This window comes from Paraburkholderia translucens, from assembly GCF_020881035.1.
In the GTDB taxonomy this organism is placed as follows: domain Bacteria; phylum Pseudomonadota; class Gammaproteobacteria; order Burkholderiales; family Burkholderiaceae; genus Paraburkholderia; species Paraburkholderia translucens.
Window position 1 is genome coordinate 112106 of record NZ_JAJITC010000010.1, and the last position, 57671, is coordinate 169776.

48 protein-coding genes (1 of these 48 cut by a window edge) are annotated in these 57671 nt (G+C 63.8%); 28 read left to right on the forward strand and 20 right to left on the reverse strand.

The window, feature by feature from the left end:
* Positions 1-90 precede the first annotated feature (90 nt).
* The gene (locus LJ655_RS19550) at positions 91-627 is read right to left on the reverse strand and encodes an RBBP9/YdeN family alpha/beta hydrolase (RefSeq protein WP_230562867.1); all 537 of its coding nucleotides are present in this window, start codon (positions 625-627) and stop codon (positions 91-93) included.
* A 133-nt stretch (positions 628-760) separates the two neighbouring features.
* Here LJ655_RS19550 and LJ655_RS19555 point away from each other — a divergent pair, with 133 nt between their 5' ends.
* The 5 genes from LJ655_RS19555 to LJ655_RS19575 all read left to right on the forward strand — a co-directional run bounded on the left by LJ655_RS19555 (position 761) and on the right by LJ655_RS19575 (position 9746).
* A complete protein-coding gene (locus LJ655_RS19555; RefSeq protein WP_230562868.1) occupies positions 761-1219 on the forward strand; it encodes an Lrp/AsnC family transcriptional regulator in 459 nt (152 codons plus the stop codon).
* A gap of 236 nt (positions 1220-1455) precedes the next feature.
* Positions 1456-3792 carry a DUF3141 domain-containing protein gene (locus LJ655_RS19560; protein ID WP_230562869.1) on the forward strand — a complete coding sequence of 779 codons (2337 nt, stop codon included), beginning with the start codon at positions 1456-1458 and terminating at the stop codon, positions 3790-3792.
* Between the two features lie 229 nt (positions 3793-4021).
* Entirely contained in the window at positions 4022-5551 is a 1530-nt protein-coding gene (locus LJ655_RS19565) for an efflux transporter outer membrane subunit (protein WP_230562870.1), read from the forward strand.
* Positions 5552-5568: 17 nt separating this feature from the next.
* Positions 5569-6660, forward strand: a complete 1092-nt coding sequence (locus LJ655_RS19570; protein WP_230562871.1) for an efflux RND transporter periplasmic adaptor subunit — start codon at positions 5569-5571, stop codon at positions 6658-6660.
* Positions 6657-9746, forward strand: coding sequence for an efflux RND transporter permease subunit (locus LJ655_RS19575; protein ID WP_230562872.1), 3090 nt, complete (start codon positions 6657-6659; stop codon positions 9744-9746). The genes LJ655_RS19570 and LJ655_RS19575 overlap by 4 nt, the downstream gene beginning before the upstream one ends.
* A 53-nt stretch (positions 9747-9799) precedes the next feature.
* On the opposite strand, the gene LJ655_RS19580 is transcribed toward LJ655_RS19575, so the two are convergent.
* From LJ655_RS19580 to ppk2, 3 genes are all read right to left on the reverse strand, one after another.
* Complete coding sequence (locus LJ655_RS19580; protein ID WP_230562873.1) at positions 9800-11491, reverse strand: SulP family inorganic anion transporter; 1692 nt, start codon at positions 11489-11491, stop codon at positions 9800-9802.
* Complete coding sequence (locus LJ655_RS19585) at positions 11488-12282, reverse strand: NAD-binding protein (protein ID WP_230562874.1); 795 nt, start codon at positions 12280-12282, stop codon at positions 11488-11490. Before LJ655_RS19585 ends, LJ655_RS19580 begins: the two co-directional genes overlap by 4 nt.
* 152 nt (positions 12283-12434) lie before the next feature.
* Positions 12435-13280, reverse strand: a complete 846-nt coding sequence (gene ppk2 / locus LJ655_RS19590) for a polyphosphate kinase 2 (RefSeq protein ID WP_230562875.1) — start codon at positions 13278-13280, stop codon at positions 12435-12437.
* 235 nt (positions 13281-13515) lie between these two features.
* On the opposite strand from ppk2, the gene LJ655_RS19595 reads away from it, so the two are divergent.
* Positions 13516-13920: a hypothetical protein gene (locus tag LJ655_RS19595; RefSeq protein ID WP_425605822.1), complete on the forward strand. Its 405-nt coding sequence runs from the start codon at positions 13516-13518 to the stop codon at positions 13918-13920.
* A 311-nt stretch (positions 13921-14231) separates the two neighbouring features.
* Positions 14232-15086: an alpha/beta hydrolase gene (locus LJ655_RS19600; protein WP_230562876.1), complete on the forward strand. Its 855-nt coding sequence runs from the start codon at positions 14232-14234 to the stop codon at positions 15084-15086.
* A gap of 20 nt (positions 15087-15106) precedes the next feature.
* Here LJ655_RS19600 and LJ655_RS19605 read toward each other — a convergent pair whose 3' ends face one another.
* From LJ655_RS19605 to LJ655_RS19615, 3 genes are all read right to left on the reverse strand, one after another.
* The gene (locus tag LJ655_RS19605) at positions 15107-16399 is read right to left on the reverse strand and encodes an aspartate carbamoyltransferase (RefSeq protein ID WP_230562877.1); all 1293 of its coding nucleotides are present in this window, start codon (positions 16397-16399) and stop codon (positions 15107-15109) included.
* A gap of 204 nt (positions 16400-16603) precedes the next feature.
* Entirely contained in the window at positions 16604-18691 is a 2088-nt protein-coding gene (locus LJ655_RS19610) for a putative bifunctional diguanylate cyclase/phosphodiesterase (RefSeq protein WP_230562878.1), read from the reverse strand.
* A 74-nt stretch (positions 18692-18765) separates the two neighbouring features.
* The gene (locus tag LJ655_RS19615; protein WP_230562879.1) at positions 18766-19209 is read right to left on the reverse strand and encodes a rhodanese-like domain-containing protein; all 444 of its coding nucleotides are present in this window, start codon (positions 19207-19209) and stop codon (positions 18766-18768) included.
* Positions 19210-19327: 118 nt separating this feature from the next.
* On the opposite strand from LJ655_RS19615, the gene ftrA reads away from it, so the two are divergent.
* Both ftrA and LJ655_RS19625 read left to right on the forward strand, forming a co-directional pair.
* Entirely contained in the window at positions 19328-20287 is a 960-nt protein-coding gene (gene ftrA, locus LJ655_RS19620; protein ID WP_230562880.1) for a transcriptional regulator FtrA, read from the forward strand.
* 181 nt (positions 20288-20468) lie between these two features.
* Positions 20469-21686 (forward strand): DUF2252 domain-containing protein, encoded by a 1218-nt coding sequence (locus tag LJ655_RS19625; RefSeq protein WP_230562881.1) that lies wholly within the window; start codon positions 20469-20471, stop codon positions 21684-21686.
* Positions 21687-21825: 139 nt separating this feature from the next.
* On the opposite strand, the gene LJ655_RS19630 is transcribed toward LJ655_RS19625, so the two are convergent.
* The 7 genes from LJ655_RS19630 to LJ655_RS19660 form a co-directional block, all read right to left on the reverse strand.
* Complete coding sequence (locus LJ655_RS19630; RefSeq protein WP_230562882.1) at positions 21826-22320, reverse strand: OmpA family protein; 495 nt, start codon at positions 22318-22320, stop codon at positions 21826-21828.
* Between the two features lie 516 nt (positions 22321-22836).
* Positions 22837-23247 carry a hypothetical protein gene (locus LJ655_RS19635; protein ID WP_230562883.1) on the reverse strand — a complete coding sequence of 137 codons (411 nt, stop codon included), beginning with the start codon at positions 23245-23247 and terminating at the stop codon, positions 22837-22839.
* On the reverse strand, positions 23240-23932 hold the full coding sequence (locus LJ655_RS19640) for a M35 family metalloendopeptidase (protein WP_230562884.1): 693 nt from the start codon (positions 23930-23932) through the stop codon (positions 23240-23242). Before LJ655_RS19640 ends, LJ655_RS19635 begins: the two co-directional genes overlap by 8 nt.
* Before the next feature lie 26 nt (positions 23933-23958).
* Positions 23959-24285 carry a hypothetical protein gene (locus LJ655_RS19645; RefSeq protein WP_329959713.1) on the reverse strand — a complete coding sequence of 109 codons (327 nt, stop codon included), beginning with the start codon at positions 24283-24285 and terminating at the stop codon, positions 23959-23961.
* Positions 24286-24696: 411 nt separating this feature from the next.
* Positions 24697-25107 (reverse strand): Rossmann-fold NAD(P)-binding domain-containing protein, encoded by a 411-nt coding sequence (locus LJ655_RS19650; protein ID WP_230562886.1) that lies wholly within the window; start codon positions 25105-25107, stop codon positions 24697-24699.
* Positions 25104-25643 (reverse strand): lactate/malate family dehydrogenase, encoded by a 540-nt coding sequence (locus LJ655_RS19655; protein ID WP_230562887.1) that lies wholly within the window; start codon positions 25641-25643, stop codon positions 25104-25106. Before LJ655_RS19655 ends, LJ655_RS19650 begins: the two co-directional genes overlap by 4 nt.
* A gap of 100 nt (positions 25644-25743) precedes the next feature.
* Complete coding sequence (locus LJ655_RS19660) at positions 25744-26127, reverse strand: nuclear transport factor 2 family protein (RefSeq protein ID WP_230562888.1); 384 nt, start codon at positions 26125-26127, stop codon at positions 25744-25746.
* A gap of 352 nt (positions 26128-26479) precedes the next feature.
* Here LJ655_RS19660 and LJ655_RS19665 point away from each other — a divergent pair, with 352 nt between their 5' ends.
* The 7 genes from LJ655_RS19665 (at position 26480) to LJ655_RS19695 (ending at position 35659) form a co-directional block, all read left to right on the forward strand.
* Positions 26480-27895, forward strand: coding sequence for a GH1 family beta-glucosidase (locus tag LJ655_RS19665; protein ID WP_230562889.1), 1416 nt, complete (start codon positions 26480-26482; stop codon positions 27893-27895).
* A 93-nt stretch (positions 27896-27988) separates the two neighbouring features.
* Positions 27989-29227, forward strand: coding sequence for an ABC transporter substrate-binding protein (locus tag LJ655_RS19670; RefSeq protein WP_230562890.1), 1239 nt, complete (start codon positions 27989-27991; stop codon positions 29225-29227).
* Between the two features lie 8 nt (positions 29228-29235).
* Positions 29236-30192 (forward strand): carbohydrate ABC transporter permease, encoded by a 957-nt coding sequence (locus tag LJ655_RS19675; protein WP_230562891.1) that lies wholly within the window; start codon positions 29236-29238, stop codon positions 30190-30192.
* Entirely contained in the window at positions 30189-31106 is a 918-nt protein-coding gene (locus LJ655_RS19680; protein ID WP_230562892.1) for a carbohydrate ABC transporter permease, read from the forward strand. Before LJ655_RS19675 ends, LJ655_RS19680 begins: the two co-directional genes overlap by 4 nt.
* Positions 31107-31109: 3 nt before the next feature.
* Positions 31110-32270 carry an ABC transporter ATP-binding protein gene (locus tag LJ655_RS19685; protein WP_230562893.1) on the forward strand — a complete coding sequence of 387 codons (1161 nt, stop codon included), beginning with the start codon at positions 31110-31112 and terminating at the stop codon, positions 32268-32270.
* A 45-nt stretch (positions 32271-32315) separates the two neighbouring features.
* Positions 32316-33356 carry a LacI family DNA-binding transcriptional regulator gene (locus LJ655_RS19690; protein WP_230562894.1) on the forward strand — a complete coding sequence of 347 codons (1041 nt, stop codon included), beginning with the start codon at positions 32316-32318 and terminating at the stop codon, positions 33354-33356.
* Positions 33357-33946: 590 nt separating this feature from the next.
* The gene (locus LJ655_RS19695) at positions 33947-35659 is read left to right on the forward strand and encodes a SulP family inorganic anion transporter (RefSeq protein WP_230562895.1); all 1713 of its coding nucleotides are present in this window, start codon (positions 33947-33949) and stop codon (positions 35657-35659) included.
* Between the two features lie 45 nt (positions 35660-35704).
* Here LJ655_RS19695 and LJ655_RS19700 read toward each other — a convergent pair whose 3' ends face one another.
* Positions 35705-37147 carry an anion permease gene (locus tag LJ655_RS19700; RefSeq protein ID WP_230562896.1) on the reverse strand — a complete coding sequence of 481 codons (1443 nt, stop codon included), beginning with the start codon at positions 37145-37147 and terminating at the stop codon, positions 35705-35707.
* A gap of 103 nt (positions 37148-37250) precedes the next feature.
* Between LJ655_RS19700 and LJ655_RS19705 the strand changes: the two genes are divergently transcribed.
* The 5 genes from LJ655_RS19705 (at position 37251) to LJ655_RS19725 (ending at position 41503) form a co-directional block, all read left to right on the forward strand.
* On the forward strand, positions 37251-37889 hold the full coding sequence (locus LJ655_RS19705) for a 2Fe-2S iron-sulfur cluster-binding protein (RefSeq protein ID WP_230562897.1): 639 nt from the start codon (positions 37251-37253) through the stop codon (positions 37887-37889).
* A gap of 15 nt (positions 37890-37904) precedes the next feature.
* Positions 37905-39554: an FAD-binding protein gene (locus LJ655_RS19710; RefSeq protein ID WP_230562898.1), complete on the forward strand. Its 1650-nt coding sequence runs from the start codon at positions 37905-37907 to the stop codon at positions 39552-39554.
* 20 nt (positions 39555-39574) lie between these two features.
* On the forward strand, positions 39575-40819 hold the full coding sequence (locus LJ655_RS19715) for a complex I 51 kDa subunit family protein (protein ID WP_230562899.1): 1245 nt from the start codon (positions 39575-39577) through the stop codon (positions 40817-40819).
* A gap of 258 nt (positions 40820-41077) precedes the next feature.
* Positions 41078-41266 carry a hypothetical protein gene (locus tag LJ655_RS19720; protein WP_230562900.1) on the forward strand — a complete coding sequence of 63 codons (189 nt, stop codon included), beginning with the start codon at positions 41078-41080 and terminating at the stop codon, positions 41264-41266.
* Positions 41267-41299: 33 nt separating this feature from the next.
* Positions 41300-41503, forward strand: coding sequence for a superinfection immunity protein (locus LJ655_RS19725; protein WP_230562901.1), 204 nt, complete (start codon positions 41300-41302; stop codon positions 41501-41503).
* Positions 41504-41557: 54 nt separating this feature from the next.
* Here LJ655_RS19725 and LJ655_RS19730 read toward each other — a convergent pair whose 3' ends face one another.
* Positions 41558-43474: a potassium transporter Kup gene (locus tag LJ655_RS19730; RefSeq protein ID WP_230562902.1), complete on the reverse strand. Its 1917-nt coding sequence runs from the start codon at positions 43472-43474 to the stop codon at positions 41558-41560.
* A gap of 184 nt (positions 43475-43658) precedes the next feature.
* Positions 43659-44534: a LysR family transcriptional regulator gene (locus LJ655_RS19735; protein WP_230562903.1), complete on the reverse strand. Its 876-nt coding sequence runs from the start codon at positions 44532-44534 to the stop codon at positions 43659-43661.
* A 141-nt stretch (positions 44535-44675) separates the two neighbouring features.
* Between LJ655_RS19735 and LJ655_RS19740 the strand changes: the two genes are divergently transcribed.
* The 6 genes from LJ655_RS19740 to LJ655_RS19765 all read left to right on the forward strand — a co-directional run bounded on the left by LJ655_RS19740 (position 44676) and on the right by LJ655_RS19765 (position 53821).
* Positions 44676-45110, forward strand: a complete 435-nt coding sequence (locus tag LJ655_RS19740) for a VOC family protein (RefSeq protein WP_230562904.1) — start codon at positions 44676-44678, stop codon at positions 45108-45110.
* Positions 45111-45514: 404 nt separating this feature from the next.
* Positions 45515-48799 carry an efflux RND transporter permease subunit gene (locus tag LJ655_RS19745; protein WP_230562905.1) on the forward strand — a complete coding sequence of 1095 codons (3285 nt, stop codon included), beginning with the start codon at positions 45515-45517 and terminating at the stop codon, positions 48797-48799.
* Positions 48800-48822: 23 nt separating this feature from the next.
* The gene (locus LJ655_RS19750) at positions 48823-50049 is read left to right on the forward strand and encodes an efflux RND transporter periplasmic adaptor subunit (RefSeq protein WP_230562906.1); all 1227 of its coding nucleotides are present in this window, start codon (positions 48823-48825) and stop codon (positions 50047-50049) included.
* Positions 50046-51569, forward strand: coding sequence for an efflux transporter outer membrane subunit (locus tag LJ655_RS19755; protein WP_230562907.1), 1524 nt, complete (start codon positions 50046-50048; stop codon positions 51567-51569). Before LJ655_RS19750 ends, LJ655_RS19755 begins: the two co-directional genes overlap by 4 nt.
* A gap of 90 nt (positions 51570-51659) precedes the next feature.
* Complete coding sequence (locus LJ655_RS19760) at positions 51660-52346, forward strand: heavy metal response regulator transcription factor (protein ID WP_042328199.1); 687 nt, start codon at positions 51660-51662, stop codon at positions 52344-52346.
* Positions 52343-53821: a heavy metal sensor histidine kinase gene (locus LJ655_RS19765; protein WP_230562908.1), complete on the forward strand. Its 1479-nt coding sequence runs from the start codon at positions 52343-52345 to the stop codon at positions 53819-53821. The genes LJ655_RS19760 and LJ655_RS19765 overlap by 4 nt, the downstream gene beginning before the upstream one ends.
* On the opposite strand, the gene dinB is transcribed toward LJ655_RS19765, so the two are convergent.
* Entirely contained in the window at positions 53788-54954 is a 1167-nt protein-coding gene (gene dinB / locus LJ655_RS19770; protein ID WP_230562909.1) for a DNA polymerase IV, read from the reverse strand. The two genes, LJ655_RS19765 and dinB, sit on opposite strands and share 34 nt — an antisense overlap.
* Before the next feature lie 276 nt (positions 54955-55230).
* On the opposite strand from dinB, the gene LJ655_RS19775 reads away from it, so the two are divergent.
* The gene (locus tag LJ655_RS19775) at positions 55231-56811 is read left to right on the forward strand and encodes an EAL domain-containing protein (protein ID WP_230562910.1); all 1581 of its coding nucleotides are present in this window, start codon (positions 55231-55233) and stop codon (positions 56809-56811) included.
* Positions 56812-56846: 35 nt separating this feature from the next.
* On the opposite strand, the gene LJ655_RS19780 is transcribed toward LJ655_RS19775, so the two are convergent.
* Positions 56847-57428, reverse strand: a complete 582-nt coding sequence (locus tag LJ655_RS19780) for a YceI family protein (protein WP_230562911.1) — start codon at positions 57426-57428, stop codon at positions 56847-56849.
* Positions 57429-57476: 48 nt separating this feature from the next.
* Positions 57477-57671, reverse strand: the 3' portion of a protein-coding gene (locus LJ655_RS19785; protein ID WP_230562912.1) for a YceI family protein. It continues 381 nt past the right edge of the window; 195 of the gene's 576 nt are visible here — the last part of the coding sequence; its start codon lies off the right edge, out of view; the stop codon is at positions 57477-57479.

Consider the following 57671-nt stretch of genomic DNA (forward strand, 5'->3'; position numbering starts at 1 on the left):
CGTGTTCGGCGCGCGCATCCGGCGCATACCGCTCGAAGTGCGATCCGATGGCGCATGCTTGAACAGGAACGCCACCGGCTGAGGCGCAGATCAACCGTTGCCCATCTTTTCCAGCAGTCGCAACCCTTCTGGCCAATTGCCCAGGTTGCTGTCCGCGTTGAGATGTCCTTGTGCGCCGACTTCGACGAGTTGGCTGCCCCATGCAAGCGCGCAGGCGCGCGAGTGGTCCATGCTGCCATACGGATCGTTGGTGCTGGATACGACGGTCGTAGGAAACGGCAATCGTTCCGACGGCAGCGGCGCGAATCCGCTCGCGGCTACCCGGGGAAATGCCGGCGACGCCGGATCCGGCACGGCCACCAGCAGCGCGCCGCGAATCTTCCGCCCGTACCTGGCAGCCCAATGGACCACGGCCAGACATCCGAGGCTGTGCGCCGCTATGACAGTGTCCGGCCCCATTGCTGCGAGCTGCCGTTCTATTGCCGACACCCAGTCATCGCACACGACGTAATTCCAATCTTCGACTGCGAGACGTTGCCAATCCGGGTGCGCGGCTTGCCATGCGCTTTGCCAGTGCAACGGGCCGGAATTGCCGATGCCAGGAACAATCAGAACGGGACAGTCCATTTACAAGATCTCCATGATTAAACGAGCAATCAGTGCAATCAGTGTAAAAGCTCGTGAATTCGGGCAACATCGCAAATCCAATGGATTGATGGTCATGCGCAAACGAATTGACGGAAATTGAGGGTGCTCACAAATGAAAGCTAAGCCGATAACGTTGGACAGGCTCGACTGGCGGATCGTGGAGGCGCTTCAGTCCAATGCGCGCGTCACTAACACGGAACTCGGAAAGCAGATCGGGCTTTCACAGCCGGCTGTCACGGCCCGCATCAGGCGGCTCGAGGAGCTTGGCGTCATCGAGGGCTACGCGGCTCGAATCAATCCCGGCCTCGTCGGGCGAGGCATCGCCGCGATCGTGCGAATCCGTACCACGCACGCCGAGATCAAGCGTTGCCTGAGTGCCTTCGAAGCGATGCCCGAGATCGTCGAGGCGTACCGGATCACCGGTGACGACTGCTTCCTGGTTCGGATGGTGGTTGGAGAGATGGCCCAGCTCGAAACCGCAATAGACGCGCTCGCCCGATTCGGGCCCGTGACAACTTCTGTCGTGCTGGCGAGCTATCCGCCGAAGACGATCCGCGGACCACGGGTTTGACGGTGGCGGCTTTGTAGAAAAATCTCGACTGGACGTGGTTGCCGACGCTGAATGCGGCGCCACCGGCGCGCCGTGCGTGAACCGGCGACGACCTTGATCCATATCAGAACGGCTCCCCGCCGCACGGGTAATCTTCACCCGTTGCCTGTCGATCGGCGCGCGCGAGTCCTCCCGCGATACAGCCGCGGCGGCCGCACGCGCGGCCCCTGGCCCATCTCGCAGTGGAGGACGCAGTCATGGACGCAGCCACGCAATTCGCACGCAGTCAGGAAATCGCCGGAAACATCGCGTACGTATGGGGAAGGCGCATTCGCAATGCGCACAAGCAGTACGAAAAACGCGTCGGCAAAGCCGTAAACGACGCCACCGGCATCGAGCCGGGAGCGACCTCGCAGCCGGTGGCGCGGCTCGACCCGTTGAGCGCATGGCACTACGCGGTCGACGTCGCGCAGCGCTCGCTGCTGTTCTGGGACACGATGCGCGAGCGCGGCACGCAATACGTCGAAAACGCGTCGCAGGGGCTCAAACCGGTGCTCCACTTCGAGTACGAGGTGGTGCTCGATGGCAGGCATTTCGCGCGCCCGGTGAACTATGCGCTGCTGCGCATCCGGCCGCCCGAAGGCGTGAGCGTCGACGCAATGAAGCGGCCTTACCTGATCATCGACCCGCGCGCGGGCCACGGTCCCGGCATCGGTGGCTTCCGCGACGATTCGCAGGTCGGCGTTGCGCTGCGCGCGGGCCATCCGGTGTATTTCGTCGTGTTCTTCCAGAACCCGGAACCGGGCCAGACGCTGCTCGACGTATGCGCGGCCGAACAGCAGTTCGTCAAGAAGGTCCGCTCGCTCCATCCGGACAGCGCGAAGCCGGCGATCATCGGCAATTGCCAGGGCGGCTGGGCCGCGATGATGCTCGCGAGTTCGTCGGCGGAAGACACCGGCCCGATCGTGATCAACGGCGCGCCGATGTCGTACTGGAGCGGCTCGTGGAGCGAAGGCGCGGGGGACAATCCGATGCGCTACGCGGGCGGGCTGCTCGGCGGCACGTGGCTCGCCTCGTTTTCATCCGACCTCGGCAACGGCAGGTTCGACGGCGCCTTTCTGGTGCAGAACTTCGAGTACCTGAACCCGGCCAATACGTTGTGGGACACGTACTATCGCGTGTACGACAACATCGATACCGAGCCGCCGCGCTTTCTCGAGTTCGAGCGCTGGTGGGGCGGCTACTATCTGATGAACCGCGAGGAGATCGAGTGGATCACGCGCAATCTGTTCATCGGTAACAAGCTGTGGTCGGGCGCGGTGCGCGGTGTGGCCGGCAAGGCGTTCGACCTGCGCGACATCCGCTCGCCGATCGTGCTGTTCGCCTCGATGGGCGACAACATCACGCCGCCGCAGCAGGCGTTCAACTGGGTGGCCGACCTGTACGGCAGCACCGAGGAGATCAAGGCGCGCGGTCAGGTGATCGTCGGACTGATGGACCAGGAGTCCGGACACCTGGGCGTGTTCGTGTCGGGCAAGGTCGCGAAGAAGCAGCACGCGCAAATCGTCAACGTGCTCGAAACGATCGAGACGCTTGCGCCGGGTCTCTACGCGATGTTGATCGACGAGATCAAGGACGCGCACGGCAACGCCGGCTACGACGTCACGTTCGTCGAACATCGTCTCGAAGACATCGCGCGACATTTCAACCGGTTCAAGCGAGAAGACGAGAAACCGTTCGAGGCGGTCGCCGAGCTGTCCGAATTCAATCAGCGCGCGTATGAGCTGTTCGTGCAGCCATGGGTGCAATGGATGTCGAACGAAGCGACGGCGCGCTGGCTGCGGGAGATGCATCCGTTGCGCTCGCAGCGCTGGGCGTTTTCGGACCTGAATCCGTGGTTGGGGTGGCTGCGCCCGGCAGCCGACGCGGTCAGGGCGAATCGGCAGCATGCGGCGGACATCGAGCCGTGGCGCCGGCTCGAACATTGCGGCTCGGAACTCATCAGCGCGTCGCTCGACTACTATCGGGCGATGCGCGACGCCGGGGCCGAGTCGCTCTTCTTCAGCGTCTACACGAACCCGTTCCTGCTGCAATTCGCCGAGCGGTATCGCGATCGTGAAGCGGCCGCCGCCACCGCGACCGATCCCCGCGAATTGCCGTTCGTGAAGGAGGCGCTCGCGTCGATCGAGGAGGGCGGCTACGACGAAGCGCTCGCGCGCGCGGCCTTCCTGCTCGCGCGCAGCGGCGAGCCGTTGCCGCTGGCACGGCTCGCGACGCAGAAAGAATTGATGGAAGCGTACGCCGAGTATCTGCCGAAACTGCCGCTCGACCAGTGGCGGCGCATTCGCGGCGAACAGGAACTGATCGCGACTTACGAGCCGCAGCAGGCGATCGCGACGCTGCCGACATTGCTCAGTACACCTGCGGACCGCACCCGCCTGCTGACGTTGCTCGACCGGCTGCTAGCCGACGCGCGCGTGCAAAGTCTGGCGCCGAGCGCGCAGCAATGGGACGCGTTGCAGCGCATTCGCGCGGTGCTCGGCGCGCCGCCGGCCGCGCGGCCGGTGGCGGTGCTCGAACATGCGCGGCCGTGAGCGCGCACGCGCCGTGCGCGTCCGCTGATCTGCGTCAAGGTCTCTCGCGGCAGGCCCGCTAACTTTGATTGCATCTGGCGGATGAACCACGCTTCGAGCGCTTGCCCCGAAGGCCGGCATGGCCACCTCGCGAGGCTACGCAGCGGGCGCGTCCGCACGACGTAAAGCGGATGGCTGCGGGACTCGCGCGCCGCGGCTTATCCGCTCAACCTTGCCGGATCCTCGTGCGATGTTTCCGTCACCCACACCTTGCCGCACGACGCGGCGGCTGCCTCGCCGTGATCGGCTTGCGGGCCGCCGCGCGGCGGCCACGCTGAGCACGTCGCTCGCGCTCGCGCTGGCCGCTTGCGCGACGCCGGTGATGCAGCCCTCGGTCGACGTGCCGGGCCGGTTCGCGGCCGCTTCGGCATCGGTGGAAGAGCCCGAGGCCGCCTGGTGGGACAGTTACGGCGACCCGGTGCTGTCGGACCTCGAACGTCGCGCGGCGCACCAGAACCGCGATGTCCAGATCGCGGCGGAACGCGTGCGAGCCGCGCGCGCCGGAGAAACGATCAGCCGCTCGTGGCTGCTGCCGACCGTGGTCATCGGCGCCAACGGCTTCAATCACACGACGACCTACGATACCGCGCTGAAGAACTTCGTCCCCGAAGCGGCGAATACACGCGCGGGACAGGTCGGTATCGGCGCGTCATGGGAAGTCGACCTGTTCGGCCGGCTGCGCGCGGGGGCGAAGGCGTCCGCAGCCGATGCGCTCGCAGTCGAACACAGCGCGCGCGGCGTGCGTCTTCTGGTGCTGACCGACGTCGCGACCAACTACTTCACGCTGGTCGGCGCGTTGCGCCAGCTCGACACCGTGCGCGCGATTGCCGCTGCGCAGGACGAGACGCTGCGTCTCGTGCGCGCGCGCGAACGCGTCGGTCTCGCGACGCCGTTCGACGTCGAGCGTGCGCAAACCGAGGCGTCAAGGACGCACGCGGCGATCCCGCCGCTCGAGACGCTGGCAGAGGTCTCGCGTCATCGCATCGCGGTGCTGATCGGAGACCAGGCTTTCGATGCCGGCAGTATCGTGCCATCGGGCGTCGAGGCCGTCGTTCCGCCCGCACATCCGGGGCAACCGGCCGAGCTGTTGCAGCGCAGGCCGGATCTGCTCGCCGCCGCCGCGCAGCTCGACGCGGCCAACGCGCGCAGACAACAGGCGATGGCGGAATGGTTTCCGCGGCTGATCCTCGGCGCGGTGTTCGGCCGCGAATCGATCGACCTGAACGGCGTTGCGCTGGGTCCGGCGACCTTCAGCAATGTGGCCGGCCTGATCGCCATGCCGATCTTCAATGCGGGCCGCACCCGTGCGATCAACGAGATCGCCGCGAGCGGTCAGCGCGAAGCGGTGCTTCACTACGAGGACGCGATCGTGCGAGCGCTCGAAGACGTCGAGAACGCGCTCGTCGCGCTCGGCGACGAACGCCAGCGGACGCAACTGCTGCATGACGCATCCGGTACGGCCGAAGCGGCGCTCGGCCGCGCGCAATCGCTTTACGACCGTGGCCAGATCGATCTGCTGCCGCTGCTCGATGCGCAGCGCACCCGCCTCGCCGTGCGCGCGCTCGCCAATGACAGCAGTACGCAATTGCTGCTCGACAGCGTCCAGCTCTACAAGGCGCTCGGCGGCGGCTGGCAGGTGTTCGAGACCGCCGCCGCGCCTGACGGCGCGTCGGCTTCGGGCACCTCATCGAACCTGAATCCGGCTGGGGGACCATCGTGAACACCTGTTTGCGCGCAATGCTCGCGCTCGCGCCGAGCGCCGCGCTGCTGCTCGGCTGCGGATCAAAACCCGCCCCTGAGGCGCTTCGAGCGGTCCGCACGGCCGAGATCCATTACGACCAAAGCGCGGTGACGGACCGTTACGTCGGCACCGTGCAGTCGCGCCATGAGGTCAACGAGGCTTTCCGGGTCAGCGGCAAGGTCGTCAAGCGCAGGGTCGACGTCGGCCAGAAGGTGCGCGGCGGCGATGTGCTGGCGGTGCTCGACGACACCGACTATCAGCTCGCCGAGCAGGCGGCGCGGCAACAACTGACCGCGGCGATATCACAGGCGAGGCTCGCGCAATCCGACCGGCAGCGGCTCAATGCGCTCAAAGCCGACGGGTCCGTCAGCGTGTCCGACGACGACAAGGCGCAGACCGGTGCCCAGACGGCCTCAGCGACGGCTGAAGCAGAGCGCAACCAGCTCGAGCTCGCGCGCAACCGGTTGAAATACACCGTGCTGCGCGCATCCCAAAGCGGCGTCGTCACGAGCGTGCGCCTCGAGGTCGGAGAGGTCGTCGCGGAGGGTCAGCCGGTGGTATCGATCGCCAACGAAGGCGAGCCCGAGATCGTGGCCGACCTGCCCGAAGACAGTCTCGCCACGTTCAGGAACGCACGCTACGAGGCGTGGCTCGCGAGCGCGCCCGACCAAAGGTTCGAAGTGGTGTTGCGCGAACTGTCGCCGCAGGCCGCCGCCCAGACCCGAACCTATCGCGCCCGCCTGAAACCCTCCACACCCCGGCCGCTGCCGCTCGGCGCGACCGCCACGCTGCTGGTCGAACGGTCGGCCGAAGAAGCGCCGGCAGCCGTGATCCCCGCGTCGGCGCTCACGCAGTCCAACGGCCAGCCTGCCGTCTGGGCGGTGCGCCGCGAGGGCTCCGGGGCGGTGGGCACCGTCGATCTGGTCCGCGTCTCGGTACACGGTTATCGCAACGACGAAGTGCTCGTATCGGGACCGCAGGCTGGGGTATTAGTCGTCACCGCGGGCGTGCAGAAGATGGCGCCCGGCATGAAGGTCGCGCTGACCGGCGCAGCGGCCGGCGAGCAAACCGGGCGAGCCGTCGAATGAAGCCGTTCAATCTGACCCAATGGGCGTTGAACCACCGCGCAATCGTGCTGTTCCTGATTCTGGTGATCGGCATCGGCGGTTCGCTCAGCTTCGTAAAGCTCGGCCAGCTCGAGGACCCGAACTTCTCGGTGCCGTCGATGACCGCGCTCGTGATCTGGCCCGGCGCGACCGCGCAACAGATGCAGGACGAGGTGCTCAACCGCATGGAGAAGAAGTTCGAGCAGCTCGATCACTTCGAGAAGGTCGTCACGTATGCGCGGCAAGGCTACGGCGGGATGACGATCACGGTGAAGGGCGGCACGTCTCACGCGGACCAGCGCGAGGCGTGGTACCAGGCGCGCAAGAAGTTCGCCGACATCAAGCTCGAGCTGCCGGACGGTGTGGTCGGGCCGTTGTTCAACGACGAATACGGCGACGTGACCGGGCTGCTCTATGCGGTCAAGGGAGACGGCGTGAGCCAGTGGGAGCTGTCCGACGTGTCGGAAAACATCAAGCGGCAACTGCTCAAGGTGCCGATGGTGAAAAAGATCGACATCTACGGCAAGCAGGACAAGAAGGTCTACGTCGAATTTTCGAACGAGCGTCTGGCCGCGCTCGGGATCACGCCTTTGCAGATCGCCGAAAGCGTGAAGAGCCAGAACAGCGTGCTGCCCAGCGGACAGATCGACACCCACGGCGATCGTGTGCTCGTGCGGGTGAGCGGCCAGTTCAACAGCCTCGACGATATCCGCAACGTGCCGGTCGCGGCCGGCGGGCGCTTGCTCAAGCTCGGCGACTTCACCACGATCACACGCGGCTACGAGGACCCGCCGCTCTATACGGTGCGCCACAACGGCCAGCAGGTGCTGATGCTCGGCATCACGATGACCGACGACGGCAACATCGTCGAGCTCGGCAAGGCGATCGATCAGGCGGTCGCCAAGGTGCAGATCGAACTGCCCTACGGCATCGAACTGGAGCGCGTGGCCGATCAGCCGACCGTCGTCAGCGAATCGATCTGGGAGTTCGAGCGCTCGCTGCTCGAAGCGCTGAGCATCGTGCTCGCGGTCTGCCTGATCAGTCTCTGCTGGCGCACCGGCATCGTGGTCGGGATCTCGGTGCCGATCGTGCTCGGCGTCGTCGCGCTGGTGATGCGAACCATGGGCTGGAATCTCGAGCGCGTGTCGCTCGGATCGTTGATCATCGCGCTCGGGTTGCTCGTCGATGACGGCATCATCGCGGTCGAGATGATGATCGTGAAGATGGAAGAAGGGTGGGACCGTGTGCAGGCGGCTGCCTACTCGTACACGTCGACCGCGATGCCGCGGCTCGCCGGCGCGCTGATCACCGCCGCCGCGTTCATGCCGATCGGTTTCTCGCAGTCGACCACCGGCGAGTACGCGGGCGGCATCTTCTGGATCGTCGGCACCGCGGTGCTGTTCTCGTGGATCGTCTCGGGGCTGATCACGCCGTACCTGGCCGTCAAGCTGCTGCCGAAGGACATCGGCAAGCAGCACCACGGCGGCGACCCGTACGACACGCCTTTTTACCGCAAGCTGCGAAAGTGGATCGACCTGGCTCTCGTGCGGCGCTGGTGGGTGATCGCCGCGACGGTCGCCGCACTCGCCGCCGCGATCGCCGGGAGCCGACTCGTGCCGCAGCAGTTCTTCCCGAGCAGCGCGCGCCCTGAACTGGTCGTCGAGTTGCGGATGAAGGAGGGCGCATCGTTCGCCGCGACCACCGAGCAGGTGAAGCGGATGGAGGCGCTGCTCAAACAGGACGCGGATGTGCGATTCTTCACGGCCTACACCGGAGCGGGTCAGCCGCGCTTCTACCTTGCCCTCAATCCCGAACTGCCGAATCCGGGCTACGCGGTGTTCGTCGTGATGACGAAGGACACGAACGCACGCGAGCGCGTGCGCTCGCGCCTGATGCAAAACGCCAACGAAGCGTTCCCGCAAGTGTGGGTGCGCGTCACCCGGCTCGAACTCGGGCCGCCGGTCGGCTTTCCGGTGCAGTTCCGCGTGGTCGGCTCGGACAAGCAGAAGGTGCGCGAGATTGCCCGCGAGGTCGAACGGGTGGTCGCGTCGAGCCCCAAGGTGCGCGACGTCCAGTTGGACTGGAACGACCCGGTCCGTACGCTGAAGGTCGACCTCGACCAGGACAAGGCGCGCGCGCTCGGGCTCGCGCCGGCCGACGTCGCCTTCGTGACGCAGACCTTCACCAACGGCGCCACGCTGTCCCATTTGCGCGAGCAGGAGGAACTGATCGAAATAGTCGCCCGCGCGGTGCCGTCCGAACGGCTCGATCTCGGTGCGCTGAAAGACGTGAACCTTTATACCCGTGCGGGCACCGTGGTCCCACTATCGCAGGTCGCGCGTGTGCGCTATGAAGTGGAAGAGCCGGTGCTGTGGCGCCGCAACCGCGATCTGGCGATTACCGTGCGCGCGGACGTCAAGGATGGCGAGCAGGGCGTATCGGTGACCCAGGAGATCCGGCCGGGGCTGCGGGACATCGAGGCGAAACTGCCGTTCGGCTACCGCATCGACGTCGGCGGCGCGGTGGAAGAAAGCGACAAAGCCAATCGCGCGCTGGTGGCGGTTTTTCCGGTGATGCTGGTCACCATCCTGACGATCCTGATGCTGCAACTGCAAAGCTTTTCACGCATGACGATGGTGTTCCTCACCGCGCCGTTGGGGCTGATCGGCGTCGTCGCCGCTCTGCTGATTTTCCACGCGCCGCTCGGCTTCGTCGCCATTCTCGGCGTGACGGCGTTGAGCGGCATGATCATGCGCAACTCTGTGATTCTCGTCGACCAGGTGCAAACCGAAATCGCGCAAGGGCGCGATACGTGGAACGCGGTCGTCGATGCGGCCGTGCACCGCGCGCGCCCGGTCGCACTCACCGCCGCAGCGACGGTGCTCGCGATGATTCCGCTGACCCGAAGCATTTTCTGGGCGCCGATGGCGATCGCGATCATGGGCGGCCTCACCGTCGCGACGTTGCTGACGATTTTCTTCATGCCCGCGCTCTACGCGGCATGGTTCAACGTCCGGCGGGCGACCACGGCGCAAGCCCAGAACCAATCGCCGGTCGATCAGTCGTGAGCTGCGAGGGCCTGCAAACCGGCGCGGCTAGTGTGCCGCAGTTCGCGCGGCCCTCAGCGCGTGGATGAGCGGCGCGCGTGCCATGCGGCGACCACGCGATCGAGATTGAAGAACATCCGCTCGCGGCCGAGCGTTGTGCCGAGCGGCGAACGCTGGACCATCGCGAGTACTTCGGGATTCAGACCCACGAGCCACAACTCGATACCTCGCTGGCGCAACTCCTTCTCCGCATCCGTCAACATTTTCAGCGCGGTGTACTCGAGATCGGACACCGCGCGCAAATGCAGCGCGACGATGCTCGGCTGATATTGCTCGATCAGCGCGCGAATTTTCTGCTTTACCCGTTCGGCGTTGGCGAAGAAGATCGGCCCTTCAGGCCGCAACATCAGCAGTGCGGGAAAGACCTCGTCGTCGGGATGCTCGGCGGACACGGGCCGGAACACGTTGGTGCCGGGCTTGCGGCGCAACACGCGTACCGGCGGGTCGGACGTATGGTGCGCGAGGGCGACCAGCGAAACGACGATCGCGGCGAGGATGCCCGGCAGCGTGCCCAGCAGCACGACGCCGACCAGCGCGACCACGGCCCAGATGAACTCGGTGCGCCGCACCGCGACGATCGCGCGGAACTCCGCCGGCTCGATCAGGCCGATCGAATAGACGATCACGATCGCCGCCATCGTCGCTTGCGGCATCAGGCCGATCAAAGGTGCGAGCAGCAGCATCGTGCCCAGCGTGACCGTAGCCGTGGCCAGCCCGGCAAGCTGGCTGCGCGCGCCGACCATCCGGTTGACAGCCGTCTGCGTGGTGCCGCCGCCGGCCGGCATCGAGCCGAGCAGGGCGCCACCCACATTGGCCAGTCCGATCGCCAGCAATTCGCGGCTGGCATTCGGCACCGGTTCGCCGCGCTCGACGAACGCCCGCCCCGACGCGATCGTTTCGGTGAAGCTCATCAGTGCGATGCCGGCGGCCGCCGGCGCGAGCGACGCGACCAGCGCAAAGTCAGGCAGGCTCACCGACGGCAGGCCGGTCGGCACGTACCCGACGATCTCGACGCCATGAAGTTGCAGGCTCAGCACGCTCACGCCGCCGATGCCGAACGCGACAGCGAACAGCGGCGCGGGTGCCCGCGGAAAGAAATGCTCGATCGCCACCAGCACGGCCGCGGTCGCTATTCCGAGCGCGAGCGTCGTCGCCGACGCATGCGGTATACCGGAGACGATCGCCAGTACGTTGTGAACGAACGAGCCTTTGACGAAATGAATGCCGAGCAGCTTCGGCAACTGATCGAGCACGATCACCACCGCGAGACCGGCCTTGAAGCCGGTCAACACCGGGTCGGAAATGAAGTTGGCGACGAAGCCGAGGCGCAGCACTCCGGCAACCGCGAGCATCGCGCCGACCATCAGCGTCAACGTCGCGCACGCGCTCAGCAGCGCCGCCGCGCCGCCGGCCGGGGCCACGCGGCCGAGCGCGGCTGCGCTCAGGATCGCGATGGTTGCGGTGGTGCTCACGCTGAGCGGGCGCGAAGTGCCGAGCAACGCGTAGATCACCATCGGCACGAAGGCCGTATAAAGCCCGACCTGCACGGGCAATCCCGCGACACTCGCGTAGGCCATCGCCTTCGGCAGCACGACCGCTGCGGCGGAGACACCGGCGAGCAGGTCCGGCTTGATCCACATTCGCCGGTAGCCGTGCGTCCATTCGAGCAGCGGACTTCGAAAGCCGCTGACGGGAGCCCGTTTCATGCGCGTTGCGCCTCACCGGCGTCGACCCGCACGACCATCGCGCGCGCAACGATGTCGTTCTGATCGATCACGGTCGACGCTCCTGCTTTTTGCAGCAGCATCCTGCGCAGTTCGTTCTCGCCCGACACGACGATCCGCAGATGCGGATTGAGCGTGTGCGCGACCAGCGTGATTTCCAGGTTGCTGTTGGGATCGGAGCCGGTCACGAAAAGCGCGCTGGCGGTATCGAGCCGCGCGCGTTCGAGCACATCGTCGAACGAATTGTGATCGCCGAGCATCACCATGTAGCCGAGCCGGGAGGCCTTGTCAGCCTGCTTCGCGTCGGAGTCGAGCACGAGCACGGCAGATCCCGCCTCCCGCAGGCGGGCGGCGACCATCTGCCCGACCGGGCTGAACGGGCACACGACGACATGGTTGCTCAGCGTTTCCAGCTTGCGTTCCATGACCCTGTTCTCCCAAAAGACCATCACATCGTCGCCCGACAGCATCCCCGCAAGCTGGCGCAACGCGTAGCCGGCCACCACCATCGTGACGATGATGGCGGCCAGCATGAACACCTTCTGGTCCGCGTTGAAGTCGGAAAAGTCGCCGAGTGTCGTGATCAGATTGATCGCGTCCCAGAACGCCGTGAACAACTTCGCGCCGGCCGGGGCCTCGCTGTGGTCGAGCAGCGCGATCCCCAGCGTCGACGCGAGCAGCACCAGCAATAGCAGCCCGAGCGCAAGATGTGCGCGGCGCCGCCATTCCTTGATGCGCAGACCACCCAGCCGTGGTTCCTCGATCCGGTACATTCCGATTGGCCCTCGAACTCGTCGTTTGGCGCAACCGGGGCTGTCGTCGACACGCCCCATTGCGCGCACCGGGCGAAGCCTGACGCGGGGCCGGGAGCGATCCACGCAGCCGACGCGCGACAGGCGTCGTTGCCCGCCATTGCAACGCCACTTCAGAACTTCTCGGGCACGTACCTGAAAGGGTGGCCTGACTCGCGATAGCCTTCGGCCTTCTGCCGCGGCGGCAACGAAACCTTCTTGCGCGGCAAAGCCTCGTACGGAATTTTGCTGAGCAGATGACTGATCACGTTGAGACGCGTGCGTCGTTTGTCGTCGGCGTTCGCGACGTACCACGGCGAGTACTCGGTGTCGGTCATCGTGAACATCGCGTCGCGCGCACGGGAATAGTCGTACCAGCGCCGATACGATTCGAGATCCATCGGCGAAAGCTTCCAGGTTTTGCGTTCGTCGTGAATGCGCGCTTCGAGTCTGCGCGTCTGCTCTTCGGGGCCGATTTCGAGCCAATACTTGAGCAGGATGAGTCCGGAGTCGATGAATGCGCGCTCGACCAGCGGTGTCGCCATCATGAACATCTGCACTTCGGCCTCGGTGCAAAAGCCCATCACCCGTTCGACCCCTGCACGGGTGTACCAGCTACGATCGAACACGACGACTTCGCCGGCCGCCGGCAGGTGCGGAAGATAGCGTTGAAAGTACATCTGGGTTTTTTCGCGGTCGGTCGGCGCCGGCAGCGCGACGACGCGGAAAACGCGCGGACTGACACGCTCGGTCAGCGCCTTGATCACGCCGCCCTTGCCGGCGCCGTCGCGCCCTTCGAACACGATGCAGACCTTCGCGCCGGTTCGCACCACCCATTCCTGCAGCTTGACCAGTTCGACGTGCAGCAACGCCAGTTCCTTTTCGTACGCTTTCTTGCCCGGCCTCGCGGCTGCTTTGGTGCCCGGCTTGCTGCCTGCTTTCTCGCCGTGCGGCTTCACCTCATTGCGGAACTCGGACATGGCTTCGTCTCCTCGACAGCGGATCGTATAGCGCGGCAATCAGGAGGGCTAACTGCGGCAAATCGGCGATTCGGCAATTCACGTTCGTGCCTGCATCGACGTGATCCGACGCATCATGCGACGAGGTCGCGCCCCACTTGCGCTTGCAATGGTCATGTCTGGAAGACTGCGCCACCGCATAGGGGATGGTTTTGATGCAGATCAAGGGCGGTCGGTGGAATCGGTCAGCAGCACCATGAGCCAGGTGCGTGATGCAATCCAGCGTGTGTCGGACATCGTCTCGGAAATCTCGGCCGCGTCGGACGAACAGACGCGCGGCATCGAGCAGGTCAATCAGGCCGTCAGCCAGATGGACGAAGTGACGCAGCAGAACGCGGCGCTGGTTGAACAGGCGGCAGCTGCCGCTCGATCCCTCGAGGAGCAGTCTGTTTCCCTCAGAGACGCCGCGGCGGTGTTCACGCTCGCAGACGGTGTTGCCGCCTCACCCACGGGACGCAGTCGCCCGGAAGCTGCCAGCGTCCGGGCAGCGGCCGCAGCGAGAACGCCGTCCGACCCGTCACGTGCGATGCGTGGAAACGCCAGCGCTACGCGGGCTCCAGCGAGTGCTAGCGCGGGCGCCGAAGAGTGGGCCACCTTGTAGGCATCATGTATGGACCTGCCGCACCTCAAGGTACGCGGATCAAGCCGATGTGGCGTGGAAAGCAAAGAACGGCTGGGAGGCACCGAATACCTGCCGTTCGAACCAGTCGCTCGTATCGCTGTAACGCTTCCGAATCGGCCATCGCGCGCGCGTAGCCGGATGCTGACTGGACCGTAGGATTCGCTGAAATTTGGTTGTAAGTCGCCGTTGCTAGAGTCGTCCACGGAAGTAGGCCGAGGCGCGCCGAAGCGGTTTCATTCGGATGCCTGACGAAGGCAAGCAGCCCGAAGCAAACGGGAGGGCGACCCACCATGAATGCAATCCGTACGTTCTGGCTCGTTCTGATGCTGGCCGCGTCGCCGGCGTGGGCGTTTCAGTCGCGCGTCGTCACGATTCCGAGCGCGGCGATGCATCGCTCGTTCGATGCGACCGTCGTGCTGCCGGATCAGTACGCGCGTGGCGACAAGACCAAGCGCTTTCCGGTCGTCTACGTGCTGCACGGCTCAGGCGGGGACTACACGGACTGGACCGCGAATTCGCATATCGGCAAGCTCGCCGACCGCTATCACGTGATCCTCGTGATGCCAGACGGCGGCCACGAGAGCTGGTACATCGACAGCCCCGTCGATCCGCGCAGCCGCTACGAAACCTATGTGGGCACCGAAGTGGTGACCTATGTCGACAGCCATTTCCGCACGATCGCGACGAAACAGGCGCGCGCGATCACGGGCTTGAGCATGGGCGGATTCGGCGCGCTGCGCATTGCGCTCGACCGGCCCGACGCGTTCGGCGCGGCGGGCAGCATCAGTGGCGCGGTGGACCCGCGCGGCATTGCGGCCGAGCGCGGCATCGAGCGTGTGTTCGGCGACCCGTTGCAATATGCGGACTTCTGGAATAGCGAAGCGATCGTCGCGAGTGCGGAGGATTTCGGCCGCGAGCATATCGCGCTGACGATCGATTGCGGCGTGGACGACTCGCTCGTGCAGTCGAACCGTCTACTGCACGAGCGCCTCATCGAACTCGGCGTGCCGCACGATTACGCCGAGCGGCCCGGCGGCCATACATGGAAATACTGGTCGAACGCGGTCAAATATCAGGTGTTGTTCTTTGCCGGCGCGTTCAGGCAGGCGGCGCGCGAAATGCGTGACGGGCACGCCGCGGCCTGACTCGCGGAAGACTTCCCGCCTCAATCGATGCCGTGAAACACCGCGTCGTCCGGGCCGAGGTAGACGGGCGGACGCCACGCGGCATCGCGCATCGAATGCTGGACCTGCTTGTCGACGCCGAGCAGTACCGCGAAAATCGCCATCCGCACCGGAATGCCGTTGTCCGTTTGCCGGAAAATCGCGAGCCGCGAATCGTGATTGAGGTCGGTGCTCAGATCGTTCGCGCCGGGCCGGCTGTCGCGCGGCAGCGGGTGCATGATCAGCGTGTCGGTGCCGCACACGCTATCGACGAGCGACTGGTTGATCTGGAAGTCGGGCGTGTAGCCTTCGAACGATTCATCGGTGAAGCGCTCCTTCTGGATGCGCGTCGCGTACACGACGTCGGCGCCGCGCAAACCGGTGCGCAGGTCGTGCGTCTGTTCGATCACGTGACCGTTGCGTGCAATCTGCTCGATGATATAGCCCGGCATTTCGAGCATCGGCGGCGAAATCAGCGTGAACTTGATGCCGCGATAGAGCGCCAGCAGCTTCACGAGCGAATGCACGGTCCGCCCGTACTTGAGGTCGCCGACCAGCGCGATGTGCGCGCCGTCGACGATCTTGCCGAGGCGCGAGAACTCGCGCTGGATCGTGTACAGATCCAGCAGCGCCTGGCTCGGATGCTCGCCGGGACCGTCGCCGCCATTGATCACCGGCACGTTGGTCGCGCGCGCGAACTCGGCCACCGAACCTTGCTCGGGATGGCGGATCACCAGCGCGTCGACGTAGCCGCTCATCACGCGGCTCGTGTCATAGATCGATTCGCCCTTTGCCATCGACGAGAACGTGAAGCCTGTCGTGTCGCACACCGAGCCGCCGAGCCGGCAGAACGCCGCGCCGAAGCTCACGCGGGTACGCGTGCTCGCCTCGAAGAACAGATTGCCGAGCACCGCGCCTTCGAGCACGCGCGAGATTTTGCGGCGCCGGGCGATCGGCTGCATGATGTCGGCGACGCGAAAGAGCGCCTCGACGGAGTCGCGTGAAAACTGATCGACCGACAGCAACTGCGGTTTGCCCTCGAACAGAATCTGGCTCGCGAGTGATTGCGAGTCTACGCTTTGCGTATATCCCTCGCCCGGTTCGGTGTTTGCGACGATCTCCGACACGAAACGCTCGACGATCTCCGGCATCGCTCGCGATTCCTGCGAGTCGTCCGGCAGCAACCATGTGTCCAGCGCCCGGCGCGAAACACCGATGCGGTTCGCGAACGTATCGCGCGTCATGTTCAGGCGGCGCATCGCGTCGCGTAGGAAGGCTTGTTGCGGAACGCTCATGAGGCACCTGTCGCAAAAGTGGAATCGGCGGGCTAGAGACAGCAAAACGCGATGATGTACGCGGTGCGTATATTAGTTTGCCGCGCGTGGAAGTCAAGCGTTTTTCGTGCGGCCTGACACTGGCGGCCCGAGCGTTTCGTCGCGCTGTATCGCGCGTTGACCGAACGGCTCTCGACCTTAGGAGAGACGCGCTAACCCAGCCGTTCAAAGCGCGCTTTGCTCACGGGCAGTCACCATTCGCCCTCTGAGCATTGCGCCGAAGTTGTCGGCATTGACCGGCTTGCCGAGCAGGAAGCCCTGCATTTCGTCGCACATCATCGAGCGCAGCTTGTCGAACTGCGATTGGGTTTCGACGCCCTCGGCGACCACGTCCATTTCGAGCGAGTGCGCAAGCGCGATGATCGCCGACACGATCGCGCTGCCCGCGGCGCCGTGCGTGTCGAGACCGTTGGTGAAGAAGCGGTCGATCTTCAGTTGCTTCGCCTGAAAGCGCTGCAGATACGCGAGGCTCGAATAACCGGTGCCGAAGTCGTCGATCGAGATGTCGAAGCCGCTCGTTTGAAACGCGCGGATGACATCGACCGTGCGCGCGGCGTCATGCATCGCGACGCTCTCGGTGATCTCGAACATGATCTGCTCGCACGCGACGCCCTCGCTCGCGACGATGTCGAGCATCGTTTCGACGAGGTCCGGCTGCACCAGCTGACGCGGCGACAGGTTGATTGCCACCTTGATCGGAGGCAGACCTTGTTCCATCCAGCCGTGAATGCGCCGGCAGGTTTCGCGCACGACCCAGTAGCCGATCTGCACGATCTGCCCGGAGCGCTCGGCGACCGGGATGAATTCGAGCGGCGTTAGCGCGCCCATCTGCGGATCGTGCAGACGGATCAGCGCCTCGGCGCCCGCAAGCACGTCGCCGTCGCGATGAAACTTCGGCTGGAACTGCAGCGAGAAACGATCGTTCACCAAGGCTTCGTGCAGCGCTTGCTGGATCTGCAGCGTGCGCATCGCGGCCTCGTTCATGCTGCGCTCGAAAAAGCGGTAGGTGCCGCGGCCCGCGCGCTTCGCTTCGTACATCGCGGCGTCCGCGTGCTTGAGCAGCGTGTCGACACTGTCGCCGTCGCGCGGATAGAGTGCGATGCCGATGCTCGGCATCACCTGCAGCGGTTGCTCGTCGCTCCACATGCCCTGGCGCATCCGGTCGAGCACGCTGTCGGCGAGTTCGGCCGCGTCGTCACCTGACGTGAGGTGTTCCGCGAGCACGACGAACTCGTCTCCGCCGAGCCGCGCGACGGTGTCGCTCGAACCGACGCATTGCAAAAGGCGCTGCGCGAACGCGGACAGCACCGCATCGCCGGTCGAGTGGCCGAGCGAATCGTTGATCGTCTTGAAGCCGTCGAGATCCATGAACAGCACCGCGAACGACGTGCGCTGGCGGCGCGCGACGCTGATCGCGCGGTTGATCCGCTCGGTCAACGTCGCGCGGTTCGGCAGGCCGGTCAGCGCGTCGAGCGTCGCGAGCCGCACGATCTGGCCGTTCAGCTTCGACATCTTGCCGAGCAGGAACGTGGTGTGCACGTCGAAGCGCGACAGCATCAGCGTGACGATCAGCACCGCGAACGTCAGCAGGATCACCGAGATGGCGAGCCATGTCGTGTTGATGTCCTTGGCCGCGCCGCAGATCGCGCCGGGCGCGAAGCGGGCAGCGGCCATGCCCGTGTAGTGCATCCCGCTGATCGCGACACCCATCACCAGCGCGGCGGCGAGACGTTTGCGCGCGATATTGCGCTCGTGTTCGTTGCTGAGCGCGCGTGCCATCCACAGGGCGGCGCCCGACGCGCCGATCGCGATTGCGAGCGAGGCCGCGAACCACGCCGGCTGGTAGTGGATCGCGGGCGCCATGCGCAGCGCCGCCATTCCGGTGTAATGCATGCCGGCGATGCCGAGCCCCATCAGCACGCCGCCCGCCAGCAGCCGTCCCGGCGTCAGGCGCTCGCGGGTCGTCATGCAGAGCGCCAGATAGGACGCGCCGATCGCCAGCGCGAGCGAGCAGGCGGTCAGCGGGAGGTCGTAGCCGAGCGGGATCGGCAGCGAGAATGCGAGCATCCCGACGAAGTGCATCGACCAGATGCCGACGCCGAGCGCGAGCGCGCCGCCGAGCCGCCATAGATGCCGCCGGCGCGCCGAGGCGAGCAAAAAGATGCGGCCGGTCAGATCGAGCGCGGTGTATGACGCAAGCGTTGCGACGGCGAACGAAATCGCGACCAGCCAGTAATTGTAAGCACTCTGCATATCGGGTCCGCCGGGAGGAGTCCGGCTAAACATGTTATCGGCAGTTTGCTTACTTTTGTTTAACTTCTTCGCAATTAGCTAACTGGGGGCGAACTGTCATGGCGGCTCAGCGCGAAACCCTCGTCGAGCCAGCCGGTGATGCCGCCCGCCATCAGCTTGACCGGCCGCCCGAGCTGGGCGAGCCGCAGTGCACCCCGCGCCGCGCCGTTGCAGTGCGGGCCAGCGCAGTAGGTGACGAACAGCGTGTCCGGTGCATAGGCGGCCAGCTTCGAAGCGACGATCTTGCCGTGCGGCAGATTCAGCGCACCCGGCACGTGCCCCTGCGCGAACAGCGCGGGACTGCGCACGTCGAGCAGCACGAAGCCGGGCGCGCCGCTCGCGAGCGCGGCGTGGACGTCGGCGCAATCGGTTTCGAAGCGCAGCGACGCTTGAAAGTGCGCGAGCGCGGTGGCGCTGTCTGCAGGAGGGATCGCGGTGACGGCGTTCGGAGCGGATGCGTTGACGTTGTCGTGACTCATGGCAGGAAAGGGCGGAGTTGATCGGAGGGTCTGTCGCGCGTTTCAGACACGCTCAGTGTGCCAGGCGGCCGGTCGCCGGATAAGTGGCGTAATCGTCAATCTTCGGTAACATCGCGCCATGCACAATCATCTCGTCGTCGCGCTGGCCTACGACCGGCTCTGTACCTTCGAATTCGGCTGCGTGACCGAACTGTTCGCGCTCGAGCGTCCGGAGCTAGGCGTGCCGTGGTATCGCTTCGCGGTCTGCGCGGGCGAGCCCGGTCCGATTCGCGCGGCGGGCGGTATCACGCTGGCCGCGCCTTACACGCTGAAGCTGCTCGCGAACGCCGACACGATCGTGATTCCGGGTTGGCGTGACGCCGATGAAGTGCCGCCTGCCGCGCTGTTGCGGCGGATTCGCGCGGCCTACGAGCGCGGCGCGCGGCTTTGCTCGATCTGCTCGGGGGTGTTCGTGCTTGCGGCGGCCGGCGTGCTCGACGGCAAGAACGTGACCACGCACTGGCGCTACGCTGACAAGTTGCAGCAGCGCTATCCGCAGTTGCGCGTGCAGCCCGACGCGCTATATGTCGACGAAGGGCAGGTGATTACGTCGGCCGGATCGGCGGCGGGGCTCGACATGCTGCTGCATCTGGTGCGGCGCGACCACGGCAGCGCGGTCGCGAATCGCGTCGCACAGCGGCTCGTGGTGCCGCCGCATCGCGAGGGCGGCCAGGCGCAGTTCGTACCGCGCCCGATGCCGCACGATGAGAGCGGACGTATCGCGAAGCTGATGGCCTGGGTGCGCAGCCACGCGGCCGAGCCGCATACGTTGCGCTCGCTCGCGGCGCGCGCGGCGATGAGCCCGCGCACGCTGCAGCGACAGTTCCGCGAGGCGACGGGCATGGCGCCTTACGAGTGGCTCGTCAGGGAACGCGTCACGATTGCGCGCGAGTTGCTCGAAGCCACGCCGCCGCTGCCGATGACGCGCGTCGCCGAGCTGGCGGGGTTCGGATCGGAAGAGTCGTTGCGGCGGCATTTTCGTCGCATCGCGTTGACGAGTCCGGGGGCGTATCGGCGCAGGTTTGGGGGTGAGGGATAAGAGAGGCCGGGCGATGAGATTCAAGAGTACATTGCAGCACGAACTCGTCCGGATCAAAAATATGACAAAGGCCCGGCTCACGACATCCCGGTTGAACCTGCATTGAATTCACGGCGCGCGCCGAGGTCACAACAACCATTCAACTCACCTCGCGCTTGCGCTCATACAACGGAAATCGCTTATGTCCGACATCGCCAGGATCATCGCCGGTTTCAACGCGGGCCGCGACCCCGAACGGCTCGCGATGAAGTACAAAGCCATGCGCGGCTCGCCGTTCGTGTTTCTGCGTGGCACCTGTCATCTGTTCTATGAGCGTCTGCCGCGCGCGAAAGTGCTCGACGATGCGCCGCAGGTCTGGATCTGCGGTGACATGCATTTGGAAAATTTCGGTAGCTACAAGGGGGACAATCGGCTCGTCTACTTCGACAACAATGACTTCGACGAAGCCTGTCTCGCACCGGCGCCTTTTGAGCTCGTCCGTCTATTGACGAGCATACTGGTCGGCGCGGCCGACCTGAAGCTGCGCCGCGCCGAGGCGCTCGCGCTGTGTCATACCGCGCTCGACGCATACAGCGCCGCGCTCGCGTTCGGCAAGTCGCGCTGGATCGAAGCGGAGACCGCGACGGGCATGGTGCGCGATCTGTTCGACGCGCTCGCGAGCCGCACGCGCGCCGCGCATCTGGACCGGCGTACCTTGCTCAAAGGCAAGACGCGCACGCTGAAGGTCGATGGCAAGAAGGCGCTACCTGTCAGCGACGAACGGCACGCGGCGGTCGCGCAGTTCATGCAGCGCTTCGCGTCGACAGAGCCGAATCCCGACTTCTACCGCACGCTCGATGTCGCGCGGCGTATTGCGGGCACCGGCAGCCTCGGTGTCGACCGGTATGTGATTCTAGTCGAGGGCAAGGGTTCGCCCGATGGCAACTATCTGATCGATTTGAAAGAGGCACTGCCATCGTCGGTGAGTGCGCACGTGAAGGCTGTGCAGCCGAAGTGGCAGAGCGAGGCGCAGCGCGTCGTCGAAGTGCAGCGGCGCAATCAGGCGGTATCTCAGGCGTTCTTGCACGCGGTCGAGTTCGACGGGCGCTCCTACGTGTTGCGCGGTTTGCAGCCGTCGGAAGATCGCGTCGCGCTTGCCGACTGGAACGGCAAGCTGCCACGGCTCGAGGAGGTCATCAACAGCATGGCCGAGCTAAGCGCATGGGCGCACCTGCGCAGCGGAGGGCGGCAGAAGTCGGCGATTGCCGATGATCTGATCGCGTACGGGAATCGACGCGATTGGCAACTGCCGTTGATCGATCTCGCGACGAAGTGTGAGGCACAGGTCGCGGCGGATTGGAAGGCTTATTGTGAAGCTTATGATCGAGGCGTGATTGAGGTGAGTAGCTCGGCGCGGTGAAGCGTTGGATGGGGCTTACGGCTGTGCGCTCACCGGCATCGAGTTCATCGGCGATGCGGCCTGTGGCCAATCGTGGTGGCGCTTGCCAGTGTGACCTGGCTTTGCGGAGCCCCGCCGAAGCGGGGCGGTGTTCGTCTGCTTACGGATTGATAACTCTGCTATGTGGCGTCACTCGGGGATCGTCGCACATCCACGCGCAGCTGCCTTTGCAGATCGGCGTGAATTCTACGAACACCTGACGGTAACCAAGTGTGCCGTCGGGACGTTTTACCGCCATTTCATCTGTGAAAGTATGCTTCTCGATCAGAATGTTTTCACTGCTGATACCAAGCTCCTGCAAATACGCTTTCACGTTCTTGGCACGGCCTTCTTTCAACTGATCCATATTGCGCTCAGCAGTATACGCACCAGCCATTATAACGGCCTGAATCTGGACGTCGGGCCATTTTTTTGCTTCAATTAAGGCAATCGTAATTGCGTGCTTATTTGCACTGGTAAGCGCGGTTGTGTTGAATGGCAACTCTATCTCCGCTTCTTCCCCGATGGTGCATGCGCCAGCTGATCCATAAAGAGAAACCGACATGGCAAGCGCTGCGACCACTGCATTGCCTCTCGCTCTCAGCGTCTTACTCATTTAATAGTTACCCCATCGAATGTTGCAATATAGCCGGTTATATTATCTGCATTTTTGATCGCGAGATCAGGATGATTCATCGCAAATAGCTTTGCTCCCGATTCGGTATCCGTATACACCTCATCGATCGAACAGGTTTCGTATTGATTACGACATCGGCCATTGATCCAGGTGTTATATTGGTAAAGGCTGCGTGTACCTCGAACCATTATTCATCCTCGCTCGAATTGAAGCCGTCGCTGTTTTTGCCGAAAGATTCATTTGTCATCTGTTTTGCCATAATGAAAATGCCTACCTGTTCTTCACCCCTATGAAGTCGCAACTTCGACAGAATATAGCTTTGCGTCACCTGTCGAAATACGCTGCGTGCGCCCGGCAATATCAGTTACACCCGTATCATCGGCAGATCGCTCGAACAGACACGCTTTAAGCTCAAATAAAAAACCCGTCGAAGTGGGCAATCGTTACATAGTGGAATCGACTCAGTTACGACTTGGCGCACGTTGGATGTAAGCGCTACTGGCCCGTACAACACTTGTTGGGACAATCAGGCTCAAACGATATTTCAACACGTCGGCCGTTTTCGACATCGTTCTTCGAGTAGACGCGTGAACTTGTCTTTACCGATCCACGCAAGAAGCCAAATTTATCCAGCACCGCTTTCCCCGCTATCAGGCGAGCTTGGGCCAATTGCGTTGGATTCTGTTCTCGTTCCTCGGCATGCCCACTTACTAGCGTTGTTTCTTTAGTTTTGTGATTCGCGTAGGCAATCTTTTGATCGGCTACCCAGTTAGCAAGTCGTAAAATCTCATCAACGGGGATAACGGCACTATTTGGTGGGAAATAGATATCGAAATTCTCGCCAGGCATACACGCGAAAACATGTCCCGATACCAGAACCGAAAGGATGGCGAAGAGTTTACGCATTGTAGATAACGTATCCAGCGATGCTATCAGCGTTTTCGACGGCCTGTTCAGGGTTCGTTCCTCCCCACGAAAGGCACTCATCCATGAAGTATTTCCAATCTTTGGTTCCCATTGTGTCTTGAAAGTGGCTTGCCTCATGGATGAGCGTAGAAACAATTGAATCCTTGTCCCAAGAGAAATCACGCATTGAACAAAAATCCAGGTGAATGGCGATCGTGTGCGTTTTGGTATCTGGCGCGCACACTTCGGCGACCACGCCGGATTTTACGGGATTTGGTACGCATCCCAAGTATCTTGCGGTATTAGGTTCCCATCGGACAAAATTATCACCGGTTAGTCCTCGCAACACGCGGACAATTGATGTTAAACCACGCGCAAGCCGGTTTCTTGCTGGCTCCTCGCAATTGCCAAACCATGCTCGCACCCGTTCCTGATCTGATGCAGACCAGCGAGCCAAATCCTCTAAGCGGGTCTCAATGTAACCAACAGCACGATCCCGGCAGTTCAGAACCATGTCGCGAAAATCTTTGTTTGACATATTCGGACATATCTTGTCTGTGTTGATTGTGACATGGACCATTGAATCAGGGTTTGTATTGGTAATGGCACCTGTGTGTACCTCGAACCATTCTTCATTCTCGTCGGTCCTGAAGCCGTAACTATTCCTGATAGAAAATTCATTCATCGTCTTTTTTCCGTCGTGAAAAAACCTTACCTGCTCTGCGTCCCCTGTGACGCAGCAACGTCGATAGAAATCTGCTTTGGATCACTTGTCGAAATACGCTGCGTGCACCCCTGAGAATCAGTTACGCCTTTCGCGAGAACTCTCGAACCGACGCGCACCCGGTAACGCACCCCCACCAGTCGCTTGCCCGCGAAATCTCTCAGCGTGAACTGCTCATCGAACCGTTTAGGGGTGCGCTCGCGGCAATCGCACGCCCATGCGTAACCCAGGGCTTCGGCCATGTCATAACCGTTTGAATACGATCGAAGCCTATCCTGCGGAAAGAATTCGCCGGTTTCGACGTTCAAAGCCATCGCGGACGGCATTGGCGGGAAGTTGGAATATATTGAATATGTCACGCGGCAAAGCAGGCATTCTTCCTTGCCCCCAGTGCCGTCCTGTTTCTGTTGCTCCGTTCGACCCCTTTCTATTTTCCAGAAAACACTCGACGAATTAACCATCTGAAAGAGTCACGGTCAACATCTTTAATTTGAGATAGAGCCGATTTGACAAATATTTACAATAATTCCAGGTATCTCATTTTCAATTGCATCTTTCCGATATTGCGGCTCAACAAAAAAGGCGGCATTGAGCCGCCTTTGCCGGCAGGTATCGACACCGGTCAGTGCTTCATCGAGGAAGCGTTCATAGCCGCCAGTTTGTGGTTCACGCCTCGCGTAGCGTCATCGAGGGGATCTGCCGTATCGCCGGCCGCGCAGAAAAGTTCATCGCTTGAGCAGCACGCTTTCCGTCGCCTCCTTGACGATGCGCGCGCTGCCTAACAGGGCTTCACGCTCGACGGGATCGAGTTCCGGATAGGCGATCAACCGCGCGCCCCGACCATTGACGACCATTGGCAGCGACACGCACACGTCCGGTACGCCTTCCACTTCAGCCTGGACGATGCCCACTGTGAGGATGAGATCCATGTCATGCACGATGGCCTCGCAGATCCGTCCTATCGCGCTGGCGATGCCGTAGTGGGTGGCGCCCTTGCCCGCCTTGATGAGCTTCGCCGCCTCGTGCACGGAGCGCACGATCAGATCCCTGCTGGCGGAGCCTGGCTCCTTGCCGTGTCTCGTCAGGAAGGTTTCGAGCGGCATGCCGCAGACCGTTGCGCCGGACCACTGGATCAAGGCCGATTCGCATGCTCGCCGAGCACATAGGCGTGAATTGCGGACGCCACCACGCCGAGCCGCTCGGACAGCAGCGAGCGCAGCCGCCCGGTGTCGAGCGAAGTGCCAGTGCTGATGACGCGCTCGCGCGCGCAATTCAGGCGGCCGTAAACGGCGCCGGTCAGCACGTCGCACGGGTTGGTCGCGATCAGATAGATCGCCTCGGGCGCGAGCGGCGCGATGCGATCGACGATCACCGCCGCGATGTCCGCGTTGGTTTTGGCCAGGTGCAGCCGAGTCTCGCCAGGTCTGACGCCGGCGCCGGCGGTAATCACCACGATGTCGGCGTCGCGCGCGTCTTCGTAATCTCCTGCCCTGAAACGGCTGTGCCCCCAGAACGCGGCGGCGTGCGCGAGATCCAGAACCTGTCCTTCAGCGCGCACCCGCGCGACGTCGATGATGACGACTTGCGCGCTCGGAATGGCCAACGCCACGAACAGGGCCGCCGATGCTCCAACCAGCCCCGCGCCGACGATAACGATTTTGGTTTGCCGCATCGCGAACCTCGGTCAGTTCGAGCTTCAGCCCCCCGAGATCGTCGCATGCGCGCATTTCCCATCAATCGGACCTTGGTCCTACCCGACCGCAAGGCGTTTTTCACGCGATCCGTTCAACCCATCGACTCCGCCAATCCGGTGCCTCAAACGGATCCGCGAAATACTGCGTCTCGTGGACGACCTTGCCGTCGCGGAACTCCATCACGCTGACGGTGTAAGCGATGCGCCCCTGATAGCTGATGCTGTACTCGGTTATCCAGAGATTGCCGTCGCCTTGAATTCGCCGGACATCGAAGCCGGATGGCTTCCCGGGATGATGACTGCGCAATGCCTGCAAATTCGCCCGTCCTTGGATTCGCTCGCCTGATTGGGGGTAGTCGCAGATCGCATCGTCATCGTAGATATCGTGTTCAGCATCGAGATCGCCGGCAGCTGAGGCCTGCCAGTGTGCCTTCAAGGCCTCAAGTATGGTTTCTTCGTTCATGAAGTATCTCCAGGTCGAGGGGCGCCAGTTCATCGGTCGATCAGTTGCGCGCTGTGGTTGCGATGACATTTTCGCCCCGCGCGACACGGGCTGCGACCCGCTTCCGGCCCTGACCAACCGACCCGCCGGCCGGAATTCCGTCATAATCCGCCACCCCGATGCGACCGGCATCACACTCGCAAGCGTGCCAGCAGCCCCTCCAGACAAACCCGGATTGCTGCTGCGATTTCCACGCTGCAATCTTTCGCCAGCCAGTGTGGAAGCGCTTCCAACCCAGCGTTCACGGCATGCGCGAAGCTCAGCGCCTAAAGTTCCACCACACCCGGTTCAACCTCATGGCAGGAGAGAATCCGTGGAAAACGACGCATCCGCAGTCGTCGCCGCCGCCCCTCACGCTCAGGGCGGCCCGCACACCGACCCATTCACGCCGCCCGCCGACTCGTCGCTGTGGCGCAAGGACTTTCTGATCGGCGCGGCGACCGCGTCATATCAGATCGAAGGCGCGGTCAACGAAGACGGCCGTCTGCCGTCGATCTGGGACACCTACTCGGCCACGCCGGGCAAGGTGCTGGCCGGCGACACCGGCGCCGTCGCGTGCGATCACTATCATCGCTGGGAACAGGACGTCGATCTGCTCGCGGGGCTCGGCCTCGAAGCCTACCGGCTGTCGACCGCATGGCCGCGCGTGATGGACGAAAAAGGCGCGCCCAACCGCAAGGGGCTCGACTTCTACAAGCGCCTGCTCGAACGGCTCAAAGAGAAGAACATCACGACCTTTGTCACGCTGTATCACTGGGATCTGCCTCAGCATCTCGAGGATCGCGGCGGCTGGCTCAATCGCGAAACCGCGTACCGTTTCGCCGATTACGCGGACCTGATGAGCCGCGAACTGCACGGCCTCGTCGATGCATGGGCGACGCTCAACGAGCCGTGGTGTTCTGCGTACCTCGGCTACTGCGTCGGCCGTCATGCGCCGGGTCTCACGAACGTGCGTTTCGCCACACAGGCGATGCACCATCTGCTGCTCGCTCACGCCTTGGCGCTCCCGGTGCTGCGCGCGAACGATCCGCGCTCGCACAAGGGCATCGTCGCGAACGTCGGGCGCGGCACGCCGAATAGCGACAGCGCCGCCGACCGTCGTGCGGCCGAGCTGTTCGAAATCCAGCACAACGCATGGGTTCTCGATCCGCTGTTCAAGGGCGAGTATCCGCAAGACCTGTTCGAGCTGTGGCCGCGCGCCGAGCCGCTCGTGCTCGACGGGGACATGCAGAAGATCAATGCGCCGCTCGATTTCCTTGGCATCAACTATTATTTCCGCACCAACGTCGCGAGCGACGGCGGCGCCGGTTTCACGGAGGTGCCGCTCGAAGGCGTCGAGCGTACGCAGATGGGATGGGAGGTTTACCCCGACGGTCTACGCGAACTGCTAATCGGTTTCAAGAAGACCTATGTCAATCTGCCGCCGATCTACATCACCGAGAACGGCATGGCATCGAACGACCAGGTGATCGACGGCCGCGTCGAGGACACGCAGCGCATCTCCTTCCTGAAGCGCCATCTCGCGGCGCTCGATCAGGCGATCAAGGCCGGCGTCGATGTGCGCGGCTATTTCCTTTGGTCGCTGATGGACAACTTCGAATGGGCGTTCGGCTACGAGCGGCGTTTCGGCATCGTGCATGTCGACTACAAGACGCAGCAACGGACGATCAAACGTAGTGGCGAACTGGTGTCGAAATTTCTCAAAGATCGCAACGCGCAAGCGCAATAAACACAATCAAGGCGACGCAGCAACGATGTAAAACCGGGTGGAGCTGGTTGTATTTCGACTTTACACACGGGCACGGAGCCCGGAGGAGACGGAATGAACAGCAACAGAATGGTCTTGCGAGGCGTGGTTGCGGCACTGGCGCTGTACGGCGTCGTCGCGCAGGCGGAGCCCCTGAAGGCCAACGTGATTCACTGGTGGACCTCGGGCGGCGAATCGGCCGCGATTCGCCAATTTGCCGACGCGTACGACAAGGCGGGCGGCCAATGGGTCGACAACGCGGTCGCCGGCGGGGACCAGGCGCGCGCCACTGCGATCAACCGCATCGTCGGCGGCGATCCGCCCACCGCTGCCCAGTTCAATACGTCCAAGCAGTTCCACGATCTGATTGATCAGGGACTCCTGAATAACGTCGACGACGTTGCCGCCAAGGAGAACTGGAGCGGTATTTTCCCGCAGTCGATTCTCGACAGCATCCGCGTCAAAGGTCATTACTACGCGGCACCGGTCGACATCCACATGCCGGCATGGTTCTTCTACTCGAAGCCGGTGTTCCAGAAAGCGGGCATCACGAGCGAGCCGAAAAGCTACGACGAGTTCATCGCCGATCTCGGCAAGCTCAAAAGCGCAGGCGTGATTCCGCTCGCGTTCGGCGGCCAGCCGTGGCAGGAGAAGATAACGTTCGACGCGGTGCTCGCCGACGTGGGCGGCCCGGACCTGTATATGAAGGTCTATCGCGATCACGATCAGAACGCGGTGAATTCGGATGCGTTCAAGAAGGTGCTCGTGTCGTTCAAGCGGCTGCACGATTTCGTCGATCCGGGCTCACCCGGGCGCAACTGGAACGACGCGACCGCGCTCGTGACCACGGGCAAGGCCGGCGTGCAGATCATGGGTGACTGGGCGAAGGGCGAGTTCGTCGCGGCGAATCAGACCGCGGGCAAGGACTTCGGCTGCTTCCCCGGCTTCGGTCCGCATTCGCCGTATCTGGTCGCGGGCGACGTGTTCGTGTTCCCGAAGACTGACAACGCAACGGCGATCAAGGCGCAGAATCTGCTCGCCACGGTGATGACCTCGCCGTCCGCGCAGGTCGCGTTCAGCGCGAAGAAAGGCTCGATTCCGATCCGGCCCGACGTGGACGGCAGCAGCCTCGACATCTGCGCGAAGGAGGGCATTGCGATCATGAAGGACAAGTCGCGCCAGTTGCCGAATCCGGAAATGCTTCTCTCGCCGGATGTGCAGGGTGCGCTGACCGACGTCGTGACGAACTTCTGGAACAAGAACGAGTCCGTCGATGACGCGCAGAAAGCGTTCGCCAGCGCGTTGAAGGGCTAGGCCTCGCCATGCACGCGCTCAAGCTGCCAGCCGGGGGTTCGAAACCACACGGCAGGTCGAACCGCAAGCCGCGACATAAACCGCTGAACCGGCGGTTTCCGATCGCGGTTTGGCTGGCCTTGCTGCCCATGCTCCTGACCGTCGTGTTCGCGTACCTGGGCACGATGGTCTGGACCGCGCGCGTCTCGCTCAGTAATTCGCACACGTTTCCTTCGAACGACTTCGCGGGCCTCACGCAGTACGTGCGGCTTTTTCACAACGACCGCTGGCTCGTGTCGCTGCAGAACATCGTGATCTACGGCGCGTGTTTTATCGTCGCGTGCATGGTGATCGGTTTGCTGCTGGCGATCTTCATCGATCAGCGCGTGGTCGCGGAAGGCGCGTTGCGCACGGTGTTTCTGTATCCGTACGCGATGTCGTTCGTCGCGACCGGGCTCGTGTGGCAATGGATTCTGAATCCCGCGCTCGGCGCGCAGCAGGTGCTGCGCAGGATCGGCTTCACGCATGCCCGGTTCGACTGGATCGTCGATCAGGACCTGGTGATCTACACGATCGTGATCGCGACCGTGTGGCAGGCTTCCGGGCTCGTGATGGCGCTGATGCTCGCGGGCCTGCGCGGCATCGACGAGGAACTGTGGAAAGCCGCGCGCATCGACGGCATTCCACGCTGGCGCGTGTACGCGAGCATCGTGGTGCCGATGCTCGGACCGTCGGTTTCGACCGCGTTCGTGCTGCTGTTCGTGATGGTCGTGAAACTGTACGACGCGGTTGTCGCCATGACGCAGGGCGGACCCGGCACCGCGAGCGAAGTGCCGGCCAAATTCATCCTGGACTATCTGTTCGGGCGAGCCAACATCGGACTCGCGTCGGCCGCATCAATCGTGCTGCTCGCGACGGTGCTCGCGATTCTCGCGCCGTTCTTCTATGCACGCGGCCGCGCGGCGCTGCGCGCGGAGAGAGCATGAACACGCTCGATTCCACGCTCAAAGGCGGGGTGCCGCATCGCACGCGCGCGCGGCGGCGCCACTCGGCGTTCTCGCCGGCGCGGCTTGGCATCTACGCGTTCCTGCTCACCGCGGCGGCGTTCTTTCTGCTGCCGCTCTACGTGATGCTGGTGACATCGGTCAAGCCGATGAGCGAAATCCGTCTCGGCAATCTGCTCGGCTTGCCGATGCATTTCACGCTCGACGCGTGGAGCGCCGCGTGGCGGTCGGCCTGCACCGGGCTCGATTGCAACGGTATTCGTGTCGGCTTCTGGAACTCGGTACGTATCGTCGCGCCGAGCACCGTGCTGTCGATCATGGTCGGCGCGGTGAACGGCTACGCGCTGTCGTTCTGGCGGCCGCGCGGCGCCGGGCCGTTGTTCGGCGTGCTGCTGGTCGGCGCGTTCATCCCGATTCAGGTGATGGTTTATCCGCTCGTGCACGTCCTCGCGAGCGTGCATCTGTTCAGCTCGCTGCCGGGCATCGTCCTGATTCATACGATCTTCGGCATGCCCGTGATGACGCTGCTGTTTCGCAACTACTACGCATCGATTCCGCAGGAGCTGTTCAAGGCCGCGCGCATCGACGGCGGCAGCTTCTGGCGCATCTTCTTTCAACTGATGCTGCCGATGTCCACGCCGATCATCGTCGTCGCGCTGATCATGCAGGTCACGAACATCTGGAACGACTTCGTTCTGGGCCTCGTATTCGCCGGCACGAAGAACCTGCCGATGACGGTGCAGCTGAACAACATCATCAACACGACGACCGGCGAGCGGCTCTACAACGTCAACATGGCGGCGACCATTCTGACCTCGATGGTGCCGCTCGCGGTCTATTTCATTTCGGGCCGCTGGTTCGTGCGCGGCATCGCGTCGGGCGCCGTCAAGGGGTAGGACATGGCAAACATGGCTAATACGATCGACGCGGCCAGCGTGCCGGGTGCAGGCGCGAACGCCAATCCGGACGCCGCGGCGCTCACGCATCCCGCCAATGTGGCGATCCGCAATCTGACGATTCGCCTCGGCTCGAACACCGTGATCGAGAACCTCGATCTCGACGTGCTCGCCGGCGAGTTCGTCGTGCTGCTTGGGCCTTCGGGCTGCGGCAAGTCCACGCTTTTGCATAGCATCGCGGGCCTGATCGACGTCAGCGAAGGCAGCATCGAGATCGCGGGCGAGGACATGACGTGGGCCGATCCCAAAGATCGCCGCATTGCACTCGTGTTTCAGTCGTATGCGCTGTATCCGACGATGAGCGTCGAGCGCAACCTGTCGTTCGCGCTGCGCATCAACGGCATACCGAAGGCGGAAATTGCGCGACGTGTTGCGCGGGCGTCCGAGATGCTGCAACTCGGGCCGCTGCTCAAGCGCAAGCCGTCGCAGTTGTCGGGCGGTCAGCGGCAGCGCGTCGCGATCGGCCGCGCGATCGTGCGCGAAGCCGACGTGTTCCTGTTCGACGAGCCGCTCTCGAACCTCGACGCGAAGCTGCGCACCGAGCTGCGCCGCGAACTGAAGCAGCTGCATCACAACCTCGGCGCGACGATGATCTACGTGACGCACGATCAGGTCGAGGCGATGACGCTCGCCACGCGCATGGCCGTGATGCGCGGCGGCGTGATCCAGCAGTTCGGCACGCCGGCCGAAGTCTATGCGCGGCCGAACACTCTGTTCGTCGCGACGTTCCTCGGCTCGCCGGCGATGAATCTGCTGAAGGGCACGCTCGAAACGCGCGACGGCGTGCTTTACTTTTGCACCGCGCAGGTGCGGATCGACGTATCGGCCTACGCGTTCACGGAGGCGCCCCCGCACGGCGTGCCCTGCGTGCTCGGCGTGCGCGCCGAAGACGTGCATATCAGGCCAGACGGGAGTGAGCGCGCAGAAGTTTCGCTGATGGAGCCGATGGGCAACCACCGCGTCATTTGGCTCGACTATCATGGCGAACAGATCGCGTCGATCGATCAGACAAAAGCGCCGATCGCGGAGGGTGACTCCGTGGCGTTTTCGTTCGACGCCGCGCATGTCTCGCTGTTCGACGAAGCGAGCGGAGCGCGCTTGTAACGCCGCGGCGCGCCACGCGCGGAGCGGCTCGTCGACACAGGCTTGATGGAGAACCGCGTGGCAACACTCAAGGACGTCGCGGAACGTGCCCGCGTGGGCATGTCGACCGCCTCACGAGCCATTTCCGGCAAGGGACCGATTTCCGCCGATGCCGCGGCGCGCGTGAAGGCGGCGATCGAGGAGCTGAACTTCCGCCCGTCGTCGATCGGCCGGGCAATGGCGACGCAGCAACTGGGCATCATCGGCATTTTCGTGCCGACCTTTTTTGGTTCGTACTACGGGACGATCCTGAAGCAGACCGACACCGAGCTGCGCGCGGTGGGGCGGCATGTCGTGGTCGCGACCGGCTGCGGAGAAGTATCGCCGCGCGAGCAGGCGATCGAGGCGGTGCGCTTTCTGATAGGCCGCGATTGCGATGGCGTCGTGGTGCTCAGCCACGATCTGCACGACGAAGACCTGATCATGCTGCATGGCATGCATCCGAAGATGGTGTTCCTCAATCGCGCGTTCGAGCAGTTGCCGGAAGCGTCGTTTAGCGCGGACCATTGGCGCGGCGGCGAACTCGCGGCGCGTACGCTGCTCGATCATGGGCATCGCGACTTCGCGGTGATTTCCGGGCCCGCTACCGCGCCGGACAACGTGATGCGGATCGACGGCTTCTTTGCCGAACTCGCGCGCGCCGGCATTGCGCGCGACGACGTCACGCTGATCGAATCCGACTTCTCGCCCGAAGGGGGCTACGCCGCCGCCCAGACGCTGCTCGATTCGAAACGGCGCGTGACGGGGCTGTTTTGCGCGAACGACACGATGGCGGTCAGCGTGCTCGCGCGCTTTCACCAGGCGGGCATTTCGGTGCCCAACGATATTTCCGTGATCGGCTACGACGACGACTACTCGGCTCCGTATGCGGCACCGGGGCTCACCTCGGTGCATATTCCGACCGCCGAGCTCACGCAGAACGCGGTGCGCTGGCTCGTCAATCAGTGTTACGGCACCACGTGGGAGATCTTCCGCGAGTTTCCGGTCAGCGTGACGATGCGCGAATCGGTCGGGCCGGCGCCGATGGCGAAAAACAGGACACGCTGAACGAAGCGCTAGAAGGATTTGCCTAATTGCGGCACGCGAGCGCACCCCGAGTGAGAGCCGGCACGCGGTGACGCTCATGCGCAGCGTGCGCGCGGTTTTTCACGCGTCACGCTCCCCTGAGTCCGCGTTTTCACTTACGCATGCGACAGTATCTTTAAGACTGTTGTAATTCAACGCAATGGTGCTTTGCGGTTTTCCCTCATTAAATTCAACTCGAATTTCTTTAAACTTGCCGGTAACAAAATGTTACGGGGTGAGTGAGATGTTGACCATCTTTCTGATCGTTTGTCCGATCTGCATAGCTGCGTTGTTCGGTTTTGCGCGTCGTGTGGATCCGCAAACGGGACAGTTCAAACGTTAAAATTCTCAGGCGTTCTTATCGCGGCCATGCCGTGAAGAATAACGCCTTGCAATTCACGGTTCGTTAGTCTTTTGTCAGTCTCGAATGCGCAATCGTTTGCTTCCTTTCGATCTGCTTTCCTGCTTCCGGTCCCGCCAATAGCCTGTTCCCGCTTTCGTCAAGTCTTGCCTTTGGGTGCCGATTCGCGGCACGATGCGCGATTACCTTCGGTTTGGGGGCAGCATCGCGTATGCAAGGTTCTCTGCAAAAAATGGCGGCGCGCGCCAGCGTGCTGAAGGGCATTCTTCCTTTGAGCCGGGTATCGGCGGCGCGCGACGCGCTGGCCGGTGTGCAGCTCGCGTCGATGGATATTCCGCAGGTGCTCGGCTATGCGCGCATTGCGGGCATGCCTGCCGTGACTGGGCTCTACACAGTGTTCCTGCCGCTCGTCGCGTTCGCCTTTTTCGGCGCGTCGCGGCATCTGGTCGTCGCCGCCGATTCGGCTACCGCGACGATCTTCGCGAGCCGCCTGTCGAACATGGCGCCCGCGTCGAGCGCCGAATACGCGGCGCTCGCGGCGATGGTCGCGCTGCTGACGGCCGCGTTGCTGCTCGTCGCGCGCATCTTCAAGCTCGGTTTTCTCGCCGATTTCCTGTCGCGCACGGTGCTGATCGGCTTTCTTGCGGGCGTCGGCGTGCAGGTCGGCATCGCGATGCTTGGCGACATGCTCGGCGTGCCCGGGCATGCGGCGACGAGCGTGAATCAACTGCTGCTCGTCGCGGGCGAGGCCGCGCAAATCAGTCAGCCGACGCTGGCGATCTCGGTTCTCGTGGTGGCTGCGATTCTCGTCTGCAAACGTTTCTGGCCGCGCTTGCCGGTGCCGTTGATCGTGGTCGTCGCGGGCATTGCCGCGAGCGACGTGTTCGGCTTAGCGGCGCACGGCATCTCGATCCTCGGACCTGTGGAGGGCGGACTACCGCCGCTGCGGATTCCGTCGGTGACGTGGCAGCAGATGCTCGACCTGGTGCCGGTCGCGGCGTCGTGCTTCGTGATGATCGTCGCGCAGAGCGCCGCCGCGAGCCGCGTGTTCGCCGAGCGCTATCACGAGCCGGTCGATACCAACGCGGACCTGCTCGGCATCGCCGCGGCCAACGCGGCAGCGGCGTTTTCCGGTGCGTTCGTCGTCAACGGCAGCCCGACGCAGACCGCGATGGCCGATCGCGCCGGCACGCGCAGCCAGTTCGCGCAGCTGGTCTTCGCGGCAGTCGTGGTGGTCGTGCTGCTGTTTTTCAGCCGCTATCTGCAGTATCTGCCGCACTGCATCCTTGCGAGCATCGTGTTTACGATCGCGGTCGGGCTGGTCAACGTGCAGTCGCTGTTGGCGATTCGTCGCGAAAGTCCCGGCGAATTCGCGCTGGCGTTGTTCACCGCGGCGGCGGTCGTGCTGATCGGCGTCGAGCACGGCATTCTGGTCGCGGTCGCGCTGTCGCTGCTGCGCCACGTGCGGCACAGCTACCGCCCGCACACGATGATGCTCGCGCCCAACGGCGACGGCCTGTGGGTGCCCGTGCCCGCGGTACCGGGTATGGAGACCGCGCCGGGGTTGATCGTCTATCGTTTCGGCGCGGATCTGTTCTACGCGAACGACCACTTTTTCGTCGAAGAAACGCGCCGGCTGATCGATCACGCGCCGAACGCGGTACGCTGGTTCGTCGTCGATGCGAGCGCGATTACGGATGTCGATTATTCGGCGGCGCGCTCGGTGGGCGAACTGTGCGCGGCGCTCAAGCGCATGGGCGTCGAGGTGATCTTTGCACGCGTGAATAGCTATTTGCGCTCGGATATGGATCGGCATGGCATCACGCCGATCGTCGAGGAACGCTGTATTTTCGGCACGCTGCATGATGCGCTGACCATGGCGGGAGTGGAGAAGCCGCATGAGCAGGTGAAGGGTGCGCCGTAACGGAGCACATGCCGGGAGTTCTCATGCCCAGCACGGCCTCGAGCCTCAAAGCAGGATGGGCGCACAGATCAGGAGAAACGCCGCGATATAAACGACGCCGAAAATCAGTCCGAGTCTCCAGAAGTCACCCGCGGGCAGGTAGCCGCTGCCGAAGTAGACAGGACTCGGCCCGGCCCCATAAGGCGTCAGGATGCCCATGATCCCCAGAGTCAGCGAGAGCATCAGCGCAAATGCCTCCATCGGCATGCCGGGCACGGTCGAGCCCACCGCCAGCATGACCGGCAGCATCGCCGTCGTATGAGCCGTCACGCTCGCGAACATGTAATGCACGAAGAAAAAGATCAGCACGAGTACGATCGCCGCCGTCGTCGGCGGAAAGCCGCTCATGTGGGTCGAGATCGTCGCGGCGAACCATTTGACGAAGCCGGTCCTGCTGAGCCCATCGGCGAGGGCGACCAGCGTCGCGAACCACACGAGCGTATTCCACGCCTGTTTGTTGCCGAGCATGTCGTCCCAGCTCACCACCCTGGTGACCAGCATCAGCGCGATCACCATCAGCGCCGCGGTCGTGGGATTGACGTAGTCGTCCGCAAAGACCCACAGCGCGAGGGCGATCAGCACGAGGACCGCGAGCGTGATTTCCCGCCGGGTCAGCGGCCCCATCTCCTTGAGCTGCTGGGCGGCCCAGGCCGGCACTTCGGCGCTTTGCTTCACCTGCGGCGGATAGATCACATAGGTGAGCAGCGGTACGGCCAGTAGCAGCAGGATGCCGGCGGGCGCGAAGGCGAGAAACCACTGCGTCCACTGAAGATCGACGTTGACCGTTTTCTTGACGAGTTCGACGGCGAGCAGATTGGGCGCGAGCGCGGTGAGGAACATCGAACTCGTCACGCAGGTCGTGGCGATCGCTATCCACATGATGTACGAGCCGATGCGCCGTGCCGACGGATCGTTCGGCTTCGAGTCGTACAGCGGCGGCAAACTGCGAATCACGGGGAAGATCGTCCCCCCGCTGCGGGCGGTGTTGGAAGGCGTAAATGGCGCGAGCACGGTGTCCGCCACCATCACCGCATAGCCGAGCGTGAGAGTGCGGCGGCCCAGCGCCCGCACGAGCATCAGCGCAATGCGCCGGCCGAGCCCGGTCTTGTCGTATCCCAGGGCGAACATGAAGGCGCCGAAGATCAGCCACACGGTGCCGTTGGAAAAACCGGAAAGGGCCCAGCTGACGCTCGCGCTCGCCACATTGAAACCGGGCTTGGCGAGCTGTTCGGGACTGAAGAACACCCATTCACTGAAAACAGCCACGATCGTCACGGCGATCAGACCGATCGCGGCGCCCGGGATGGGCTCCAGCATCAACCCGACGATCACTCCCGCGAAAATGCCGAAGTAATACCACGTGTGCTGTTCGAGACCGGCAGGCGCGGGAATCAGCGCGATCCCGATTGCCACGATCAGGGGAGCGACGGCCTTCCAGAAAGTTTTCATCCGATGCCCCTTTCTCGTAAGCTTCCGTGTGCTAAGGTTTATATGACCTTTTTCGCGCATTCGCCAGTGAACAGTTCGCGGCGCGCAAGGAGAGCGCAAGACCATGGTTCGCGTGAGTATAGAAGGGCGCGAGATTCAGGCGCCGGCCAACTGCTCGATCCTGCAAGCCATGGGGCATGCGGGGCAAACCCTCGTCGAAGGTGTCGGCTGCATGATTCAGGGCGTGTGCGGCTCGTGCCGTGTGATGGTGCGGCGTAGCGGCGAGCAGGAAGTGAAAACCGCGCTCGCCTGCGAGACCCTCGTTGAAGATGGCATGCAGGTCGCCTTCCTCGATTACTTCACCGCGTCGGAACGGCACTTCTATCGCATGGAGGATATCGGCGACAGCTGGGAGACGCTGCGCCAGGTCGCCGACATCTTTCCGGAAGCATCGCATTGCCGTCATTGCAGCGGCTGCGACCGCGCCTGTCCAAAAGGGCTCGAAGTGCAGCGCGGCGTGAACCTGGCGGTGGAGGGCAATCTGCTCGCGGCGGGCCAGGTATTCGACGAATGTGTGATGTGCAATCTGTGCACGCTCGCGTGCCCCGAGCATATCCGCCCGAACCATCTGGGTGTGTTCGTGCGCCGGATGAGCGCGTCGCTTTCGCTGCGTCCGGCCAATCTGTTGCGGCGGCTGCAGCAGATCGAGAGCGGTGAAATGAAGATCGACTTCGATGCGCCCGGCGCGCAACCGCCGCGCTAGCCGGAGCGAAACACCATGTCCGCCGGCATACCCTACGATGACGCGCGCCAGCGCTACCGTCCCGGAATGAAGGCCGGCACGCGCAGCGACGGCGTCCCGGTCGATGAACTGCTGAAGGCCTATCACCCAGACCATGGCGCGCATGCGCGTGTCACCCTGAGCGTCGGGGTCAATCGCGGCGAACCGTGCCAGCCTGATCTCGCGCGCTATTTGCAGGCCAACGCGCTGATCGACGATGTCGACATCGCCGGCGCGCAGCTCATGACGACCGACGTGCTGGTGGTGGGCGGCGGCGGTGGGGGCTGTGCAGCGGCGCTCACGGCGGCGAAGCAGGGCGCACGGGTCATCCTCGCCACCAAGCTGCGCCTCGGCGACAGCAATACCGTGATGGCCGAAGGCGGAATCCAGGCGGCCATCGGCGAGGATGACAGTCCCCAATTGCATCTCGAAGACACGCTTCGCGCCGGACACTTCTGCGGCGAACCCGAACTCGTGGCCCAGATGGTGATGGACGGCCCCGATGTGATTCGCTGGCTGATCCAGCTCGGCATGATGTTCGATCTGGAAGAGGACCAGCCGCTCGTCGGCAATCTGTTGCGCAAGAAGCCCGGTGGCGCATCGGCCGCGCGGATTCTGTCGTATCGGGACTATACCGGCCTCGAAATGATGCGCGTGCTGCGTGAGGCGGTGGACCTCGAGCCCGGCATCGAGCTGTGGAACCGCTGCCCGCTGGTCGAACTGCTGTCCGACGAGCGCGGGGGCTGCGCCGGAGCGGTGATCTACAACCTCGAATGGCGTACCTTCGTGCTGGTGCGCGCACGCGCCGTGATTCTCGCCACCGGCGGCGCCGGGCGACTGCACCTGAATTCCTTTCCGACCTCCAATCACTACGGCGCCACCGCCGACGGTCTGGTGCTCGCCTATCGGATCGGCGCGCGCCTGCGCGAACTCGACTCGTTCCAGTACCATCCGACCGGCATCGCCTATCCGCACCATCTGGCGGGCGGCCTGATCTCCGAGGCGGCGCGATCCGCGGGGGCGAGACTCCTGAACGGCGAAGGCGAACGTTTCATCGATGAGCTCAAGCCGCGCGACGTGGTCGCCTCGGCCATCCTGCGCGAGTGCGCGCAGGGACGCGGGATCGAGCGCGACGGCCAGGTCGGTGTGTTCCTCGATACGCCCACGCTCGAAATAGAGCATCCCGGCATCCTGGCGAAGCGTCTCGTCACGCTTCGTCATCTCGCGCACAAGTGCGGCATCGATGCCGCGCAGGAGCCGTTCCTCGTTTATCCGACGCTCCACTACCAGAACGGCGGTGTCGCCATCGACAAGGACGGAGCCACGAACGTACCGGGCCTTTTCTGCGTCGGCGAGGTGACGGGCGGCATCCACGGCCGCAACCGGTTGATGGGTAACGCGCTGCTCGACATTCTCAGCATGGGGCGCCGTGCCGGCGCGAAGGCGGCGCAAGCGAGGGACTGGGTCATGGCGAGCCGCGCCGGAATCAGTCACGTGCACGCGTGGCAGAGGGAGCTGACGCAGGCGGGGCTGCCGCTTCACGTGAAGGCGCCGCAGCTTTTTCCCGCCTATGCCCATTTTGATCTGCGCGTCGATGCAGGATTGCGCGCGAGCGCGCGCGGGCGCGTGATCGGCGGTATCCGGTGAGGCGAACCACGGAGCACGCGATGCAAACGCTGAACCAGTGCTTGATGAAGGATGAGTTCCGTGTCGGCGCCGACCTCGACGCGTGGTTCGCATGCGGTGGCGGCGAGGGACTCGCCAAAGCGCTCGAAGACCCGGGGGCGATCATCGCCGAAATCGCCCAGGCCGATCTGCGCGGAATGGGAGGCGCCGGCTTTCCGGCGCATCGAAAGTGGGCGCCGGTCGCGGCCGCTCCTGACGGTGACAAGTACGTGATTTGCAATGGCAACGAGGACGAGCCGGGCACCTTCAAGGATCGCTTTCTGCTCGAACATACGCCGCATCAGGTGATCGAGGGCGCGCTGATCGCCGCGGTGGCGACGCGGGCCAATCATGTCGTTCTATATGTCAATCCGCACCAGACGGTGTCACTCGCGACGACTCGCGAGGCGGTGAAGCAGTGGTCGGCTCACGCGCAGTTCGCCGCGATCGAGAGCTGGGTTGGCGCGCCCGTGTCGCTTGCCGTGGTCCCTAGCTCGGGGTTGTACATCGGCGGAGAGGAAACGGCGGTGATCGCCAGCGTCGAAGGCGGCTTTCCGTTTCCGCGCCGCAAACCGCCTTTCCCGGCCGAGCATGGCGTGCATGGCGCGCCGACCATCGTCAACAACATCGAGACGCTGGCCCACGTGCCGGGCATCCTGCGCCACGGCGCGCAGTGGTACCGCGACCTCGGCATCGGGGATGCGGCCGGAACCAAGCTTTATTCCCTCTCCGGTGACGTGCTCCGTCCCGGTCTGTATGAACTGCCGATGGGCACGAGCCTGGAGACGCTGGTCTTCCAGCATGGCGGCGGCATGCTGCAGGGCAAGGAATTCAAGGCGGTCTTCACGGGTGGCCCATCCAACACCCTGCTGACGAAGCGCGACCTCGACGTTGCACTGGACTTCGACTCGGTGCGCCAACGCCGTTCGCGTCTGGGGACGGGCGCGATGATCGTCGTGTCGGAAGGCACCAGCATCGTGCGCAAGGTTGCGGATTACGTGAATTTCTTCGCTCAGGGTTCGTGCGGCCAGTGCCCGCCATGCAAGGGCGGAACGTTTCAGATGATGCGGCTTCTCAACCGGCTCGACACGGGGCGCGGAGTGCGCGCCGATCTGGTCGCACTGGAGAACCTGTGCTGCGTGCTTCCGGGCAGCGGGCGATGCGGTCTGATCGACGGCGCGGTGACGGTGGTGGAGAGTTCGATCAACCAGTTCCGCGAGGAATACGAAGCGCGGTTGATGGCCTAGATCTCTACGCGCGCACCCACTCGATCACGCGATTGACCGGCAGTTTGAAAAACGCCGCGAGATTGCCCACGTTAAGGCAAGTCGCACCGATTTTCGTCGGGCTCAATGTTTGGACTTGCTCCTGAATGACCGTACATGCGATTAGTCGCCCTTCGGTTGGCGAAGCTGCGCTAACGTGCCGCACCGCGCGTCGGGAGATTCCCGGGCGGCACACAGTCAAACCTGTGAAAGCTGAACGAAAACGAACAGGAGCGCGCTATGAACCCCGATCGCAGGCGATACGAGCACCCACCGTATTACGAGCTGGAGAAACCCGCAGAAGCCGCCGACACTGTCGGAGCCTATCGGCCCGTTCACCCGTACGCGGATATGACGAAGGAAGAAGTAGAGGCCGCGATGGGCTTGTATGGCTTGTTCAACGTGCGGAAAGTCCGCGACATGCACTAGAAGCGGCTTGGGCCGCGCGAGTAAGGAAGCATCATGGAACCCACTACCGGATTGGTATATCTGTTGATCGCACTCGTCGTCTACTTTATGCCGGCAATCGTTGCGCGCTATCGCAAGCACAAGAACGCCAGCGCCATTACCGTGCTGAACCTCTTTGCAGGTTGGACAGGGGTCGGCTATCTCGGCGCCCTTGTGTGGGCATTCACCGCCAACACGGAGCCCGCGCACGCCGCATAGCGCAAAGCAGAGCTTGAGCTCAACGCCGCCGAAGCCGCGGCGTAATGCGCGACGCTATAGCTCAACCCGCGCGCCCACTTCGATCACGCGATTGGCCGGCAGTTTGAAAAACGCCGCGATATTGCCCACGTTGTGCAGCATCACCGCGAAAAGCCGCTCGCGCCATAACGCCATGCCGCGCCCGCGTTTGGGCACGACGGCCGCTCGACTCAGGAACCACGAGGTGTCGTGCGGATCAAAGGCGAATTCCGGCGATCTGTAGGCGCTCAGCGTCCGCGGCAAGTCCACTTCGTCCTTGAATCCATAGTTCACGGTTGCGTGCCAACAGCCCGCACACAACGGCCTGATCTGCACGCGCTCGCTTTCGGCCACCCACGGCACGCTCTTCGTTACCACGGTGAGGAATACCGAGCGTTCATGCAGCACGCGGTTGTGCCGCAGGTTGTTGACGAGCGCGTGCGGCACCGCTTCGGCGTCCGGCGTGAGGAAGATCGCCGTGCCGCCCACGCGCGTCGGCGACGATTCGAGCAAGGCGGTCAGATACTGTTTGAGCGGCGTCTTTCCCGCCCGCGCGCGCGCTTCGGCCAGCATCATTTCCCAGCCGCGTCCCCACGTCGCCATGATCGTGAACATGATCGCCCCGACCACGAGCGGGAACCAGCCGCCATCCACGATCTTGAGCAGGTTCGCCGAAAAGAACATCGCGTCGATCATGAAGAAGAACGAGGTGGAAAGCACGCACAGCAGCCAGTTGAAACGCCACGCGTAATGCACGACGAAAAAAGTGAGGAACGTGGTGATGAGCATCGTGCCGGTCACGGCGATGCCATATGCGGAGCCGAGCGCCGTGGACGAGCGGAAGCCCACCACCGCCGCCACCACGGCGGCGAGCAGAATCCAGTTGATGCCGGGCACGTAGATTTGCCCGATCTCGCGTTCCGACGTATGCACGATGTTCATGCGCGGCAGGAAGGAAAGCTGCATGGCCTGCATCGTCATCGAATAGGTGCCCGAAATAACGGCCTGCGAGGCGATCACGGTGGCGATGGTCGCCAGCACGATCATCGGCACGATGGCCCATTGCGGGAAGAGCCGGTAGAACGGGTTTTGCACCGCGCCGGGGTTCGCGAGCAACAGCGCGCCCTGACCGAGATAGTTGAGCGCGAGCGCGGGAAACACGATGCCGAACCACGTAAGACGAATCGGCCGCTTGCCGAAATGGCCCATGTCGGCGTAGAGCGCCTCGGCGCCTGTGAGTGAGAGCACGACCGCGCCGAGCGCGACGAACGCGAGCCAGCGGTGGTGCAGGCAGAACCCGAGCCCTTCCAGCGGATTCAGCGCGTAGAGCACGACCGGCGCGTCCATGATATTCACGACGCCAGCCACGCCGATCACGACGAACCACAGCACCATCACGGGCCCGAACACGGCACCGATGCCGCCCGTGCCGTGTTTTTGCGTGACGAACAGGACGATGATCGCGGCGAGCGTCACCGGAATCACATAGGTCTTCAGCCCGGGCTCGACGACTTCGAGCCCTTCCACGGCGCTGAGCACGGAGATCGCGGGCGTGATCACGCTGTCGCCGAAGAAGAGCGCCGCGCCCATCACGCCCACCACGAGGAGCGCACGACGCAAGCGCGGCCGCGACGCGATCGACGACGCCGCGAGTGCGAGCAGCGCCATGATGCCGCCTTCGCCGTGGTTATTCGCCCGCAGGATCAGCGCGACGTACTTGAGCGAAACGACGATCATCAGTGACCAGAAGATCAGCGAGACGATGCCGACGATATTGAAAGCATTGAGGCTCAGACCGTTGGCAGAGTCGAACACCGTGGCGAGCGTATAGAGCGGGCTCGTGCCGATGTCGCCGTAGACCACGCCGAGCGCGGCCAGCGCGAGTGCCGGAAGAGACGGTGAGGCTTCGCCGTGGCGTTCCTGCGCCGTCGCGGCGGTTGCGGAGCGTCCCATGTCTGCCTCCTCATACGAATCGCGCGTGGACCGTGATGGGCGCGCCGTGTATTCGCTAGAGGAAGTATATAAATTCCGGGCGAAAATGCGCTTCGCGCCTCCACGTCACGCGCGCGTCACGGTGGATTTGCGAAGCTGTCGGAGTCAGGCACGAGCGCCTCGCGCGCGCTGCCGGATAAAACGCTCACCCCTGCGCCGCCGCCGCAATACACTCCGCCAACGCATCCGCGACCACCGGCCGGCTGTGCCGAGGCCGCAGCACGAGCCCGATGTCACGCCCAAAGGTGGCGTCGCCGAGTTCGAGCGCCACCACGCTGGGCGGCCATTTACCGAGCCCGGCCGTATCGGGAATCAGCGCGACACCCATGCCGCGCGCGACCAGCTGCACGATCGCCTGCAATTCGTCGAGCTCGACCGCGTCGCGCACGGTAAGCCGCGCGCGCCGCAGAAAACGGTCGACGAGCCGTCCGCCGAACGACGCGCGGTCATAGCGGATAAATGGTTCGCTGCGCAGCAGTTCGCGCCACGAGCGGCCGCCGCGCGCGAGCTTTTTCGGCGCGAGCAGCACGAACGGTTCGGCCACGAGCGTGCGCCATTCGAGTTCCGACGGCAGCGCGAACGGCGGCTTGATGATGACGGCGAGATCGAGTTCGCCCGAGTCGACCTGGCCGAGCAGCCCGAGCGATACGCCCGGCACCACGCGAATCCGCCAGCCGGGGCGGTCGTCGCGAAAGCGCGCGAGCGCGTCGGCGAGCAGCGACACCTGCGCGGACGCGATCGCGCCGACCCGCAGCATGCCGCTTTGGGCGGCGCCTGCGCTGCGCTCGGAAAGCCGTGCATAGAGTGTCATCATTTCCTCGGCCAGCGCGAGTGTTTCGCGGCCCGCTTCGTTGAGCGTCGCCGAGCGTCCGGTGCGGTCGAACAGCTGGAAGCCGAGTTCCTGCTCGAGCCGCTGCATCTGCGCGCTGACAGCGGACTGCGTGAGCCCGATGCGCGCGCCCGCGCCGGAAAACGTGCCGTACTGGCTGACGGCGATGAAGGTTTTCAACTCGCTGAGCATGATCGATCAATCGATTTTGGTGGTGGTCAGGTCAAATATATATCGTTTCTCAGCATTTTTATTCATGATTAAACTGGCCTTCCTGTGAGCCAATTGACGGTCACGATTCATCTCCACACCCACCCAGCGAGTCTTATCATCATGAGCGTTGCCCAAACCGCTTTGCCGCCGTTCCATCTGGCATTTCCTGTTCATAGCCTCGCCGCCGCGCGCGAGTTTTACGGCGAACTGCTCGGCTGTCCGGAAGGGCGCAGTTCGGACGCGTGGGTCGATTTCAATTTCTACGGCCATCAGATCGTCGCGCATCTGGCGCCGGACGAAGCCGGTCACCGTCACACGAGCGCGGTCGACGGCGATGCGGTGCCGGTGCGCCACTTCGGCGTGGTGCTGTCGATGGCGCAGTGGCAGGCCGCTGCGGACAAACTGCAGAAGGCCGGCATCGAGTTCATTATCGAGCCGCACGTGCGCTTCCAGGGGGAGGTCGGCGAGCAGGCGACGATGTTCTTCCTCGATCCGTCGGGCAATGCGCTCGAGTTCAAGGCGTTCGCCGATATGTCGTCGCTGTTCGCCAGATAAGCATCGCGGGCGTAGACGCCGCGAGGCGGATCGCTGTAAATGAGAAGGCCGGTCGATCCCGCAGGTCGTCCGGCCTTTTTGCGTCGAAGCACGGTCATGCGCCGCGAACCGGCATATCGCGCGAATCAATCTGAAAGCATGTTTCCGTAAATTTCCAGGCAAAGCCGCGCCGCGTGTCAGCAAACGTTCCATTAACTGCGCTTAAGTTTATTCAACAAACGTTTGCGTATCATCTAATTCGATGCAAATGCGGCGTGAGTCCATCGCCTTTAAAATAGTGCATCGGCTTTCAACGAGCTTCCTGACAAAATGGCCATTTTCGTGCCATGCAGGCGTTGGCGCGAGCGATCTAGCATAAGCGATTCAATCCCTCCCTCCACCCGCATTTTCTTCGGCCCGTTTCAATGTGGATCGTCAACGTAGCGCTTAAGCGGCCATACACGTTCATCGTGATGGCGATTCTGATCGTACTGGCGACGCCCTTCGTGCTGCTCACCACGCCCGTCGACGTGCTGCCGGAAATCAACATTCCGGTCGTCAGCATCATCTGGACGTATACGGGGCTGTCGGCCGAGGACATGGCCAACCGCATCACCTCGGTCAACGAGCGCAGTCTGACCACGACGGTCAACGACATCGAGCACATCGAATCGCAATCGCTGCCCGGCATCGCGATCCTGAAAGTGTTCCTGCAGCCGAATGCGAACATTCAGACGGCGATCGCGCAGACGGTCGCCATCGAGCAGGCGCAGTTGAAGCAGATGCCGCCGGGCGCCACCGCGCCGCTGGTGATCAGCTACTCGGCCTCCAGTATTCCGGTGATCCAGCTTGGCCTGTCGAGTCCGAAACTCTCCGAGCAGGATCTGAACGACACCGCGCTGAATTTCCTGCGTCCGCAGCTCGTGACGATTCCCGGCGCCGCCGTGCCGTATCCGTATGGCGGAAAATCGCGGCTGATCTCGGTGGACCTCGACACGAGCGCGCTGCTCGCCAAAGGCCTCACGCCTGCCGACGTGGTCAACGCGTTCAACGCGCAAAACCTGATCTTGCCCACCGGCACGGCGAAGATCGGACCGAAGGAATACACGGTCGACATGAACGGCTCGCCACCGACGCTGGAGGGCCTCAACGACATTCCGGTGCGCACCGTCAACGGCGCGACGACCTATCTGCGCGAAGTCGCGCACGTGCGCGACGGATTCTCGCCGCAGACCAACATCGTGCGGCAGAACGGCCATCGCGGCGTGCTGATATCGGTGCTGAAGAACGGCAACGCCTCGACGCTGTCGATCGTCGACACGTTGAAAGGCATCTTGCCGACGGCCCGCGCGGCGCTGCCCCCGGATCTGCAGATCACCGCGCTGTTCGACCAGTCGGTGTTCGTGAAGTCGGCGGTGCAGGGCGTGGTGCGCGAAGCGCTGGTGGCCGCCGCGCTAACCGCCGCGATGATCCTGCTTTTTCTCGGCAACTGGCGCAGCACCTGCATCATCGCGATTTCGATTCCGCTGTCCATTCTGTCGTCGCTGATCGTGCTGCACGCGCTCGGACAGACCATCAACATCATGACGTTGGGCGGCCTCGCGCTCGCAGTCGGAATTCTGGTCGACGACGCGACGGTGACGATCGAGAACATCGAGCGGCACTTGCACATGGGCACGAATCTGCACGATGCGATTCTCGACGGCGCCGGCGAAATCGCGGTGCCGGCGCTCGTCTCGACGTTGTGCATCTGTATCGTGTTCGTGCCGATGTTCTTTCTGACCGGCGTCGCGCGCTATCTGTTCGTGCCGCTCGCGGAGGCGGTCGTGTTCGCGATGCTCGCGTCGTACGTCCTGTCGCGCACGCTCGTGCCGACGCTCGCAATGCTGCTGATGGGCCACGCGCACAAACCTAAGGCGGGCACGAAGCCGAATCTGTTCATGCGTCTGTATCACCGTTTCGACGCCGGCTTCGAGCGCATGCGCGCGACTTACATCATGATCCTGAGCAACCTGCTCGTGCGCCGCAAGATGTTCGGCGGTCTGTTTCTCGGTTTCTGCGTGCTGTCGATGGGCCTGTTCTTCGTGCTCGGCGAAGACTTCTTCCCACGCGTCGACGCGGGCGATATCCGCTTGCACATGCGTGCGCCGACCGGCACGCGCATCGAGGAAACCGCGCGGCTTGCCGATGAGGTCGAAAAGGTGATCCGCGAAGTCGTGCCGCCACGGGAACTGGGCACGATTCTCGATAACCTCGGCGTGCCGTACAGCGGCATCAACCTGTCGTACAGCAACGCGGGCACGATGGGCACGCTCGACGGCGAGATCCAGATCGCGCTGAACGAAGGCCACAAGCCGTCGCAGATTTACATGGACAAACTGCGCGCGATCCTCCCGCAGCGCTTTCCGGGCGTCGAGTTTTTCTTCCAGCCGGCCGACATCGTCACGCAGATCCTGAACTTCGGCCTGCCCGCAGCGGTGGACGTGCAGATTGCCGGCGCCAATCAGCAGGGCAACCTCGACGTTGCGCGCAAGCTGCTCAAGCAGGTGCGGCTGATTCCCGGCACCGTCGACACGCACGTCCAGCAGAAGCTCGACGAACCGGTGATCGATCTGCACATGGATCGCACGCGCCTGCAACAACTGAACCTGACCGCGAACGACGTCGCGCAGAACGTGCTCGTTTCGCTCTCGGGCAGCTCGCAGACGTCGCCGGGTTTCTGGATCAACAATCGCAACGGCGTCGAATACCGGGTGGCGGTGCAGACGCCGCAGTATCAGGTGTCGTCGATCGACGAGCTGTTGCGCACGCCGGTGTCGAGCTCGATGAGCGGCCCGACGCAACTGCTCGGCAACCTCGTGCAGGTCTCGGCGCAGAGCCAGTTCGCGGAAGTCACGCATTACAACATCCGTCCGGTGATCGATCTCTACGTGAGCGTCGAGAAGCGCGATCTCGGCAGCGTCGCGAACGAGGTCGACAGGATCGTCGACCAGGTGCGCGCCTCGCTGCCGCGCGGCAGCACGATCACCGTGCGCGGCCAGGTACAGACGATGCGCAGTTCGTTTTTCGGGCTCGGCATTGGTGTCGCCATGGCGATCGTGCTCGTGTATCTGCTGATCGTCGTGAACTTCCAGTCGTGGATCGATCCGCTGATCATCGTCAGCGCATTGCCGGCGGCGCTCGCGGGCATCATGTGGATGCTGTTCCTCACCGGCACCCATCTGAGCGTGCCGGCGCTGACGGGAGCCATCATGACGATGGGCGTCGCGACCGCGAACAGCATTCTGATGATCGCGTTCGCGCGCCAGCGGCTCGCGGCCGGCACGCCGCCGCTCACGGCCGCGCTCGAAGCGGGCGCAAGCCGGATCCGCCCGGTGCTGATGACCGCGTTCGCAATGATCATCGGCATGATTCCGATGGCGCTCGGTCTCGGCGAAGGCGCCGAGCAGAATGCGCCGCTTGGCCGCGCGGTGATCGGCGGGTTGCTGTTCGCGACCGTATCGACGCTGTTCTTCGTGCCGCTCGTATTCGCGGGGATTCATTCGTGGCTCGCGCGCCGTCGCAAGAACGGCAGTGGCAATGGCGGCGGCAATGACGGCGGTAACGGCGGTGGTAACGGCGGCGGCGACGGTGGTGGACACGGCGGTGTACCCGGCGGCCAGAGCGGCAGCCCCGCGCCGGAACCCCGCAGTGCGGCGACGACCGCGTAAAAGTTAAACGATGGTTGACTGAGATGACCGAAAAAACTCATGCATCGCTAGCGATCCCCACGCGGGAAACCGAAGAGGGAGAGCACCTGCTGCCGCCGCGCCAGCGCGAATGGAAGCGCGCGAAGATCGCGATTCTGATCGTGTTGGTGCTGCTCGTGATAGGCACGCTGCGTACCGTGATCGCGAACGTGATGCAAAACCGCGAGGTCGCGGCGGCCGCGCAACAGAACGCCATCCAGTACGTGAACGTCGTCACGCCGACGCCGACCGACGGCGGCGGCAACACGCTGCTGCCGGGCACCTTGCGCGGCTATGTCGAGTCGCCGATCTATGCGCGCGCGACCGGTTATCTGCTGCACTGGCACGCCGATATCGGCGCGCACGTGAAGCAGGGGCAGTTGCTCGCCGAACTGGATACGCCGGAAATCGACCAGGAACTCGCGCAGGCGCTCGCACAGCGTCAGCAGATCAATTCGAGCCTCGCGCTCGCGAAGAGCTCGCTGGAACGCTGGCAGCAATTGCGCCAGCGCGATGCGGTGTCTCAACAGGAGTTGGACGAACGGCAAAGCACGTACACGCAGGACCTCGCGAATCTCGCGGCCGCCGATGCGAACGTCAAGCGTCTTCAGCAGCTCGAATCGTTCAAGCGCATCGTCGCGCCGTTTACCGGCGTGGTCACGCAGCGCAATGTCGACGTCGGCGATCTGATCGACGCAGGCAGCGGCACGAGCCGGGCCCTTTTCGCACTCGCGCAGTCGGACCCGTTGCGCGTCTACGTGCAGTTGCCGCAGGCGTATGCGCAGAACGTCGCGGTTGGGCAGAAGGTCGTGGTTACCCAGGCCGAGCTGCCGGGCCAGCAGTTCAACGGCACGATCACGCACATTTCCGGCGCGATCGACGTGCCGACCCGTTCATTGCAGATCGAAGTGACGCTGCCGAATCCCGACGACAGGCTGCGCCCCGGCGCCTATGTGCAGGTCGCCGTGCCGGCCACCGCGCAGGCGCGCCTCACGGTGCCCGGCAACGCGCTGCTGTTTCGCGCGGAGGGTCCGCGTCTCGCGGTCGTCGATGCGAAGGGTAATGTGAGCCTGCACAAGATCGTGATCGCGCACGACCTCGGCCAGCAGCTCGAAATCGAGAGCGGTATCACGCCGAGCGATCGCATCATCATCAACCCGAGCGATTCGATCGCCGATGGCGATCACGTGCAGGTGCAGCCGTTGCAGAAGAGCGGCAAGGGGGCGTCGTGAGGTTCGCGGCTTTACGCCAGGCGCGCACGCGCGGCACCGCATTCACCGCGTTGACCGCCTTCGCCGGGGCGGCGCTGCTCGCAGCCTGCACGGTCGGCCCGGACTATCGGCGGCCGCAGGCCGATGTCCCACCGCAATGGCACACCGATTCGTTCTGGCACGTCGCCGCGCCATCGCATGCGCCGATCGCGCCGGACTGGTGGGCCGGCTTCGCCGACCCGACGCTGGCGATGCTCGAAACCCAGGCGCTCGCGCAGAACCAGACGCTTGCCGCCGCAAGCGCGCACTACGAGCAGGCGAAGGCGACGCTCGCGAACGCCAGCGCGCAGCGCGTGCCCGAAGTCGATTTCACCGCTCAGGCCTCGCGCTTCCGTATATCGCACGACCGGCCGCTGACGAACTACGCGACGCCGACCGAATCGACCGTGCAGAACAATATCCAGCTCGGCCCGACGATCAGCTACGACACCGATCTGTTCGGCCGCATTCGTCGGCAGGTGGAGGGCGCGCAGGCGTCGGCCGAGCAGTCGGCGGACGATCTCGCGAACGCGCGGCTCGTGCTGACGACCGACCTCGCGACTGACTATTTCTCGTTGCGTGAGCTCGACAACGAGATCGACGTGCTGAACCAGTCGGTGAAGCTGCAGCAGAAAGCGCTCGATTACGTGAACGCCGAGCACGATCTCGGTTCGGTATCGGGCCTCGACGTGCTCCAGCAGAAATCGCAGCTCGATGCGACGCGCGTGCAGGCGCAACTGCTGCTCAATCAGCGCGCGCAGTTCGAGCATGCGATCGCCGCGCTGGTCGGGGTGCCGGCCCCGCAGTTCGCGATCGAGCCCAAGGTGCTCGATATCAGGCCGCCGACGGTGCCGCTCGGCGTGCCGAGCGATGTGTTGCAGCGGCGGCCCGACGTCGCGTCGGCCGAACGCGCGATGGCGGCCGCCAACGCGCAGATCGGCGTGGCCAAGGCGGCGTTCTTCCCGAGCCTCACGCTGACGCCGGGCATCGGCTGGGAGAGCACCGAGTTCGCCAATCTGCTGAGCGCGCCGACGCTGATGTGGACGCTCGGCGCGGCGGTCGGTCAGGTGATCTTCGACGGTGGGCGGCGCGCGGCCAACGTGAAGTTCGCGAGCGAGGGCTATCAGGCGACCGAGGCGAATTATCGGCAAACGGTGCTGACCGCGTTCCAGCAGGTGCAGGACGGCATCACCGGATTGTCGGTGCTCGACGGCGCGGCGAAGCAGTCGCGCGAGGCGGTCGAGGACGCGCAGCGGCTGCTGTCGCTGGCGAACGATCGCTATTCGGGCGGCCTCGTCGCGTATCTGAACGTGATCGATGCGCAGGAGTCGCTGCTGACGAGCGAGCGGACCGACGTGCAGATTCACGGTCAGCAGTTGACGCTGTCGGTGGCGCTCGTGAAGGCGCTCGGCGGCGGTTGGGATGGCGGCGCGCAAGGTGGTGCGATGGCGGCGAACGAGGCTAACGCGCAGCAGATGGAGACGCCGGCCCCTGCACGCTGAAGCGCCCGCCGAGCTTCCATGCCGATACAGTGGAAACGGCATGAATAATTGGGGGCCTTTCGTATAATGCCCAGTGGACAGGGAGCATGCATGAAATTGCTGATCGTTGAAGACGAGCATAAGGTAGTGGACTACCTGCGCTCCGGTTTGACAGAGCAGGGCTGGGTCGTCGACGTCGCGCTCGACGGCGAGGAAGGCATGCATCTGGCCACCGAATTCGACTACGACGTGATCGTCCTCGACGTGATGCTGCCCAAGCGCGACGGCTTCAGCGTGCTCAAGGCGCTGCGCATGCGCAAATCGACGCCGGTCATCATGCTCACCGCGCGCGATCACGTGAACGACCGCGTGCGCGGCCTGCGCGAAGGCGCCGACGACTACCTGACCAAACCGTTTTCGTTCCTCGAACTCGTCGAGCGTCTGCATGCGCTCGCGCGCCGCACGCGTTCGCAGGAGTCCACGCTGATTTCCGTCGGCGATCTGTTCGTCGATCTGATCGGCCGCCGCGCGACGCGCGACGGCGTGCGCCTCGACCTCACCGCGAAAGAGTTTCAGCTACTGAGCGTGCTTGCGCGCCGTCAGGGCGATATTCTGTCGAAGACCGCGATTACCGAGCTCGTGTGGGACGTCAATTTCGACAGCCACACGAACGTCGTCGAAACCGCCATCAAGCGGCTGCGCGCGAAGCTCGACGGTCCGTTCCCGTCGAAGCTGCTGCATACCGTGCGCGGCATGGGCTACGTGCTCGAAGTGCGCGAAGAGGCTGAGTCATCATGAACCGCTCCATTGCGCGCCGGCTTGCGTCGATGTTCGCGCTGGTCGCACTGTTCGTGTTTACGCTCGTCGGCACGGGGCTTTTTCTGGTGCTGCGCACACAGCTCGAACATCATCTGCGCGAGTCGCTCGACGATCGCACGCAGATTGCGCGCATCATCGTCTATCACGCGGTGAATCCCGACAAATGGCGCATGGCCCGCGAAAAGCTCACCGACATGACGCCGCACGACGGCAGCACCGTCTACTCGGTGACGAGCGCGGACCCGCGCTATCACTTCGGCACGCCGGTGCAGGGCACCGTCAAAGACAGCTGGTCCGGCGGCTACGCGCGCATCGCGCCGACGGACGGCGGCCCCGACATGCTGACCTCGACGGTGACATTGCCGGCCAATGCCGGGCGGCCGGAGGTGCAGTTGCAGGTCGCGTCGAGCTATTCGCCGAACCTGCGCACGATGCGCGTGTTCGGCTCGGCGCTCGCGGCGCTGTCCGCGCTCGGCAGTCTCGCGGTGCTGCTGCTCAGCTACTCCGTCACGCGCATCGGCCTCGCACCGCTCACGCGTCTGACGCGCGACGCGTCGGCGGTCAGTCCGAACAATCGCTCGCAGCGCCTGAACACCGCGTCACTGCCGCTCGAACTGAACGATCTCGCCAACTCGTTCAACGGCGCGCTGGAACGGCTCGACGGCGCCTACTGCCGCCTCGAATCGTTCAACGCGGACGTCGCGCATGAACTGCGCACACCGGTCACGATCCTGATCGGGCAGACCGAGGTCGCGCTCACGCGCAACCGCTCGGTCGATGATCTGCGCCACACGCTGCAATCGAATCTCGAAGAATTCGAGCGGATGCGCACGATCATCAACGACATGCTGTTTCTCGCGCGCGCCGATCAGGGCGAACGCGCGACCGGGCTCGTCGAGGTGTCGCTCGCGGCGGAAGTCGCGCATACGCTGGAGTTTCTGGAAATTCCGCTCGAAGAGGCGCGCGTGCATGCGCGGTTGCAGGGCGACGCGCTCGCACGCGTGAACCGGTCGCTGTTTGGCCGCGCGTGCGCGAACCTGCTGATGAACGCGATCCAGCATTGCGAGCCGGGCGCGTCGATCAGCGTGACGATCGCGCGCGGGGAAGGCGCGATGCGTGACCAGGTGCGCATTGCCGTGGCGAATCCTGGCGAGCCGATCGCGCCGGACGTCCTCGAGCATCTGTTCGACCGCTTCTATCGCGCAGAGGTCTCGCGCACCAACAGCCGCGAAAACCACGGGCTCGGACTCGCGATCGTGAAGGCGATCGCGGAGATGCATCGCGGCACCGTATCCGCGCACAGTGCGAACGGCGTCAACACCTTCTCGTTTTCGGTGGCGGTATCGGCGATGTCCACCGCGGGCAACGTGCCGGCCACGCGTGCGAATGCGAATGCGGCTGGCGTCGCCGGCGATCCCGCTTACTCGTCGCTCGCGAAAGGCAAGTCGGCCTGAACCGGCAAGCGCGGCTTTGACGCCTGTTCGCTGGCCGACGTCAGCGTGCTGATGCGCACGCCCAACAGCCGCAGCTTGCGGTTCAACTCAACGCGGCGCAAACACTCGGTCGCCGCGCGGCGGATTTCCGTTGCATCGGCAGTCGGGTCGTCGAGCGTCAGATCGCGCGTGACGGTGCGAAAATCGTCGTAGCGCAGCTTGATGCCGATCGTGCGGCCCACGTAGCCCTTGCGCGCGAGATCCTCGGCGACGCGCACGCACAGCCCCGTAAACGCACTCGATAACGCTGGCCGGTCATGACGCGGATGCAGATCGCGCTCGAACGTGGTCTCGCGGCTGATCGACTTCGGCTCCGATTCGACCACCACCGGCCGCTCGTCGTGACCTTGCGCGACCTGCATCAGCCACGCCGAATAGCTGCGCCCGAAGTTGTCCTGCAACAGCCCGGCGTCGGCCGCAGCCAGGTCGCCCACCGTCGCGAGGCCGAGCGCGCTCAATTTTTCGGCGGCCTTCGGGCCGATGCCGTTGACCTTGCGCACGGGCAGCGGCCACACGCGCAGGGGGATGTCGGCCGGTGTGAGGATCGTCAGGCCATCGGGCTTATCGAGTTCGGAGCCGATCTTCGCGAGCAGCTTGTTCGGCGCGACGCAGATCGAGCAGGTGAGACCGGTGGCCTCATGAACGGCTTGCTTGATGCGTCGCCCGACGTCGGCCGCCTCGCCCGGCACGTCGGTCAGGTCGATATAGATCTCGTCGATGCCGCGATCTTCGACGCGTTCGGTGAACGTCCTGACGGCCGCCTTGAAGAGGCGCGAGTAGTGGCGGTATGAGTCGAAGTCGGTCGGCAGCAGGATGGCGTCGGGCGCGAGCGCGGCGGCCTTCATCATGCCCATCGCCGAAAACACGCCGAGCGCGCGCGCTTCGTAGGTCGAGGTCGTCACGACGCCGCGGCCCGCGTAATCGCGCAGCTTCGCAAAGCGTTTGCTGCCGTCTTCGAGCACCTGCGGCGCGCTGTTGCGCCCGCCGCCGATCACCACCGCGCGGCCGCGCAGTTCCGGGTAACGCAGCAGTTCGACGGACGCGTAAAACGCGTCCATGTCGAGATGCGCGATGCGGCGGGGTGACGAATTCATGGGGCTGAAGCGGGCGATGGCGATAAGCGGGGGCTATGACGGCGCGCGCCGCAATCGCGCCAGTCCGTAATGGTACCTTGCCGCGTGCGCTGCCGGTCGGGGCCGCCGCGGCCGATCGCGCGCGGATCGTTCAACGCGATGTTGAAAAAGCGAGTCCAGAAACTATCCTTGACTTTGACATCGGGCGCTTGCGCGCCGGGCTCATGGCGGCTCGCGACCGCGCCCGGCGGGTTGCGCCGCGATGGTTCAGCACGGGGGCGATAGATGGACAAGCGAATGTCGCTGATTGCGGCGTATATCGCACTCGGCTGCGCTGCAACGGTGCTGCCGGTCCTGGTCAGCGTCTATGTCGCGAACGAACACGTTGCACGCCGCGAGCAGGCGGACTTGCGGGCATATGCGGCGAAAGCCGTGATTCGAACCGACCTCGTCACGTATCAGGCCCGTGCGGCGATTGCGGAACTGCGAGCCGAGCACGCGGAGCCGTGTTCGCCGGAATATCTGCAACGAGCTGCCCGCGTGATTTTCAACCATCTCTACGTTCGGGATGCGGGCGCGATAGGCGACGGGCGCTATCTGTGCTCGCCGCTGTTCGGCGACGTTCGCACCCAGGATGTGGTTTTGCCGCCGCCGCGCTGGCGAAGCAGCGACGGCTACCAGGTCTGGTTCAAGCAAAAGAATCCGCTCAGCGACGTGCGCGAGGATATCCAGGTTGCGCGCGACGGCGAGTATGTGTCGATCGATCCGCAGTCATTCGTCGATATCATCGATCCCGCGGGAAGGCCGATCGCCACGATCAACACCGACCTGAACCTGATCATCGCGCTATCGGCGGGTGCGGATGCAGAAGACATGCTCAATGCCTGGAAGCGGGCAGGGCGCATCGACAGCAGTGAATGGAACTACGCGGTGGCGCATTCGTCGACGCGTTCCCTCGGCGTCGTCGTCAAGGGCCGGCGCACCAGCCTGCTCAGAGACTGGCCCGGCCTGCTGACGATGTGGCTTTCGATGGGCGTCGCCTTGGGCGCCGCGCTCGGCTGGTTAGCATTCAAACTGATCTCGCGGCAGGTGTCGTTCCAGGCCTCGCTCGAATGGGCGATCTCGCGCAAAGCGATCGACGTCGTGTACCAACCGATCGTGAGTCTCGCGACGAACGAATGCGTCGGCGTCGAAGCGCTCGCCAGATGGACTCTGAACGGGCGCGAGATCTCTCCGGACATTTTCGTTGCGCTGGCCGAGCAGCATGGCCTGATCCAGTCATTGACCGACCTCGTGCTGGATAAAGCGCTCGACGATCTGACGGAGCTGCTGCGTTCGCAGCCGTCGTTCTACGTGTCGGTCAACGTGAGCGGGGACGATCTGTGCACGCCGCGCTTTCTGAACCTCGTCACCGCAAAACTCGCCGGAATCGGTATCCGTGCCGCCCAGATCAGGATCGAGGCGACCGAGCGCAGCTTCCTGAACGCCGATGTGACCCGGCAGACGATAGCGGCCTTCAGAAGCGCAGGCCACCCGATCTATATCGACGATTTCGGCACCGGCTATTCGAGCCTCGCCTATTTGCACACCTTCATGATCGACGTTCTGAAGATCGACAAATCGTTCGTCGACACCATTGGACAGGATGCGGCTTCGAGCATCGTCGCGCCGCATATCATCGACATGGCGCACGAATTGGGCGTGGAGATCGTTGCGGAAGGGATCGAGCGTACCGAGCAGGTCGAGTATCTCGTGGGCCGAGGCGTCCAGTACGGACAGGGCTGGCTGTTCGCGAAGCCCATGCGTCGCGAGGAACTGGTCGCATGGCTCGAAGCGCGCCGCGCGTCGCACGCGCCGGCGCAGCCCGCGATCCAGTAACGCGCACCGGCAGCGCCAGGTGCGCGGCGAGGCAATTACTGCTTGATGCCTTCGGCCTGGATATTCAGCGTGGTCTTCATGTTGAAGCCGTACGCCTTGCCGAAGTCGATGCCGAAATCGTCGCGATTGAACGTCGCGGTCGATTCGGTGCCGCACACTTCGCGCTTGAGCATCGGGTGCTGGATGCACTTGAACGATTCGATCTTCAGGTTGACCGGCTTCGTGACGCCGTGCATCGTCAGCGTGCCGATCACTTCGACCGGCTTGTCGCCTTCGAAGCGGATCTGCGTGCCCTTGTAGACTGCGGTGGGGTACTTCGCGGTGTCGAAGAACTTGTCGCCGACCAGTTCCTCGTCGAGCTTGTCGTTGCCGATGCCGACCGAGCTCAGGTCGATCGTCGCGTCGACCGTGCCGGTCTTCGCCGCGCGATCGAGCACGACCGTGCCGCTGGCTTTCTTGAACTTGCCGCGCCAGATCGACAGGCCGCCGAAGTGGTCGGTTTCGAAGCTCGGCGACGTGTGCGTCGGATCGAGCTGGTAGGTTTCGGCGGCAGCCATCGCGTTGAACGACATTGCAGCGGCGAGCGCGCCGGCGGCGAGCAGGAAGGATTTCTTCAAGGTGGACTCCAGTGGTCGAAGGATGATGCGGTGCCGCGGCGTTGTAGGTTATTTCTTCGCCGCGACCAGATGAAATTTGATGACGACTTCGTCGGCAACCACCGACGTGTCTTTCCATTCGCCGGTGCCGACGTCGAACTGCGTGCGCTTGATCGGCAGCGAGCCGTCGAAGGTTTGCGTAGCGCCCTGGCCGGCGATCGAGACCGGCACGACGACCGTTTGCGATTTGCCCTTGATCGTCAG

What these genes read in the sequence shown, in the direction of transcription:
- LJ655_RS19550 (WP_230562867.1), bottom strand. Translation starts at nt 627, where the DNA reads ATGGACTGTCCCGTTCTGATTGTTCCTGGCATCGGCAATTCCGGCCCG.
- LJ655_RS19640 (WP_230562884.1), bottom strand. Translation starts at nt 23,932, where the DNA reads ATGAATGAATTTTCTATCAGGAATAGTTACGGCTTCAGGACCGACGAG.
- LJ655_RS19610 (WP_230562878.1), bottom strand. Translation starts at nt 18,691, where the DNA reads ATGCAGAGTGCTTACAATTACTGGCTGGTCGCGATTTCGTTCGCCGTC.
- LJ655_RS19675 (WP_230562891.1), top strand. Translation starts at nt 29,236, where the DNA reads ATGCACGCGCTCAAGCTGCCAGCCGGGGGTTCGAAACCACACGGCAGG.
- LJ655_RS19555 (WP_230562868.1), top strand. Translation starts at nt 761, where the DNA reads ATGAAAGCTAAGCCGATAACGTTGGACAGGCTCGACTGGCGGATCGTG.
- LJ655_RS19615 (WP_230562879.1), bottom strand. Translation starts at nt 19,209, where the DNA reads ATGAGTCACGACAACGTCAACGCATCCGCTCCGAACGCCGTCACCGCG.
- LJ655_RS19660 (WP_230562888.1), bottom strand. Translation starts at nt 26,127, where the DNA reads ATGAACGAAGAAACCATACTTGAGGCCTTGAAGGCACACTGGCAGGCC.
- LJ655_RS19775 (WP_230562910.1), top strand. Translation starts at nt 55,231, where the DNA reads ATGTCGCTGATTGCGGCGTATATCGCACTCGGCTGCGCTGCAACGGTG.
- LJ655_RS19565 (WP_230562870.1), top strand. Translation starts at nt 4,022, where the DNA reads ATGTTTCCGTCACCCACACCTTGCCGCACGACGCGGCGGCTGCCTCGC.
- LJ655_RS19760 (WP_042328199.1), top strand. Translation starts at nt 51,660, where the DNA reads ATGAAATTGCTGATCGTTGAAGACGAGCATAAGGTAGTGGACTACCTG.
- LJ655_RS19595 (WP_425605822.1), top strand. Translation starts at nt 13,516, where the DNA reads ATGAGCCAGGTGCGTGATGCAATCCAGCGTGTGTCGGACATCGTCTCG.
- LJ655_RS19695 (WP_230562895.1), top strand. Translation starts at nt 33,947, where the DNA reads ATGCAAGGTTCTCTGCAAAAAATGGCGGCGCGCGCCAGCGTGCTGAAG.
- LJ655_RS19745 (WP_230562905.1), top strand. Translation starts at nt 45,515, where the DNA reads ATGTGGATCGTCAACGTAGCGCTTAAGCGGCCATACACGTTCATCGTG.
- LJ655_RS19740 (WP_230562904.1), top strand. Translation starts at nt 44,676, where the DNA reads ATGAGCGTTGCCCAAACCGCTTTGCCGCCGTTCCATCTGGCATTTCCT.
- LJ655_RS19735 (WP_230562903.1), bottom strand. Translation starts at nt 44,534, where the DNA reads ATGCTCAGCGAGTTGAAAACCTTCATCGCCGTCAGCCAGTACGGCACG.
- LJ655_RS19600 (WP_230562876.1), top strand. Translation starts at nt 14,232, where the DNA reads ATGAATGCAATCCGTACGTTCTGGCTCGTTCTGATGCTGGCCGCGTCG.
- LJ655_RS19625 (WP_230562881.1), top strand. Translation starts at nt 20,469, where the DNA reads ATGTCCGACATCGCCAGGATCATCGCCGGTTTCAACGCGGGCCGCGAC.
- LJ655_RS19645 (WP_329959713.1), bottom strand. Translation starts at nt 24,285, where the DNA reads ATGGCTTTGAACGTCGAAACCGGCGAATTCTTTCCGCAGGATAGGCTT.
- LJ655_RS19630 (WP_230562882.1), bottom strand. Translation starts at nt 22,320, where the DNA reads ATGAGTAAGACGCTGAGAGCGAGAGGCAATGCAGTGGTCGCAGCGCTT.
- ftrA (WP_230562880.1), top strand. Translation starts at nt 19,328, where the DNA reads ATGCACAATCATCTCGTCGTCGCGCTGGCCTACGACCGGCTCTGTACC.
- LJ655_RS19700 (WP_230562896.1), bottom strand. Translation starts at nt 37,147, where the DNA reads ATGAAAACTTTCTGGAAGGCCGTCGCTCCCCTGATCGTGGCAATCGGG.
- LJ655_RS19715 (WP_230562899.1), top strand. Translation starts at nt 39,575, where the DNA reads ATGCAAACGCTGAACCAGTGCTTGATGAAGGATGAGTTCCGTGTCGGC.
- LJ655_RS19580 (WP_230562873.1), bottom strand. Translation starts at nt 11,491, where the DNA reads ATGAAACGGGCTCCCGTCAGCGGCTTTCGAAGTCCGCTGCTCGAATGG.
- LJ655_RS19670 (WP_230562890.1), top strand. Translation starts at nt 27,989, where the DNA reads ATGAACAGCAACAGAATGGTCTTGCGAGGCGTGGTTGCGGCACTGGCG.
- LJ655_RS19560 (WP_230562869.1), top strand. Translation starts at nt 1,456, where the DNA reads ATGGACGCAGCCACGCAATTCGCACGCAGTCAGGAAATCGCCGGAAAC.
- LJ655_RS19730 (WP_230562902.1), bottom strand. Translation starts at nt 43,474, where the DNA reads ATGGGACGCTCCGCAACCGCCGCGACGGCGCAGGAACGCCACGGCGAA.
- LJ655_RS19575 (WP_230562872.1), top strand. Translation starts at nt 6,657, where the DNA reads ATGAAGCCGTTCAATCTGACCCAATGGGCGTTGAACCACCGCGCAATC.
- LJ655_RS19585 (WP_230562874.1), bottom strand. Translation starts at nt 12,282, where the DNA reads ATGTACCGGATCGAGGAACCACGGCTGGGTGGTCTGCGCATCAAGGAA.
- LJ655_RS19690 (WP_230562894.1), top strand. Translation starts at nt 32,316, where the DNA reads ATGGAGAACCGCGTGGCAACACTCAAGGACGTCGCGGAACGTGCCCGC.
- LJ655_RS19725 (WP_230562901.1), top strand. Translation starts at nt 41,300, where the DNA reads ATGGAACCCACTACCGGATTGGTATATCTGTTGATCGCACTCGTCGTC.
- LJ655_RS19680 (WP_230562892.1), top strand. Translation starts at nt 30,189, where the DNA reads ATGAACACGCTCGATTCCACGCTCAAAGGCGGGGTGCCGCATCGCACG.
- LJ655_RS19765 (WP_230562908.1), top strand. Translation starts at nt 52,343, where the DNA reads ATGAACCGCTCCATTGCGCGCCGGCTTGCGTCGATGTTCGCGCTGGTC.
- LJ655_RS19710 (WP_230562898.1), top strand. Translation starts at nt 37,905, where the DNA reads ATGTCCGCCGGCATACCCTACGATGACGCGCGCCAGCGCTACCGTCCC.
- ppk2 (WP_230562875.1), bottom strand. Translation starts at nt 13,280, where the DNA reads ATGTCCGAGTTCCGCAATGAGGTGAAGCCGCACGGCGAGAAAGCAGGC.
- dinB (WP_230562909.1), bottom strand. Translation starts at nt 54,954, where the DNA reads ATGAATTCGTCACCCCGCCGCATCGCGCATCTCGACATGGACGCGTTT.
- LJ655_RS19705 (WP_230562897.1), top strand. Translation starts at nt 37,251, where the DNA reads ATGGTTCGCGTGAGTATAGAAGGGCGCGAGATTCAGGCGCCGGCCAAC.
- LJ655_RS19570 (WP_230562871.1), top strand. Translation starts at nt 5,569, where the DNA reads ATGCTCGCGCTCGCGCCGAGCGCCGCGCTGCTGCTCGGCTGCGGATCA.
- LJ655_RS19750 (WP_230562906.1), top strand. Translation starts at nt 48,823, where the DNA reads ATGACCGAAAAAACTCATGCATCGCTAGCGATCCCCACGCGGGAAACC.
- LJ655_RS19720 (WP_230562900.1), top strand. Translation starts at nt 41,078, where the DNA reads ATGAACCCCGATCGCAGGCGATACGAGCACCCACCGTATTACGAGCTG.
- LJ655_RS19605 (WP_230562877.1), bottom strand. Translation starts at nt 16,399, where the DNA reads ATGAGCGTTCCGCAACAAGCCTTCCTACGCGACGCGATGCGCCGCCTG.
- LJ655_RS19635 (WP_230562883.1), bottom strand. Translation starts at nt 23,247, where the DNA reads ATGCGTAAACTCTTCGCCATCCTTTCGGTTCTGGTATCGGGACATGTT.
- LJ655_RS19685 (WP_230562893.1), top strand. Translation starts at nt 31,110, where the DNA reads ATGGCAAACATGGCTAATACGATCGACGCGGCCAGCGTGCCGGGTGCA.
- LJ655_RS19655 (WP_230562887.1), bottom strand. Translation starts at nt 25,643, where the DNA reads ATGCGGCAAACCAAAATCGTTATCGTCGGCGCGGGGCTGGTTGGAGCA.